Genomic DNA, 57,671 nt, shown 5'->3' on the forward strand with positions numbered 1-57,671 from the left:
GGTACCAGGAATTTCTATATCGGCATAATTAAGAGGTTCCCATCTTCTATACTTAGCTGGACAAAAAAATAATACTTGCAACTCATTGCCTATATCTGTTATATCACCCGTACCAGTGCGTCTGTATGAAGGAATATTCCATTGGTATCGTAAATCGGTAGCCTGATCATATAATCCAGATAAAGTGGGGTAGACACCTGCCTGTGCAAATCCATTAGGGTCACCAAAAGTGTTGGCTGAGCCAAAATTTAGTCCGTTTAATGCACCATATCGGCCATCAACACCTATTAACCCCTGATCTCTCAAATTTTGAAATGAGATTTCGAAAAGAACTTCGCGGGTGTTATAAACACCACCAATAAGGTTTAGAAAGGTATTTCTATAGCCATTGGTGCCATCGCCAAGTGTTAGCAAATGGTATCCATCATTAATTACAACGTCACAATGGCTTACTACATCGGCATAATGGTTTTCTTTAAGTGGATAACCAGACATCTTTAAATAAACTCTCGCAAGTAAACCATGCGCTGCGAGTTTATGTGCTCTTCCCGGAATATATTTGGCATCTGAGGGATGTCTTAAATTTTCTGAAGCAAATGTAAAATCGTCTGTAATTGCTTGATAAACATCGGCTAAATTAGCAGCAGGTTTATTGTTATCACTTTGATCTTTAGACGAATTCAATCTTAAAGGAATGGCATTCCAAAAATTGGTTAGGTTAAAATAACACAAAGCTCTTAAGAATCTAGCTTCGGCTATTAAAGCATTATAATCTTCAATGTTTTGATAACTGGAGGGATTAATACTTTCAACAAATAAATTGGCAAGATTGATGGCCTGATATTGATTGGTCCAAAAATTAAAAGATTCGTTATCAGAGGGTGTATTCCTAAAAAGCGAAACGCCCCAGTCTTCATTGAATCTTCGATTGTAATAATATTCGTCGGTCCCTGCTTCCAAAATCATCAAATCTCTACCATAACCTTCATCACTGGCAATGACGCCATAAATTCCTGCTAGTGCGATTTCGGCTTCTTGAGGTGTTGAATAGAAACTATCTGATTCCCAAACGGACTCAGGAGTTACATCTAAATAATCACTGCATCCTATTAGCAATATAGCTAAAAGAACCATTGTTGTTGTTTTTATTGAAATATGTTTTGTCTTCATTATCTTTAAAAATTAATCAATGTTTATTAAAAAGTTAAATTGAGACCACTGGTAACGGTTACACTCTGAGGGTAGGCAGACCAATCTAAATTAGGTGCCAAAGCCCTAGAGACTCCTCGTGGATCAACTGAAACCTCTGGGTCATATCCTGAATAATTAGTCCAAGTATATATGTTTTGAGCGGAAACAGAAAAACGTGCAGACTTAATAAAGCTTTTAGTTAAGAACTTCTTAGGCAAGTTATATCCTAAGGAAACTGTCTTTAATCTCAAGAAAGAGCCGTCTTCAACATACAAATCACTAACACGTGTTCCTGTAATAGGTCGTCCAAAGTTTCTATTGTATACATAAGCATGAATATCGGTATTGGTGTTACTTGGTGTCCACTGGTTTAATAGAGCCACAAGGCCATTTTGTTTAGAACCAGATGGAGATTCTAATTCTACCCGATTTAAATTAAGTACATCAGCCCCATAAGACCATTGGAAAAACACTTGAAGATCGAAACCATTCCATTCAAAGGTATTAGTTAAACCGCCAGTAAATTTTGGTGCTGTATTTCCTATAACCTGTCTATCTTCTTCAGTAATCGTGCCATCACCATTTAAATCTACGTATTTAACGCTTCCTGGAGCAGGTTGACCACCATTGTCTGGAATGCCGTCCTTAAGTTCATAAACTCCTAAACTATTGTTCCAATTAAAATCATCTAGTTGATATAGCCCATCAAACTTTAATCCGTATATCTGACCCACTGGTTTACCAACTTGTGTTATGTATTGAAATTCATTAAGTCCATTTACTCTTTGGGGATTAACGAAAATGGCATCCTGTCCTTGGTTGAGTTGTAACACCTTGTTTCTATTAAAGGCTATGTTAAAATTGGTATTCCATTTGAAGTTGTTTTTCGATATATTAAAAGACCTTATACTCATTTCAAAGCCGCTATTTTGAACTTCACCTACATTTTGTTGAACTCTTTCAAACCCTGTGCTAGAAGCCATTTCTGCATTCAATAACAAATCATCCGTACGCTTTAGATAATAGTCTATTTCCGTTTGAATCTTATTTTTAAAAAGGCTAAATTCAAATCCCGCATTAAATTGACTGGTTGTTTCCCATCTTAAATCAGGTACACCAAGATTATTTATTATGGCGCCTATGGCGTAATTTTCGCCGTTACCCCAAACATAACCAGAGGTATTGCTTGATGCGAGCGTTGTAAAAGCATCAAAATCACCTATACGGTTATTACCAGTTTTACCCCAACCTCCGCGTAGTTTTAAATTATTAACAAAATCTATTTCTTTGAAGAAAGGCTCATCTGAAACTATCCATCCCAATGAAAACGATGGGAAATATCCCCAACGGTTTTCCTTTCTAAATTTGGATGATCCATCTGCTCGAAAATTAACCGTTAAAAGGTAACGATTTTTCAGTGAGTAATTTACTCTACTGAAGTAAGAAAGCAACGTATTTTTGCTAAGTAACGTTGTAGGTATTTGGGAAACCAGACCAATACCTAAATTATCAATACCAAAAATATCGGTTGGTAATTGACTTGCGAACAGTTCAGATTGTTCTAAATTTCGCGTTTGGGCTTCAATTCCTCCCAATAGATTTAACTTTTGTTTTTTACCAATTTTAGGTGCATAATTTAATACCCCAGAACCTGTTGAAACGGTTACGCGAGTATTTGCTACTCTTCCGCTAATTCCATCATTACCTCTTGACCCCTGATAGGTGTCTTGGCCATAGAATAATGTGTTTTTTCGATTTTCAGACTGAAAACTACCAACTAGGTTAAATGACAACTGTTTATTTATTTTGAACCGACCTGTTAAAATACCCCGGAACAATTCACGCCTATCTATTCTTTCTGTATTATTAAGATTGTCTACCGGGTTGAAAAGAAATCTTCCGCTCTCTTCATCAGGGTCAAAACCGTCCAAGCCATCATTGTTTATTGGTTCTACAGGTCTAAACACTAAGGCATCACGTATAATGTTGCCGCTAAAGCCATTACCATCAACCGTAGATCCTGTTCTGTTAGACAAACTGTAAACCAAATTGGCATCCAGATTCACCCAGTTGTTAACTTTATGTTTAACTCTAAGATTATTTACGGACTTGTTAAAACCTGTATTAATCACAATACCATCCTGATTAAGATGCTGACCACTATAATAAAACTGAGTATCATCACCTCCACCACTTACAGAAAGATTATAATCTTGAAAACTTGACAGCCTTAATATTTCATCCTGCCAACTTGTACCTTCCACGCTTCTATACAACTCTGGATCTTCCCAAGTCCGAAGAAAAAATTGAGTTTCCCTTCCCGGAGTATAGCCATCAGAAATTAAAGCTTGTTGCTTCAAATAAGACACATACTGATAAGGGTTCATTACTTCAAGTCTTCCTGGAGCATATTGCAGACCACTGTTGATACTAAAAGTAATATCTGTTTTTCCATCCGACCGACCATTTTTGGTTGTGATGAGAATAACCCCATTAGCGCCTCTAGACCCATATATAGCTGTTGAAGATGCATCTTTCAAAACATCAAAAGATTCAATATCGTTAGTATTCAAAGATGCAGGATCGAAATCAACCAAAGGAACGCCATCAATAACATATAAAGGGCTATTATCTCCTGTGATAGAATTCCCTCCTCTTATGACTATGTTTGCACTGCTACCAGGTGTTCCATCGGATGAAGTTACTTGCACACCTGCAATTCTACCAGCTAGTGCCTGATCAAAATTTGATGTTGGTGCTTTCACCAATTCGTCTGGTTTGACAGATCCAACCGACCCTGTAAGATCTCGTTTTCTTTGAGTGCCATATCCAACAACCACAACTTCATCTAGGCTTTGTAGATCTTCATCCAAAGAAATTATAAACGTTGTTTGATTATTAACAGGTAACTCCTTCTCAAGATAGCCAATATATCTTATTGTAATTATCGCTTTATTAGAAACCCCTTCCAAGGTAAATTTTCCATCAAAATCTGTAATTGCTCCATTGTTTGTACCTTTAACAATAACAGTAGCGCCAAGTAAAGCCTCACCACTTTTACTGTCAATAACAGTTCCAGAAATAGTGTTTTGGGCCAGTGATTGAAAAAGAAAACAATGGGTCAGAAATATGTATAAAATTATTTTTTTCATGATTATAGTCTATTGTTCGTAAGCAGTTATATTAAAATCGGATATTAAATATCTTCCTGATCTGTCAAATGGAAATGAATAAGAAATACTGCCGCTAAAAGTGGTATACACCCTAAATGCGACTGTAACATTGCCCATTCCAACATAATCTACCATATTAAAGGTACTTCTAATCCATTTGGCATCGGCATTCTTAGCAGGATCTTTAAGCCCTCCCGGATTTGGAAAATTTCTTAAATTTTGATCCCCAGGGTAGGGATAACCCATAAACTCATTACCATCAATAAATGCTCCACCAGATTCAATATTAGACTCTAATTGATCGGTAATCTCTGTCCATGTAGCACTATTAAAGTCTCCTAAGTAATCTGTAGATATGTATGCTTTTAGAAATGAAGGTGATGAACCGTCTGAACTTAAATACTCGACAAATTGATTACTTGAGAAGAATTCTGTCTCTACATCAAATCCATATTGATACGCCGTTAAATCGACTGAATTCATGATAGCCCATGACTCATGTGGTAATTGATTCCCTGCACTTGGCCTAACTATATTAACTTCAAGTCTTTTTTGGTTAACATTTTCAACTGGTCGGTCATCACCAACTAGAGCCCCAGGCGCTGGTGCCAATCGTTGCCAAAATAATCCTGTTGAATTTTCGACATCGTGAATTCTGAAACCATAGGCAGTGTTTTCAAACTCAAAGGTTGGATAAGACAACTGGATTGTTTGTTTCGGTATCGTAACTGGGTTGTTTGATATATATATAGCGACAACATTACTAAACGATACTATTTCTTGCGAAATATTACTAACGATATTAATGGTTGGTGAAACAATTTCTGGTTCGGAACTAGGAGAATATCCACTGTTTAATTTTATGACACCTGTGTTGGCATCAATAGTGAATTTATCAAGATTGTCGGCTAATTCAAATCTAAAGTCGGGATTTGCTCCAAACACAATGGGTTCTGTTGTTTGATTGTTTGTACCACTTGTTAGAAGGTTTTGTCCACCTGGTATATACAACACCCCCGATGCCAACGCAGGGCCCAAATATAGCTCAAAAACGTCTTCAAATGTAGATTCAAACACTTGACCGTCAAAGGTACTGGTCATTTTGATGTCGAAGAAGTAAGAGCCTTCAGGTAATGGATTATTATTATTTATCCTGATTCTTCCAATGTCGTCCGTATTAAGAACAGTATATTGCTTGTTGGGGCTATTATCAACTTGAACGGTTACTATCTCTTCTGTGGCATTCAGAATAGAAAAGTATTGGTCAGCTATACTTTGACTTATTGCAGTTCCATCTTTATCCCGAATTGCAACTATTTCGAAATAAGGAACAGCACCGTAAGAGTTATAAGTTGGAGGTGCTGTAATCACTATCCCAAATTCCCGAGCACTAATTACATTAGCGTATTTTAGTCCAGTAGGTGCTTGTGGAACGTTTAAATTAACATTTTCAACAAAAGAATCCTCCACGCAACCCAAGAATATGATTGCTAGTATAAATGTTAAAAATCGAAGTGGTTTAATCATAATTACATTTTTTTAGTGAATCATTTTTAAAATCAATTAGTCTAGATCATATCCTAAAGGAACCTTAATTGCTTTTTTTAGGATATTCTATTTTTTACAAAAAATCTTTTTTCTAATATTTTTGAGATAAACATGATCTCGGTTAATACAAATAATTAATTATGTAAACCTAACGTGTCTAATGCTTAAAAATGGGGATAAATGATTTTTACTAGGGGGGTGGATTAGTTATATTACTAAACAAAAAGTCTTACTACTTTTTACACAATAAAAAAGCTGTGAAATACCTATTTCAAGCTCTTTTACAGGAGTTTTTAAGAAATTAACAATAAATTTTTAAAGCCATAACTTATAATAATCATGTTAAAATCTTTATTAACAAATTTAATTGTAAAATCATTAAAAAATGATTCATATCGTTCTGTAAATTCAATAGTTCCGATACCAGAAATAAAAAATTAATTTTATCACCTAGTTAATTTTAAAGGTTATATCTAATAAAAGACGACATGTATTTCATTTTTCATTTATAAAGTTTATTCTTTTAATAAATGAAATTAGATTAAAAACTCTTTTAAAAAAATAATTCGTGACAAAATTGCCACGAATTATTCCAATTTACTCAAACAAACTATTCACTAATTTATGAATATTTCTTTTGGTTGCTAAATACCTGATGCTTGTTTCTTAAAACGAACATCACTTTAAAATTCTTAAAGTTGATTATTTAGCCCTAAAAATCATGTGTGCTTTACCATCAATTAAATACTACATGGTTCTTATTGTATTTTAAATCCTTCTGGATTCTGCACCAATTTACTGAGTGAGATTGACTCAAATGGAATTGGAGCAATGTATTGCGCTGGCGTAGGTATTCTTACTAAAGTGACCGGTTCAGATGGATCTCTTTTAGCTGCCATTTCGGCTACACGTTCCGTGCGAACTAAATCAAACCATCTTTTATTCTCAGCAGCTAATTCCCATCCCTTCTCATCAACAATCTCATTTGGAGTAGCAGTAGCAACATCAACCGATCCATTCGGACTCAAATAAGGTAATCCTGCAGCCCTTCTTTTAACTTGGTTCAAAGCTTCAATAGAACTTGCATTCTCACCTACTCTGGCTTGTGCCTCCGCATAAATCAATAAAACCTCGGCGTACCTGTACAAATCAAAAGGTCTAAAATTAACAGGCCTGTTGATAACGGTTAAATCTTCCGAAAATACGTACTTTTTGTACATAGGGTGCTGCCTGTCAGACTGTGGCCAGGGCTTTGTTGGAGGATTTAAAGGCGTAATAACACCACCTGGGGCTCCTCTATTAGGAATATCTAACAGAAATGTAGCATCTTTTCTTGGTCCAGGAGGAAAATCATTAAAAAAGCGCAACTCTGGGAAACAATCTGAAAAACCACGTCCTTGGTGGAACGTAAATGCGGTAGCTTGTGAACTCCAATTACTTTTATCGGCGGGATATCTTACTGAAAAAATGGTTTCTGTGCTCATGGCCCCTTCAAATGTCCATAATTGTTCAATGGGAAGGAGGGTATAGTAATTATAATCTATTACTTGCTTGGCCTTTGTAGCCGCCAAGGCATACTTCGAATTATCCTTCACTGGCCAACCAGCCCAAGTTAAATACAAATCTGCCAGAACGGTTTTTGCAAAACCAGCAGAGGCACGAGCCGTCCCCTCTGAACCTGGAGCAGGTAGTGATAGTTCTGCGATAAGCAAATCACTTTCAATTTGTTGATAGTTTTCCAAAACGGTTGCTCGCTGCTCTTCACCTGTAGGCAAATAACCATCTAAAATCAAGGGTACATTCCCATAAATTTTTACCAGATTAAGGTATGAGTGTGCCCTAAAAACTCGTGCCTCAGCATCTGCCAATTTCACTAAGGCCGCTGGTGCAGTAGACGTTTTAAGTCCCTCTATAAGCGTATTGCAATAATAAATGGTTTTCCAATAGTTATCCCAAGCAACTGGTAGCCAGTTAATATCTGAGTTTTCTCCACTACCATAATTAAAACCATCAAATACCCTAAGTGGAGCCTTATTACCAGCTATCCAAGTAGTGATATCATCTGCCCCATAAGTGGCCGTTCTTAAAAAATGAGGGTCGTTGTTGGTTCTAAGCACTGACCTATAAATAGGTGCTATATTAGCTTGAATATCCGCTTCGCTGGCAATTTGACCAACCTGAAGTAAGCTACTGGTATCTTCTTCTAAGTCCGAACAAGAAATATTGACGAACATCATCAGAGTTAGCAGAAACAATAATTTTTTTATATGATTCATAGTATTCGTTTTTTATAATTAAAATTTAACATTTAAACCGAAGGTAAAAGATCGATTTAGAGGATAGGTATTATAATCGATTCCTACGTCAGCGTCAGAATTGCTCACCGATGCCGTTGCTTCAGGGTCAAACCCTGAGTAATCGGTAAGAATAAATAAATTTTCAACGCTTGCATAAACCCTAATTGCATCTAATCCTATCTTATTTAGAAATTCATTATCTACATTATAGCTCAGGGCTATATTCTTCATTGCAATAAACGAACCATCCTCAATAAATTGTGATGATAAAATTTCTGTTCCATCCCTACCAGATGGTATATTACTTGGGTTAGTTGGAGTCCATCTATTTCTGTAATCTCCATGAACCGCATGAAACTGTTGTGCACCAAGAGCCATTAATCTGCCCCTTTGTAAATTATATATGTCATTCCCTTGAGAGCCCGTCATCAAGAAATTTAAATTCCAATTTTTAAAACTTACATCCCAGTTCCATCCCCATATAAAATCTGGATTTCCATCTCCAACAGTAGTTATATCATCTGTTGAAATGATACCGTCATCATTGATGTCTCTGTATTTCGCATCACCTGGTTCTGCGTTAAAAACAGCGGCCGCAGCCTCCTCTCCTAATTGCCAAACCCCTTCAAAAAGATAACCTCTAAAAGTACTTATAGGTAATCCAACTTCCACCCGGGTTGGGTTCACAGGAAACGTGTTTTCCCTAATTACATCTCCAATAACGATAAACGGAACATCATTATTCAATGACAGTACCTTATTTTTATTACTAGTTACGCTCAATGTTGATTTAATGCTCCAATTTTCATTTTGTAAAATTTTGGTATCCAATGTTACTTCAAATCCCTTATTTTCGACTTCTCCGGCATTCACGAATTTGTTGGTAGGTCCAACAAAAGGAGGTAGTTGGGTATTTAGTAATAAGTCTGAAGTATTCTTTTCATAATAATCAAAAGAAAGGTCTATGGCTGAATTAAATAAACTGATATCAAAACCCGCATTTATTTGTTTGGTTTTTTCCCAAGTTAAATCTGGATTGGCAATAATATTTGAAGGCGCAACCCCCGTAGCATAAATGCCGTCGAATGGGTAATTTACACCTAAACCAAGTACTGCACGGGATCTGGTACCAAAAGAATTAATTCCCTGATTACCAACTTCACCATAGCTTAATCTTAATTTAAGATTATTGATACTTTCTATATTTTTTATAAAATCTTCTTCCGACACTTTCCAAGCTAAAGATGCTGATGGAAAATAACCCCATTTATCTTTCTGAAAAACACTAGAACCATCCGCCCTAAAAGACGCAGTTAGTAAGTATTTATCCATAAATGCATAATTCAAACGACCTAAAAAGGATTCCAATTCCCGGTTACTCTCTCTATTATCAGCAATAATAACGTTAGCCACACTTAAGTCTTTATAGCTTACTAAATCGGTAAAAAAGTCACTAGCATCTATAAAAACACTGTTAGACTTATCGATAACCAACTCATGAACGGCATCAATCTTTAAAGTACTATTTTCCCCAATATTTGGTGTAAACGTTAACCTATTCGTATTGTAGAGATTTGTTCTGTAAACATTATCAACATTTGCCCTTCCAACATTACTTGAAATTAAAGGTGCATAAGTATTGTTGTGAATTTCTGTTTTAATAATACCACCTGAAGTATTAAAAACCAGGTTATCCATTATGTCCCAATTAAAATTACCATTAATACTTATACGATCATTAGTATTCTCTCTGATATTGTTTTCTGCAGCTACCAATGGATTTGTTTGAGAAGTTGCCAAATTATTTAAGGAGTTATAGTTATAATCTCCATTCTCGTCAAAAGCAAAAGTGGTAGGATCAAAAGATAATCCCACACCTAAATCGGCCCTAACACCAGTTCCTACTTCTTGGCCCACATTAAAATTTAGCCCTATTTTTATCTTATCCGATAATTGGGCGTTTAGATTGGATCTTAAGTTTAGCCTTTTAAACCTTTGATTTTCTACAACAGTTCCGCCGGCATCGTAATAATTACCAGAGATATAATAATCGATTTTATCGCTACCCCCACTTGCAGAAACTTGTACGTTATTGAAATAGGCTGTTTGAAATAAGCGCTCCTGCCAATCCTCACCGCCATTAGCCCTTAAATCGGCTATTTCTTGTGCCGTGAAAACCTCAATACCATCAGAAAAATTAACACCCTCAGCAAACTCCGCAGCGTTCATCAAATCCAGTCTTTGAGTCACATTGGAAATCCCAGTAAAAAAATCAACATTAAATTTAGCCTTACCTGAACGACCTGTTTTGGTAGTAATTAAAATTACTCCATTCGCACCTCTTGTCCCATAAATTGCTGTAGATGAAGCATCTTTTAAAACTTCCATCGACTTGATATCATTCACGTTAATTGTAGAAATATCTGCAAATTGCCCATCAATAACATAAAGCGGTTCGTTACTACCTGTGATAGAGTTAGCACCTCTAATTCGTATTTTAAAATTACCACCTGGAGCACCACTGGTTTGGGTTACTTGAACACCCGCAGCCCTACCTTGTAATGCCTGGCTTACATCATTTAAAGGTTGTTTATCAAAATCACTGGAAGAAACGGAGGTTAGAGCACCCGTTAAATCACTTCTTTTTGCTGTACCATATCCAACCACTACTACCTCATCGAGTTTAGCAGCATCTTCTTGTAAAACAGCATTTATCGTTTTTAGGTTTCCAACTGTTTGCTCTTTAGTCATATAACCTAAAAAACTAAAGACCAATACGTCATTTGGAGATGCTTCAATGGAATAATTACCATCAAAATCTGTTGCTGTTCCCTGCGAACTGCCCTTTATAATGACGTTTACACCAGGAATTGGTTGGCTATCTACTGCTGACGTGACTTTTCCACTTACAGTTGATTGGCCAAACAAACCAACAATTCCAAAAAACAAAAAACATGTGGTTGTAATTTGCTTTAGAAAGGAGTTAATTTTTTTCATATCATAATTGTTTAGTTAGTTAGTTTAATTAGTTAGTTTATAAATTTTAAAAATATTTGATTAATTTAAATAATAGGGGGATAAACTGGTCAAACATAGGGGGTGAATTGTTATTTTGTTTCATAAGCGTTAATTATTTTAATCCATTCTTTTTCTAAATTAAAATGCTGATTGTTTTAAACCAATTTAACATTTATTTCTAGTATTAAGCCTAAACTTTATGTACAATTTCTAAAATAAGAAATTCGTTTTTTAAGCCTTTTTGATTAATTAGATTTAATCAATTATACTTTCCAAAAAAATGTTATCGCTCGAAATCAGATTCATTGATCCACCCTGCATTTACAGCTTCTCCTCGCATATATCTTTCATAAAAGTGGGCTCCTTTATTGGGTGGATAATTATCGAATATATATCCCCTACCTAATATCCTGGGATCATTTTGTTTTTTCAATTCCGATTCCAACAAATTCTTTAACTGCAATTTGATTTTTTGATAATCTTTATTTTCAGCCAAATTATTTAAACAATTTTCATCAACACTGACTTGGTATAATTCCTCTTTGGGATGCTTCCCAAAATTTAAATCCCAATAATATTTGTTTTCACCTCTTCGGTTAAGTTCCAATATTTCTGTTTTAGTTGGACTGCCATCAGTGTTTGTATATCCTGTTTCGGGGTTTCCTGCAGGCCATCGATCATTTTCATAATTGATCAAGTATAGATACCCTTCCTTAACAATTCCTCTAATGGGGTAACCCACATCGTTAGGCCTTCCAACATCATGTCGCTCTTGCCCCAGAAGGACATAATCCTGTTCTGGTTTTATAACATCCGATTTATCTGAATTAAAAAATCGTTTTAAACTTTTTCCTTGAATAGGATGCATTCCAAGCTCTTGTGCATTATATCCTGAAACATCCAGAAAGGTGGCTGCAAAGTCTATAAAACTAACATAGTCATCTATTTTTCTTCCTGGATTTTTAATCCCCTTTTTCCACATAACTGCCAGCGGTAAATGATTTGAATGCTCATAGCTCTGACCTTTGACTCTTGGGAAAGGCATACCATTATCAGACGTTACAATTATAATGGTATTTTCCAATTCATCTCGCTCTTCCAAAACGGTGAGCATGGCATCGAGTTGTTTGTCAAAATACTCTAACTCAAAAGCATAATCCAAAACATCATTTTTCACCACCTCAGATTGGGGCCAATAAGGAAAAACCGAATCCAATTGTGATAATTTTTTATTTCCAACACTAACGCCAGTACCGTATTCATACGATCTATGGGGTTCATGTCCTCCATACCAAAAACAAAAAGGTTCGTTAGATTTTTTTTGATCTAAAAAACTTTTAAAATTAGCCACATAATCAACATTTGAAATACCTTTGGTTGGTGCCTCTCTTTTTATTTTATTATAAGCTTTAACAAGAAGCTCTCTTTTGGAACCGTCATCATTTAAAGAAGTTCCAGGAGCCCAACCTTTTCCAGTGTAACCTACATGGTATCCTTTTTCAGAAAGGGCTTCAGGGTAGGTCTTAAATTTATTAGGAAAAAAAGCCAAATGGTTAGCAGCTTCCTCGAGTTGCCAAGTATTTCTGCCTGTTAGAACAATAGATCTAGAAGGGCCACACTTTGCATTAGGGGTATAAGCATTATTGAAAAGCAATCCCTGATTGGCTATTTTATCAAAAGCAGGTGTTTCAATCCAATCCGTTCCATAGATACTCATATGCCGCCAAGTTGCATCATCTGCAATGCAAAATAGAATATTTGGCTTTTTAATGGGTTCCGTATCTTTTGACTGGCAGGCAAATAAAATCCCTCCCACTAATAATACAGATAAGGCGGTAAAATGAAATTTTGTTTTATTCATTTACTAAAATTTATTGAATACCTATGGTTATACTTAGTTATCGAAAACCAAGTTTGTATTGTTATTCTTTAATAGAATTTCACTTTTATCAGACAGGTCTTTTAAATTTCTTATAAATTTATTGCCTCTAACCACAGTATTCACAGAGCACTCAATAGATAAAGCTCTTTTATTGTACAGGAACGTGTTATTGGTGACTGAAATATTTTCTAAACCTTGCCAGTCTGATGTAGCTACTCCATTCCACTTTCCTTTAGTTTCGAGATCTTTTAGTTTTGTTACTCTCATCCGAATTGCAGCGGCGTCGTACTCTTTCAAATACGTATCATCATAACCACAATTATTAAAAATGTTTTGATTAATAATGATATCGTGTGCTACAAAACCTTCACCCCAGTCTACTCCATTATTTATTGTGATACCTGATTGGCTTAAATTTTGAAAAAGATTACGTTCGATAACTCCGTAAGAATTCTGTAATAATATACCATATCTTCGTGCATTTCTGAAGGTATTATTTCTTATTACGAAAGATTCATTAGATTGCGTATCAAGATAACCCAGGTCATTTGTTTTTGAATCACCCACCTCAAGTTTCTGTTCAATTGGTTTATTTAAAGTTATGTGCATTTTTGCATTTCCTAAAAATTTATTTTGGATAACTTCAAATGCTCCAATTAAAACACCTTCTCTAGGGTTAAAAATTCTGATTACGTCTCCTTTTGTCACTGTTTGTTTTACAACTAATTCAGTTGGAGATTTTTGTTCTAAAATAGGTACTTTAATAGCTTTCATATTGATGGCATCATCACTGTAGCCTTCGAAAAGACAATTTTCAATCCATGGTCCAAATTTACTTCCATTAACATGAACACAATCTGCGTTGGCACTGTGAATTCTGCCAGATTTTAATTTTATTTGACCTCCAATGATATTCCATTCTTCCATATTAAAAGAATTGTAACTTCCCGCCGGACTTGAGTAATTGGTATTCTCTAAATAGGTAATATTCTTACTGTTACCAGATTTAAAAACACTTATACCATTCGTTCTTGCTAAGTGTACATACAAGTCGCCTATTTCCATCGATTTAAGGAGGTTGATGGCGTTTAATTTCACTTTAAAATGACCAGGAGACAATTCTTCAAATTCTTTAGTAGCAAAAAGATTTGGAGCTCCATCTTTTAATTTTCCAGGTATTTCAGGATCCATAAGCATGCCCCAAACCCTAGAAGCTTGCTGAAACATTTTTTCATTAAGACTGGGGAAACCTTCATCTATTTTAAGTTCAAAGAATTTATCTTTTAAATCAACAGCCGTAATTTTTCCTTGAGTAAACGGCAAGGGATCATAATCTATAAAAAAGTTTTTTACAATGATATTTTCGCTTTTAAAGACCGAAAAAAAGCCTTTCAATGGGTCATGCACAATTATCTCGGCGCCATTTCCATCAAGAATAATGTTTTTTGCGTCACTTAGATAAATGATATGTGTGTTTTTGGACTTTTCATTGCTAAATAAATCATAACGTCCTTTTTCGAAAGTTAATTTGATACCAGTGGCTCCAGTAAGTGCCATTTTTTTACAAAAATTTAGGGCTTTCACTATGCCAGGGGTATCATTTTTACCATCATTGGGAATGGCTCCAAAATCTTTTAAATTAACATTTATAGATATTGGCATATCTATGAGTGGTAAGTTTCTTTGTGTTCTAAAATGATCTGGCAATGAAAATTGATATTGCGCATTGATATGGCTACTAACAACAAAAAGTAACACAAAACAAAAATGAAAGATTTTCATTATTAATTAGTTTTTATAAATTTAACTGTTTGGTTATTGTTTACTCTAATAAGGTATAAATCAGAAGGCAAACTAGCAACCTCAAGCTCATTCACCGGATTCATATCTTCTTTTGATATTAAAACCTTTCCTAAAAGATTAACCACTTTTATAGATGTAACAGGTTCACTAAAATAAAGAGTGTTAGATACGAACGTAGGATACACAACGACTTCAGTATTTTTTCTATCTAAAACATGCGTTGATAGTGTTACTTGTCTATCAAAAAAAACGCTTTCTACTTCGCTCCCACACAATTGATAATCAAAATATCTAATGTCGCTAACCGTACCATTAAATCTTGGGAACAAATCAACAGTGTTACTAGCCGTGTTAATTAAATTATCATTTCCACTATGGGTTTCTGATGAAGCAACACCATTCTTATACAGCTGAACACTAAAAATACTGTTGTTCTCAGGAACGGTAATGGCTACATGATTCCAATCGCCAATATTTAAAGGCATATCTTCCATTCTTACAATATTTTGGTTATTATCTGTAACCCTTACAACACCATTAGACTGCATTTGGACTGAAAACACTTCTCCTTGAGCAGGCCCACCACTATAAAGTAAAGTTTGAAAGATGGATTGTTCTGGTTTAACCCAAAAACTATAAGTTCTGGCTTGACCCGAAATTGGACCAGAAAAAGGTGAGCTATCGCTTGAGTTTATAAATCGTAATTGGCCATCACCGTCCGTATTTATTCGAAAAGCATACCCCACTTTAGTATCGAAAAATCCTTGAGTAATTTGACCCCCATTATTAATAGTTTCAATACCTACTCCCGTGTTTGTTCCTGAATTTTCAATATTTGTAGCACTTGCTTCTTCATTAAGTAGAAATTGGATATTAGGTTGCGGCAACGTGGCATTAAAATCTACAACATTAATATTACTAGAATTCAAAATGGTTTGCTGTATTGGTGTTTCACTGCCTGTTAATGTAATATCCTCATCTCTGTGGCATATAAAATTATCGGTAAAGCTTACTCCATTAATATTTTTTAGGTAAACGCCTCTTTTATTATATAAAATGGTATTATCAATAATTCTAATATTACTATGTGCTTGCCATGAAGTACTTGTAGTACCACACCATGTTGTACTTAAATTACATGTCGTTCCTAGTTTGGCAAAATCCACTGAAATAGAAGCCGAATTGCTGCTATTAATATAATCTGTATCGTACCCGCAATTTTCAAATCTATTGTTTCTAATTTCGATATTATCTGCTCTAAAGCCTTCACCCCAATCAACTCCATTTTCTATTCTAATTCCAGAACCACTTAAATTTTGAAACAGATTATTCTCTATTATGGCATATTTACTTTGAATTAAAATACCGTATCTTCTGGAGTTCCTAACAATATTATTTCGAAAAATAAAGGATTCGTTCGATTTGGTCTCGATATAAGCTTTATCCGTCAACTGATGGTCTGTAGCATCAACATTCGTTATATTAATTGGAGAAGACAAAGTAATTTTGAATAAATTGCCTCCTAAATTTTGCACATTAGTCACCGTTGCACTACCTAAAAAAACACCATCTCTAGGATTATAAAACTCTAGATTATCGTTTACTTCCGTTAGAAATTGAACGGTAATTTGGGTAGGTGAATGCACTTCTTTAATTTGTCTTTTAGTATATTTTAGGTTCATACAATCATCTGCAAACCCTTCAAAAAGGCTGTTTTCAACCCAAGGACCAATTTTTCCACCACTTACATGTATGGCATCCGCATTGCTGGAATTTAACCTGCCTTCTTTAAGCTTAATACTACAATTTATTATATTCCACTCTTGACTGTTTCTTGCATTAAAACTCCCTGCCGGACTTGCATAACCAGTAACATTTACATAAGAAAGATTTTTACCTCCATCATTTAGTATAATGGTTGAACCATTATACCTAGCAATGTGTACGAAATAATCCCCTACTTCAACTTTGCTTAAATCATTGCTATTTTGATTCCCATACTTGTAGGTTCTGGTGCCAACCAATTCAAAAAATCTGTTATGCGGGATTAAATTCCGTGTACCTTCTTTAATACCTCCTTTAGTATTTTTAATCATACCCCATCTTTGTGGAGCATTTGTAAAATGACTTTCTACAGGCAAAGGAAAATTATCATCAACGACAAATTCAAAAAATCCATTTGCAGCATCTACATTGGTGATTTTTCCCTGAGTAAAAGGAAGCGTTGAATAATCTACAGATAAATCTTTTATGATTGTGTTGGTGCAACGTAGTAGCCTTAGGAAGCCTACTATTGGATTGTGTATTAAAAATTCGGCACCTTGTCCATCCCATAAAACACCTGTTGCATCCGTCATGTTTAAAGAATGACTACCACTTGAAGGCATAAGGTCGTAAATCCCATCGTCAAATAATAATCGAACTGGATTGGCCGTGGTACCGATATTTACGGCAGCATTAATAGCTGCCGTAATACCTGCTATATCATCATTACCATCATTTACAACCGCACCATAATCTGAAACCAAAATAGTTTGGGTAGTATTCAACTCAACTAATGGTGTTGCCCTAGGCGTCCTAAAAAAAGAAGGCGCAGGTTGAAACTGAGAATATACATTAAAACAGAGAACAAATAGGAAAAGAAAAGGGAAATTCTTTTTCATAGCTTAAATCTTTTGTTTACTGTTTAATGAATTTTTCGATTTTCTGGTTATCAAAGACAACAAGATATAAGCCTTGTCTTAAGGAATTTAAGGCCAACTCTGTCTGATTTTTAGAATTATTTTGAAGGATGATCTTTCCAGTAAGATCAAAAACCTTGACGTTTTCTTGAGGTTTATTGAAAATAAGCTTTTCGGTAACTACTGTGGGATAAGAAATTCTTTTTTGAGCCTCTAATTCAAAATCGCTAGCTGATAAAGAACTTTGAAGAACTAAGTACCCATTAGCATCCAAAGCCACGGGGTCACTCCCTCCGTTAACATTAATTTGTGCCAATTGGCCTGATGTCAGTCCAGCATTGTCAGTTCCAAAACGAATAACACCTTCTGTAAAATTGGAAATATTAACTGTTGCTGTACCCCAGGTCTCCGCAGAACTATCAGCAAAACTCAATTCCGTAACACTATTATCAACTTCTATATTCAAGGTTCCGTCAGCTGGAAATGAAATAAATCCCATACTTGCTTGATTTTTGTTGACATCAAAAGTAAGTATATTGGACCCCCCAACAACAAAATTTCCTTGAATAACATTAGCACCATTTACCTGAACAGAGACATTGTTTTGATTGACCTGAAACTTATGTCCACTTGGTAAAAACGTTGTGTTATCAGCTGTATTTACAACAATTGCTCCATTTGCACCAACAAAAACAAAATCTCCATCAAATCCAGAATTATTTGAAGTACTGCCGAAATCACAAGTGGTACTTGCTCCAACACGGAAAGCAGCAGTACCGGCAAGGGAACCATTAAAATTAAAAATGTCTCCTCCTGAACCAATTCTGGTTTCTAGATTGGTCAATAATGTTAAAACCGATCCATTTGCAAATTCAATATTATTTTGATCATTTGTATTACCATTTTCATTTCTCATCAAAACTTGGCCACCTACAGAATTGTTTATAGTAACATTTCCAGCAAATGTTAGAGTGACATCAGAATCTGAAACATTTTTGATAGCAAACGCATTATTAACCCCTGGATTAATAGTTAAAACACCTGTGCCTCCAATAGAAACATTGTTTGTTGTTCCAAAAAAGTTTTGGACACCCGTAATGGTGAAGTCTTGATCTACTAAAGACCCATCAACACTAGTCCCCACACTATTAATAGCCGTGGGAATAGAACCCCCTACCCAATTTGAAGCATTAGACCAAAGAAAGTCCCCGCCATTATTGTTAAAAGTTATTTGTGCAAAAGCAGTAACCGCACAAAATACAGTAAGTAAAAAAGTTAAGTAATTTTTTTTCATCTTATTTAAATTTTAGTTAATAAAAATTTTGAAATTGAAATAAAGTTATTTCGGTTAAATAACACTCTATTATTTCACACTCAAATTTACAGTTCATTTAAAACTTAGCAGTAATGTTTTGTAACAAGATGATAACGCTACGTAACATTTATAAGGTTTTACCGCAATAACATGTTTTCTATCTTATTAAATTTAATAGTTTTGTTTACCATATTTAAGTTGAAAAGCTTGTAATTAAACTAAACTAAAATGAGAAAAAGCATAGTAATTTTCGTTTCTTTAATCTTACTCTCTTGTAATTCTTCAGACAAAAAAGTTGGTAAAGAATCCCCGGCAAATTCGATAAAACCAAACATTGTAGTCATATATCTTGATGATCTTGGCTATGGTGACCTTAGTGCATATGGAGCGACAGAACTTCAAACTCCAAATATTGATAATCTTGCCAATGGTGGAATTAAATTTACAAATGGTTATGCATCTTCAGCTACATGTACGCCAAGTAGATATGCTTTGCTTACTGGAGTATACCCATGGCGCAATAAAAAGGCGAAAATTTTACCAGGAACAGCTCCTTTATTAATAAGTACTGAACAACAAACATTACCTAAATTTTTAAAAAATCATGGCTATAAAACGGGAATTGTAGGTAAATGGCATTTAGGCTTAGGAACGGGAATTGTTAATTGGAATGAGAGGGTTTCTCCAGGACCGAATGAAGTAGGTTTTGAAGAGTCTTATATTCTAGCCGCCACTCAAGATAGAGTGCCCACGGTTTATATAGAAAACGGGTATGTGGTTGGTTTAGATAAAAATGACCCCATACAAGTTAATTATAAAGAAAATTTTGAAGGTGAACCCACAGCTATAACCCATCCGGAAATGCTAACTATGAAATGGCATCATGGTCACAATAACAGTATTGTTAATGGTATACCTAGAATAGGTTATATGAAAGGAGGTGCGTCGGCAAAATGGAGCGATGAAGATATGGCAGATCATTTTTTAGAAAAAGCACAGCACTATGTAAAATCTCATAAAGAAAAAGCATTCTTTTTATATTATGCTATGCAACAACCGCATGTTCCTAGAACACCACATCCTAGATTTTTAGGTAAATCTGGCATGGGACCAAGAGGTGATGTGATTTTGGAAGCAGACTGGTGTATTGGTGAATTTATGAAAACTCTGGAAGAGGAAGGTGTTTTGGAAAATACATTAATTATTTTTTCAAGTGATAATGGTCCTGTTTTAAATGATGGTTATTACGATGATGCTGTTGAAAAATTAGGTAATCACGATCCAAAAGGAGGGCTAAGAGGAGGTAAATATAGCATTTTTGAAGCTGGAACTAGAGTACCTTTTATTACTTATTGGAAGGGGCAAATAAAACCCCAAGTTTCTGATGCCATTGTGTGTCAAATGGACTTGCTAGCTTCATTATCATCATTGATAGGTTCTGAAGACACTACAACTGATAGTAAAAATATCCTCAATACCTTGATTGGAAAATCACAAAAAGGTAGAGACCATTTAATTATTGAAGCTACAGGAAAAACTGCTTTGAGAAGTGGAGATTGGTTATATATTCCTGCATATGACGGAAAAAATTTTAGAGAAGAAGTTGGAATTGAAGTTGGAAACTTTCCTTTTGAACAACTATACAATTTAAAGGAAGATAAAGGACAGACAAATAATTTGGCAAATTCTAATTTAGAAAAGTTAGCTAAAATGAAAGCCCTTTTTTTAGATTTAAGAGGTGAAGATTACAATAATGGAGTAAAGGAAGTAATATTTCAATGAGTTGATTATAATAGGAAAAATGATTTATTCGTATTTGAGCCACTTTAAGTTATTTCATAAAATATGAAGATTAGACTTTCGTAAAAATTACAATTCGTATTCAAAGAAAAACAACTATCTTTTTGAGTGAAAATTTAAAATCAACATTATGATGGGTTTTGCCAAACCAGAAAAACTATTCATATTTCTAAATATTTTACTTATTAGCATCCTAATGTTAGACCCATTATTTGCTCAGGAACTGTATTTTAAAAATTTAACGGTTGAGGATGGTTTATCACAAGATGATGTAAACTCTATTGTGCAGGATAGTTATGGTTTTATTTGGATTGGCACTTACGATGGTCTTAATCGCTTGGATGGAAGAAATTTGGAAACCTTTCGCAGGGAAACGGGCAACCCTGCAAGTCTTCCAGACAATCGTATCAGTGCACTTATCGAAGATCAAAATAAAAGATTGTGGATTGGAACCGAAGCTGGACTTTTATCTTATTATTCCCTTTTAAGAGAACAATTCATTCGGGTGAAATCCCCAGAAAATGTTGGCATCATATTTAATTTTCTTCATACAAAGGATCATACACTTTATGCTTTAACCTCAACAGGAGCACTTAAATTGAATGAAGGTCCTGAGCCTTGGTTTGACTATGTTACCAATTTGAGCAATATACACATTAGAGATGGCATTCAATTACCTACAGGCGACATCTTTTTTGCGGGAAATAGTGGAATTTTTTATATCAATGATGACAATCTGGTAAAACTGCCAAATCCTGAAAAACTCACTTTTACAAGTTTAATATATACAAATAAATCAATCCTTGCGGGAGGAATCTTTGGGCTTTTTACCATAGATACCATTGAGGGAATTAAAAAACTGCAGAATTCCCAAATGCCTGAGGCATCCATAATGTCTATGACTAAAGATCAATCGGGAAATATCTGGATAGGAACACAAAACAATGGACTCCTACAATTGGATAGCTCTTTTAAATATATCAATCAAATTACTAGTTCTAGAACCAACCCCAGGGGTTTACTAAGCAACACGGTGCTGAAATTATATCATGACAGATTTAATAATCTTTGGGTAGGAAACAGACACGGGCTTTGCTATACAAACCTTCACAATCCTGGATTTAATTCCATTGATTTACAAAGTCTCAATCGACCTAATGTTAGGTCCATGCTAGTAAATGGTTCAAATCTTATTCTTGGGATTAATAATGAAGGACTCTTCAACTTCGACCTAAAAAACAATCTTCTTGAGAAAATAAAGGGACTAAATATCGATTACGTTAATCAAATTACAAACATAGATAAAACTATATTCGTATGTTCCAACATAGGTCTTCAGATACTCAAAGAGGATAATACACTAATACAAGTTCTTAATAACCCTAATCATCCAAGGAATATCAAGTGTATTGAGAAGGATAGTTATGGTCGTCTTTTTATAGGTACTCCTGAAGGTCTACTCATAAGGGAAAATAATGTAGTAAAGTGGCTTTGGGAAGATTTTCCTTCACTTCAAGATTTCAGTCAATACCACATATTTAGGATGATGTTTGATACTAATTCTAATCAGTTACTAATTGGCACCATTTCCAAAGGGTTAAAAGTACTAAAAATAGGGGATAATGGGCATCTAACGCGACTTGACAAAGAGGTTCTAATAGGAGTAAAAGGGAAGGCCATAAATAACACCTCTGTGTGGTGTTTCCAACAGGGAAAAGACAATACCACATGGATTGGTTCTGACGTAGGCCTTTTTAAAAGAACAGGGAACTCAGATTTTTTTAAACAAGTTGAGATAGAAGGCATCATCGATAAAAAAATTATGAGTATTGCCGAAGATTTGAATAACAATCTATGGCTTTCCAATACACATGGCCTGATTCACTATAATCCAAATACAAAAAAAGTTAAAACCTTTAAATATGATGATGGCTTGCTATCCAGCAGCATGACTGAGGCCTTTGGATATTATGGAAAGCAACTATTCTTTGGTACAACCAATGGTGTAAATTATGTTAATCCAATTGAAATTTCTCCAAATCCCTACAACCCGCAATTATTATTATCAAACCTCAAGATAAACAATGAAATAGTAAAGCCTGGAATCAAATTATTTGGATCGGTTATTTTAAACAAAAATATCAATTCAACAGAACGGTTATCATTAAACCATTTACAGAATAATCTGTCTTTGGAATTCAGTGGGACGAATTATGTAAATAATTCGAGAAATAATTTCAGATATAGGCTTGAGGACTATGATGATGAATGGGTTTACCCTTCCTCCAATCGCTTTATATCTTATTCAAAACTTGATCCTGGAAATTATACTTTAAAAGTGCAAGTAGAAGATAATGATGGTAATTGGTCAAAAAATAATATAACACTCCCAATATCTATCATTCCTTCTCCCTGGAAAACCAAATTTGCCTATTTAATTTATGCCATCATTATTAGCTTAATTATTTTAGGGTTCATTTATTTCTGGTTCAATAAACAAAGACTTGACCATCAGATTGAACTGGATCAAATAAAGATTAACCAGGATAAAGAGCTTAGAGAAAAACAATTGAGGTTTTTGGTTGATGTAGGTCATGAATTCAAAACACCACTTTCATTAATACTTGCGCCATTTAATGATTTGATGAATCGTACCTTAAGTAAGGAACAAAAAAATATGTGCATGGAAATAGTCTCACGAAATATCCATCGGATGAATTTTTTGGTGAATCAGTTATTAGACTTTGGTAAAATATCCGAAGGAGAAAACCTGGTTCGAGTAACAAAAAAAGACTTACGTCAGGCTATAATTGAATATACCAAAGCATTTCAATGGCAGGTAGAACATGAAGAAATAGATCTAAGGCTAAATCTTGATAAGTGTGAAGGATATTTTGACCGTAATGTATTAGAAAAAGGATTTTATAATATATTGTCCAACGCCTTTAAATATACTCCTTCAGGAGGTGTTATTGACATCTCTCTAAAGGTTGAAAATTTAAAAGATTTTGAGTACGCAATCATAACCGTGAGCGACAGTGGACCAGGCGTTCCTGACCATAAAAAAGAACTTATCTTTGAACGTTTTTATCACGGAAAAGACAGAGCGTCATCAGGGATAGGATTACATCTTGCAAAAAGCCTTATCCAAGCTCATGGTGGAAGTATAAATGTTGAAGATAGTGAGTTGGGAGGCACAAAATTTAAAATTAGGTTACCTATATCAAGTAATTTTTATGATAAAGTGATAGTTAAAAACGTCGAAGAAGTTGTTGATACGGTAAATTATGAAGAGAGTGTGTTTGATGATGAAGCTATTGAAAAAGGCGAAACCATACTCATCGTAGAAGATGATCATGATCTCAGAAATTACCTAAAGATTAGTCTTCAAAATGATTATTCTATTTTAGAAGCAAGTAACGGCGAACAAGGCTTATTCCTGGCTGAGGAAAATCTTCCAGACATGGTCATTAGCGATATTATGATGCCATTAATGGATGGTATTGAAATGTGTCAAAAACTAAAATCAAATAAAGACACATCGCATATACCAGTAATTTTTCTGACCGCAAAAACCGATGTTGAATATCAGAAAAAAGGTCTTGAGGCTGGGGCGTGGGATTTTATAAATAAACCATTTGACTCCGAAGTTTTGCATAGAAAAGTAGATAATATCCTAGAGACCAGAAATAAATTCAAAACCTATTTAATGGAGCAAAATATTAATTTGGACATTAAATCACATTACACATCCTATGACCAAAAACTAATCAAAAACATAAATCAAATCATTGAGAGTAATTTTAATAATCCTAATTTTACAGTAAATGATCTTGCCTCAAAAGTTGGCCTTAGTAGGATGCATTTACACCGTAAACTAAAAACACTGGTTGGTGAAACTGGAAGTAGTATTATTATTAGTGTAAAAATAAAATATGCTGTTGACATGTTTGATAATGGATGTGACCGTGTTCAAGAAGCTATGGACGCAGTAGGAATTTCAAACTACGGTAAATTTAATAACAACTTCAAGAAGATTATGAATATCACCGCTACAGAATATATATCTAATTTAAAAAATAAAAATAATACTATTTAGAAGGTTCTCATCCCCTAATCTTTAATTAAAATCTTTGTTGCGTCTAACGGATAAAGTTAATTTGCTTTGTTCATCGGCTTTGATAGCTTTTTCACAATCACCCACATAACTATTACCCTGAATCAAAGTGTTTTTACAATTAGTCAATTCAACAAGAGGTGAATTGGGATAAAGCTCTGGCATACTGTAGGTTTTAATAATCTTATTATCTTTTATTAATAAGCCATCTACTCTGTCTGCATTCACTATCCTATTATCAAATGTGCGGATGGTATTGTTTAAGAAACTTATATTACGGTCGTAAATGATCGATTTATCAAACGTTTTGCCTAACCGAGGTGTGATATTGAGAACTGAATGCTCTGACCCACTATATGCACAGTATTCGAAGGTATTGTTTTGAATCAAGACATCATTTACTGCGCCCGACTCAAACCAGAAGAAAGTCTCTCCTCTAAAAAAAATTGATGACATCATGGACGAAAAGTAATTATTTTCAATTACCGTTTTCAAAGGTGTTTTAAGCACCACATTTCTAGCCCGATGATTCCTGATGGTGCAACCTCGCATAGTAAATTCAGGATTCCATGTCTTGTTTTCTAAAATATCACCAGACTTTAGCCCTGCTGGGAGTTGAGAATCAAAACTAATATCAATAACCTCATCGTTAATGAATTTTATTTTACTGATAACAGCTATTTCATTTCGCTGTGGAGATGGTTGTCGGATAAACCATACCTCATCACCTGGAGCTGCAAATTCAAATCCACGCTGTTCAAAATGCTTTAACTTCGTTCGTAGAGTATTATTATCTATTACCTCATCCACTTCTACATAGGTCCCATGAACATTAGTTCCATCGTCCAGCATGTTCTCAAACCTACAGTTTTCAATTAGGATAGATCCTTTACAATTACAAAAATGGGTAGCGTCCGCAGTGGTCGATATAACTCGGTTTGAGCCTTCGCGAAGATAAATACCAGAATTTATCAATTTAATATCTTGTGAGCGCTCAAAAAGAAAACCCATACCTAAGGCATGATGAACAACAATTCCATCAAGAATTATGTTTGAAGATGTTTTAAAATCAAATGCAGGAGCATAACGGTCATGCTCTCGATCCCCTTTTGAGCTGAGTAAAGAACCAATTGGAGGATAATGTTTAAGTGGTTCATGAAATCTTAAATTGCCATTCGGTAATTTTTCCACCCAACGCGGTTTGCTGTCTATATCCCAAGCCCCATGAACGGGTCTCTTTTCTGTAGCATCAAATGCCAATGTACTTCCCGGATAGCTATAACTAAAACCGTCAATATTTGGAAATTCTAGTTGACCATGCCTAATCTCCCAAGAAAATCCATCTTTTAAAGGTTTGATATCCCGCCACCCCTCTTCTTGGTTAACTGCAACAACTTCACCAAGAAAAGTAAAGGGAATATCCCAATCAATCAAAAGATTACTTATTTTAACACTTTCACAATTTTCGAAAAGGAAAGGCATTGCTTGACCATGAAAAATAAATTCCGCACCATTTCCGGCTATAGTTACTGATCGATATTTATTGAAGTTAAAAATAATTCGTTTATACCCATTTCCATGATTTGTAATTTCCAGGAATTTTCCAAGCGCATAATCAGGCATGAATCTGTAAATTCCTTTCTCGAATACCAGGTGAATATCCTTTGTATCAGCTTCTTCAAGTATTTTATTTACTATAGGCGTCATATCTCCATCAACTGGTTTTATAACTATTGGATCAGACGTTTGAGCCATACAAAAGGTTGTCACCACCATTATTATAGCCAAAATCATTGTTGTCTTTTTCATCTTAATCTGATTATTTTTTTTAATTAAAACATTATTTAATTGTCAATTTTTTTCTTAATAATTACGGTATTATCTTAATAATTTTATCAAGAAGGTATTTACCCATTAGTAAATTTACGAGTTTAGTACTTCACTTGAATAGGACTTATGTATCCATTCCTGCCGATTTTGTAACATCAACGATTTTTTATCATCCATAAATCTTGCAAACAATAGGCCTTAACTTTTTTTAATGCTTTCTTTATAGACTTGAAAAAAGTTTATCACTCCCAGTTGTCTGTTCTGAACGGAGAAGCGGGAAGTCCTTGAGAGTTAAATAACGTTCCGGTAGGGCAATTTTTAAATCCATAGCGAACGGCTTCTGGTTGCTTAACGAGCTCTGAGAAAACAGTCACAGTATTATCTTCATTTATTTCAGCAATTGCCGGATAAAAAACCCTATCCCTTCCCGCTACTTCAAAACCAGTTAAAGGATGACCAAAATTAGATAAGCCATCGTCAACATAATCGAAATAAAGTACGATTTTACCATTTTCAGTTTTAATCATTTTTTTATACAATGGTCCTGAAAAAATAATATCTTTCATATCATAGGTTTTGGAGAGTGCCCAATATGCGAGGCGTTCTCCTACCTGCCGTTTGTTTGGAGGATGAATAAATTCGCAGTCGCCAATATCCATAGTAACTGCCATTCCAGTGTTTCTGACATTTTGCAAGGTTTTTAACTGTGATTCTCTTACTAATGCTCCGACAGGTATTCTCGATTCTTTTCCAAATGGTGCTATCTGCACAAAGTAAAAAGGTAAATCGCCATGTCCCCATTGGTTTCGCCATTGCCTTATCATAGCGGGAAACAAATCGGCATATTCTTTTGCGTTTTCCCTGTTTCCTTCACCCTGATACCAAATAAACCCTTTGATTGTGAATCCCTTGAGTGGATGTATCATTCCATTGTATACAAAAACTGGTGCTCGTTGGGGTTTTTCTTTTGGAATTTCTTTCTCAATTTCAATATTCTTAAATTTTGTTATCGTTTTCTCATCCATCCATGCTTCAACTTTGGATGCCCCCCATGCTACACTAATCAATCCAATAGGTACATTATTCAATGAATCATGGAGTGTTTTTCCGAAAAAATGAGCCACTGCACTAAAATCTTTTGCTGTTTGTGGTTGTGCAACAGTCCATTTACCAGACACATCATTCAAAGGAACAAGACTTGCCTTTCTATCCACATTAAATAACCTTATCTTATTCTTACTAGCATTTGCGATTACTTCTTCACTTCCATGAACTGGTTGGTTTTTAAATCCTTTTAATGGCATCTCCATATTTGATTGTCCAGAACAAATCCAAACTTCACCAATTAATACATTTTTTAAAACGATTTTTTCACTTCCTTCTATAGTGAGTGTATATGGCCCACCTGCTTCAGGTGTTGCTAATTTTACATGCCATTTACCTTCTCGATCTGTATTGGTTACTACACTTTTGTTCCAACTACCTGAAATAATAACCTTATTATTGGGCGCATCCTTCCCCCAAACTGAAGTCATTGACTTTTGTTGCAATACCATGTTGTCCCCAAAAAAAGATGGAAGTTGTAATTGTGAAAATGATACCGTTGTGCACAGTATAAAAAGGATTGTATAGAATGTTCTTTTGCTTTCAATTGAAATAATTCTTTTCATTTTATAATATTAATATCTGTTTATATGAATGGGTTTATATCAGGTTTTTCCTTAAAGAATAATTCTTGGTGGCAATCAATCTTCACCATCTTTAGCCTCATATTTAGGTAAAGGACTGGGTAAATTTTTGGTTAATTCTCTGTAGAGTTTTGATAGTTCATCTTTCTTCGAACTCAACTCCTTAGATAAATCGACAGACTCGCTTATGTCATTTTGAATATCATAAAGTCCCCCGCCTTCTGGCTCTTTGTTAACTAATTTAATATTCCTACCTGCATAATAAACCCATTTGTAATCTCCCTGTCTAATCGACCAGAAATTCCTTTCGGCTCTTCTGAAAAAAAGGGTTGGATGGGGTTGTCCTTTCTTTTTGCCAGTTAGATAAGGCATCAGATTAATGCCATCTATAACCCTATCACTTGGAATTTTACCACCTGCCAATTCTACGGTTGTGCTGAAAATATCCATAGAGGATACAATCATATCATTGTTAGTACCAGATTTAATCTTACCAGGCCAACTCATTACAAATGGCACACGCACACCACCATCATAAACACTTCCTTTTCCATCTCGCAAAGGAAGATTGACCCCTCCCAAATCTTTGGGTCGAGCAAGTGCTGCACCATTATCACTCAAATAAAAAATTAATGTGTTTTCTCTTAAATCATTCTTCTCAAGTGTTTCTACAATTTTTCCTATACCATCATCTGCAGCTAGCAACATGGAAATATAACAAAGCCTTAAAATTTCTTCATCAAGATCTTCAATCAAAAATTTACCAAAATAATATTGATCACCTTTCCATTTTTTAGTCTCTTTTTTCATTCTTTCATATACTGTCATCCATTCAGGTCGAGCTTCAACAACTCTTTCAACCAATTGACGAGTTGTTAAAAAAGGTGAGTGGGGTGCATTATAAGCGATATAAGCAAAAAAAGGTCTGTCCTTATTTTTTTCAATAAAAGTTATGGCTTCATCAGTATATGCATCTGTTATATACCTCCCATTTTCCCCCGGAGATTTAGTTCCATTAACCCAGCAAGGTGGATCAGGTACCACTTTCATAAAATAATCTTTATTTTTTAATATATCTCCATAATAATAATCAAACCCTCTACTTAAAGGTTTAGTACTAGATTCCCTCCCAATATGCCACTTACCAAAAGCTCCCGAAATATAGCCTTGTGATGATATAGCCCTTGGAATAATGATTTCTGTGGAATCAATGTATCTGTCGTTTTCTTCTACTCCAAATCTACTGGAACTTCTTCCAGTAAGGAGTGAAGCTCGTGATGGACTGCAGGTTGAGATGGCTACATACCCATTTTTAAAAACCATACCAGACCTAGCCAGTTTGTCAAGATTAGGTGTTAAAACTTGTGAAGAAGCAGGTAAGTTTTGAAATCCCACATCTGCATAGCCCTGATCATCTGTGATAATGACTATCACATTGGGTTTTTCTTTCCAAGTTTGGGCCACTAATTTTTTAGATATCCCTGTTTGGAGGCACATCATAACAGTTATTATGTACAAATTGGCAAGGTACTTTTTCATGCAGGTTGATATTTTACATTCAAAAATTATATTTTTAATTAGAATTCGCTAAACGATTCCATATATTTAGTCTTTCAATAGAAACAATGCATCTAAAGCGGGTACGTTAACTGAATTATTGTCGATAATTTTTAGGTTTAACCTATTATTTACTGGAGTATCAAGTCTTTGGTATTTCATCTTCTTAAAAATGACTTGATTTAGATTAAAATTAATCGATTCTAATGAAGGATTCACAATCACCAACCCTTTTTCAAACTCTCTTGAAATAAGGCAGGGTGAATTAAATGCCTGCAAATTTTTGATAGCAAATGCTCCCTGCTCCTCTACCTCGAAAATTATTTGAAGATTGTCTACACCAACATTTCTGAAATAAAACATCAGTGGTGTGTATCCATTTTTTCCCATAAATCCCGCCAAATCATTGTATAAAAGATGACCTCTCATTGGTTCTTCTGGATACTCAGGAAGCCCCTTAAGCTTTACGTTGATCTTTCTTGGTATCTTATTATCATTCTTCAGATCCACAAAACCATCAATATCTTTAACCTCAAAAAAAATAAGTAAATCACCAGACTCCACCTTCAACTCTGGGCCTTGGACGAACATGTTTTCACGCGGGTTCGTTCCAGACCCTTTAATGGTCAACTGCCCATTCTCAAGGTTGTGTGATTGATGGCTTATACCTAACTGTTGGATCCTGTTGGCAGTCATCCTTAATCCTTTGCCCATAAGCAAATCTTCCTGATCACCCAATACATATTGCATAGGCCCAAGAGGTTGTCCCAACCAATTTGGTTGGTTTAGTCTTCCCCCAAACATTTCAGGTATATCCAAGTCTGGAGAGGGAGCATAGGCCACTCCAAGGCAACATGACAAACCTAATCCCATTCTCCTCAATTGGTTGCCGATCATTTCATCCGCTGGATTTCTGAGCTTTGAGGTAATATAGCCAAATTTATATTTGACCGTATTATGCAGATTCCAGTATGTGTGCTGATTGATAGTTCTAGATATTTGCCTGAAACCATCATTCCATCTACAAAGGCCTTCAGTTTCCATACCATTTAAAATACCTACAGCTCTTTGCATATCATCTTTCCATCCATCAGCAGTAATGATAAATTCTGAACCAAAAGTTTCGCGTATTTTTTGTAAAAAGTTAATATCGCCTTCTCTCCAGATATTCTTGCCTTCTACAAATCCATTATCAATTTGCCCATCGTTATTACAATCCCATGTTGTATGCTTTACTTCAAAATAATTGACATCAAATCCAATGCCATCCAAGTTTTCGAGTATACCCGCTTTTCCAAACCAGTCTTTCATTTCACCAACAAATACATCTGCAGCAGACTGACCATTTTGATCTAAAGGACAGGCAGAAGATAAATTATAGTAATACATCAAATTTCCACCCCAAATATCACCCGCTATTGGAGCGACATAAGTATCATACTGACGAAAATCTAGAGGTTTACTTCCGTATTGTCCTCTTTTAATTTCAATTTCATTTGTTTCGTAGTCAATATTTATTATGGTGGCAAATTCAGATTGATTCCAGATGCGATTACCATTTTCATCTATTTTAACTAATAAGATATCATGAGGTTTAAAAGCAACCCCTATATCCTTACCATGCACGGTATAGGCCTTAAGAGAAAAAGGGGAAACATCTTCCAAAATAATTTTACTCTGGTTTTTACTGATGTCATGAACTGGAAAACTACCTTTCTCATACACCCAATGGCCAGGGAAATACAATTTGAAAGTTGCCTCATCATTAACTGATCTGCCTTCACCGTTCAAGTGGACAAGCGACAACTTTTCAGGATTTTTTTTTACAAAGGTATTGGCCCATTGAGCAGCAAGTAAAGGCATGTTTACTTCCTCATTTAGATACTTTTTTGTGACTCCATCATAATGGATATGTCTTTTTTCCCAATTATCATAGGTTGAATTTAAAAGCCATCTATCACTACGAAACGAAAGGATTTTGGGATAACTACCTTCGAAAACTTGTTTTCCAATAAGCGATTCTTTTACGTTGGATTCTTGCCCAGAGGCAGTTTCGAAATACAACAAAGTGGAAACTAAAGTATAGAAAACAATAAAACCTTTCATTTTTAATTTTTAGAATTTTACAGATTAGAACCTCTTATCATTCATAAACCGGAACCGCTCGCTTTTCCCATTTTTTAATCTTTCTTTTTAATTTTTTTTCAATGGAAAGATCTTTACCCGTTAGATTATTCTTTTCAGATACATCTTGAACAACATTGAATAATTCATATTTACCACTTCTATATTTAATAAGCTTCCATTCACCAGAAATTATTGCTGCATACTGATCCTCATAACTTCTATAGAAAAATAAGTTTCTTGGTTTTAGCTTTGTTCCTTTTAATTCGGGGAGCAAACTTACCCCTTGAATCTCTTTGGATTTAAATGCTTTATTGGAGGCTATTTCGGCAAGTGTAGGAAAAACATCTATTGTTTGAATGGGAGTACTGGACACAGAACCCGCTCTTGTTACTCCTGGGTAGTAAACTAAAAATGGGACTCTGGAACCGCCTTCGCCCAGTGTATTTCCGCCAATTTTACCTCCCGACAAGGGTGCATTGCTAAAGAAGCCTCCCTGATCAGAGATAAGCAATACGATGGTATTATCATTTATTCCTTTATCCTTTAATGCCGCTCTTACCCTTCCAACAGATTCATCCATGCTGGTTACCATCGCAGCATAAATCGCTTCCTTTTTATCGTAGCCTTTTTCAAGGTACTTCTCAACCAAATCTTTTCTACCTACATGCGGTGAATGCACATTATAGTACCATAGCGACATCATAAAAGGACCCTCTCTATTGTAATCAGAGATAAAATTAACAGCTTTGTCTGTCAATATATCGGTCAAATATTTCTCGGAATAATCTTCCAATAAATTGTCTTTAAAAAAGTCTGGATAGTAACTTTTTGGATGCCCCCAATTACCTGTCCCAAACATTTCATCAAATCCTTGATGTATTGGGTAATAGGGTTCATGTCCCAAATGCCATTTTCCAATAAACATATTGAAGTACCCCTGCTTTTTCAATACCTCAGCATAGGTCACTTCTTCAAGAGGAAGCCAATTTATAGAAGGCATGTTAGCCGGATCATTTTTCCAGTAACCGTACTTTTCATCATTACTTCCGTCTGGGTTTACCTGTTCAATATGACGTGGCATTTCTAAACGAATGGCTTCTTTACCTGTTAGTAAACTAGCTCTGCTTGGACTACAAGTAGGTGTTGGAATATAAGCCCTGGTAAACTCCATTCCGTCTTTCTTTAGTTGGTTAATGTTAGGTGTAAAAAATTTATCATTTCTGAAACCGATATCTGACCAGCCCCAATCATCTACAAAGAGTAATACAATATTGGGTTTTGACTGTCCCATAAGATTGGGAACAAAAACAATATAAAAAAATACGATAAGGACTACTTTATTATTTTTCATCTCGATTTCTTAAAATTACTAAAAAGCTATGCCAAGTTAAAAAACCTATGCATAGCTTTTATTGCTACTAACTCAATACTACCTTATTATTATGGATTGGGGCTAAGATTGGGGTTCAAATCTATTTGCTGCAATGGTATTGGAAACCAAACCTTCTCTGGTTTCCAGTTTTGTTGCAACAAAGTAACACCTTCATTCCAAGCTCCATTGTTTGGATTTAGAGAATTTATCGTTTCATCAAATATATTGAATCGTGCCAGGTCTATCCTTCGCCAGATCTCAAAACAAAGCTCTCTAGAACGTTCTTCTTGCAATTCTTTAACAAAATCTGAATTAAAATAAGCAGTGTTAAGATCATTAACTTGCGCCGGGGCCATTACGGCTCGTTCACGAAGTTCAGTTAAAATGGCTCTAGCCCCTGGCTCATCTCCGGTAAAGTAAAGTGCCTCAGCACGCAATAGGAGAATATCTCCATACCTTAATAACGGAAACGAAATCCCTGATGCCCATGGTGCATATGATTTCTGCGAAGGATCTTTTACACGATACTTACCTACACTCATAAAACCAGAATTTTTTCCAGGAAGAGGTCTAGGCTGGTAATACCTTACCCCGTCAATTTCCAGTACATCAAGTATATTTGCATTCCCTCCTATATTTCCGGAAACATTATGACTGAAGCGAAAATCATCTACATTATAAAGATCATAGAGTTCTCCTGTCGGGCGAGTCCAACCAGAGCCACCACCTAGTCTAGGTGAATTACCTTGTGGAATAAAGTTATTTACTACGATAGTTATCACATTTTGTGTTGCATCCGATGATCCTTCTGCAGACATCATTACCTCCTCGGCTTGTGCAGCTTTAGTTGATTCCCTGAAAAGACGATCGTAATTAGCTGTCAGGGTATACCCGCTGCTTGATACAATATCTGTAGATATGGTAACTGCTTTTGTATAGCTAGCAGTAGCATCAACCCAAGCAAAGCTATTGGGCGTATAACCAAAATCACTTAGTCCATTGGTTTTCATACTAGCCAGATAGGTATGAACCTTTACCAAAAGTCCAGCTGCAGTCCATTTATTAACACTAGCTGCCAAAGGTCCTCTGTTCCGAAGATTTTGATATGCGAATTCATAATCTGCGATAATCTGATTATAAACCTCTTGTACAGGTTTTCTTTCCATAAGAGGGTTATCATCCGTTCTCGTGTATACTGGTATAGCGCCATGCATCATTGTGAGCATCATATGGTAGAAACCTCTTAAAAGTTTAGCTTCAGCCTCAATTTCTACTTTTCGAGTACCCGAAAAATCTCTATCGGGTATATTTGGTAAGTTTTCAAGAAGGCTGTTGGCTCGGCCAACACCAGCGTAAAGAAAAAACCAAGCATTATTAATCTCAGGATCCTGACTCGTGAAAGCAGCTGTTCCAAAGTTTGCCGCTCTTCTGTTGGCAAAATTTGATGGCACTACGCCTTCACCGGTTCCACCAACCAACATCTCAAAAAGGTCTCTTCTAAATGAGGATGCATTACCTGCTCCTTGAATCGAGCCTGCAGTAAGAGTATTATAAACACCCACCAAGGCTATCTCTGCATCTTGTGCAGATTTATAGAAATTCTCAGGGGCTGTAAAAGAGTATGGCGTTGGCTCTAATGTATCTTCACACGAGGTGTTGACTAGAAACAATCCAAAAATCGTTAGAATTTTAATGTAATTTTTCATAGTGTTTATTATTAAAATGTTGCTTTAAGACTAAAAGTAAAATTTCTGGCTCTGGGATAGGCTATTCGATCAAACCCTGAAAGCAATGGGTTATTGAAATTAACTTCAGGATCCCATCCGGTATATTTGGTCCATGTGGCCAAATTATTTCCAATAAGATTAAACTGTAGGGAATTTATACCCATTTTATCAGTAATATTTTTTGGAAGTTTATAACCTAAAGAAACAGTCTTTAGTCTAAGATAAGACCCATCTTCAACGTAATAGGAAGAAGCAATTTGCTGATCAAGTGCACCGTAAGCAGGATTTTCATTATTGGGATTCTCCGATGTCCAATGATTCTCAAAATAATCCTGAGAAATGTTCATCCATTCGGCAACTCCATTAAGTCTAACTTTGGAGGCATTATAAAGATCATTACCGTAAGACCATTGGAAAAATACTGATAAATCCCAATTTTTGTAGGTGAAGGTATTGTTTATTCCACCGAAATGTTTTGGGTTGCTATCACCAATAACTTGCCTATCATCATCATTAATAAACCCGTCACCATTAGTGTCTTCATATTTCATTCTACCAGGAAGTGCGGTTCCAGAATAAACAGGGAGTTCATCCTTTATTACATAACTTCTATCTACATGTGGAATAGTTGGATCGCTATTATTCTGCCAAGTAAAATCTTCTATTTGATAGATACCATCAAACACATAGCCATACATGGTTCCTATGGGCTGCCCCACGATAACACGTCCTACATTGTCTTGCCAGCCACCTCCTGTTGAGACAGGTATAAATTCCGCTCCACCAAGATCTTTTACTTCATTTTTGTTGAAAGAGATATTAAAATCTGTTCTCCATGTGAAATCGTTTTTATTATAATTAAATGATGAAATTTGTAACTCTACCCCATTATTGTCAATTCTACCTATATTTTGCCATTGAGAGTTAAAACCACTTTGTGACGGAATTGGAGCATTTAACAACAAGTCAGTGGTTATTTTTTTATAAATATCTGCGCTAAAGGTTAAACTACCTCCAAAAAGCCCTAGGTCTATACCCGCATTAAACTGGTTTGTTACCTCCCACTTCAAGTCTGGGTTTGGAAGTGAAGACGGAGCAAGACCAAAAAGAATATTATCATTGCTGGCATAGAAAGTAGGATCCAACTGTGCCAGATAGGTATACGGAGGAATTCGCTCGTTACCAGTAGCACCGTAACTCAATCTTAGTTTTAAATTAGAAACAGATTCAAAATCTTGCATAAAGGCTTCATCAGACACTTTCCAACCTAAAGCCGCAGAGGGAAAATATCCCCATCTATTTCCCTTACCAAATTTGTCGGACCCATCAGCCCTAATACTTGCAGTTAAAAGGTATCTGTCAAAGAGCGTATAATTAACCCTTCCTAGATAAGATAGCCTGTTTGTACTCCATCTTTGTGTAGAATACAAGCTAACAGAGGTACCTACGGTTATATTATTTACACCCGTAGTTTGATTTTCGAAACCTGTAACTTCATTTTCGAAGTCTTCGAAATTATAATGATAGATTTCGAATGCACCCATAGCATCAATTTTGTGATTTGAGCCAAAAGACTTGTTGTAATGTAACTGAGAAGAGTGGTTGTACGAATAGGTATTAACTTCCTTCACTCTTGCTCGACCATTTTGAAGTCTACCCCATGAAGTTTCCGAGCTGTAAAACTCCTTTACTTTTGAATGGCTTATGTTACCTCCAGTGATGGCTGTGTACTTAAAATTTTCAGAAATCTTGTAGTCCAAATTCATGCTGGCTATCAATCTTAGTATACTAGTTGACTTATCAGCTTCTTGAATCAATGTCAATGGACTAATAAATGCATCATCTGTTAAATCGACATCGTCCGTCGTAATATCCCAAGGGTTAGCTATTAAAAGTGCCTGAGTAATACCGGTAAAACTGTTGGGACCACCGCTATTAGCTATACCATTTAGAACAGAATAGGAGCCATTTGAGTTAAAGCCAATAGTTAACCTTTCATTTAAATCACTGTTAATCCTCAATCTTAAATTATATTGGTCATAATCATTATTAACAATAAGTCCTTCTTGGTTAAGGTAACCTAGTCCTGCAGAATAATTCGTTGTTTTAGTGCCTCCTCTAATTGACAATTGATGTTGCTGTGTTATGGCCGTTCTTAAACCCTCTTCTTGCCAATCATACGATCTTAATTCATCAAAATTTCTGGGAGTATCAAATATCCCATCGTTATTTGTATCCTGATTCAAGAATTGATTATTCCCCCTCTCTCGCTGGTATATCAAATAGTCACTTGCTGATAATACTGGCATTTTCTTTATAGCATTAGAAACACCTAAATTATAAGTGTAATCTGCACTCATACGGCCATCTGATCCTGACTTTGTTGTTACAATAATAACACCGTTTGCTCCTCTAGATCCATAAATAGCCGTAGCCGAGGCATCTTTTAATACTTCAATAGACTCGATATCAGCTGGATTAATCCCTGACAAAGGATTGATTCTAGATTGCGACGAACCTGTAGTGGCCACCTCACTGTAATTCACATCAATTTGAACGCCATCTATCACAAAAAGTGGAGATGATGTTCCGTTTATAGAAGTCTGGCCTCTAACAACTAAATTGGTTCCTCCACCTGGTTCACCTGAATCTGACGAAATCTGAACACCAGCCATTCTGCCTTGCATAGCTGAAAACACATCGGTAGTCTGAGATTCCAAAAGAGTTTTTGATTTTACACCAACCAATGAACCGGTTAAGTCACTTCTCTTTTGTGTTCCATAACCAATTATTACAACTTCGTCCAACTTCGCGATATCCACTTGTAAATTGATCTGGAGGTTGGATCCCGCTTTAACTTCTAGGGCTCGATAACCAGTGTAAGAAATCAAAAGCATAACATTTTGGTTTTCAACAGATAGTTGAAAAAAGCCATCCATATCCGTAATAGTTCCATTACTGGTACCTTTAACGAGCACTGTTGCGCCTAGCAGTGGTTCACCTGTTTCGATATCCCTTACCACTCCGCTAACTTCAACCTGCGCCAAAACACTATGTGTTGCCGTCAGGGTAAAAAGTAAAAAAAATAATAATAGTTTAGTTCTCATAATTTCGGTTTAAATTAATTTAGTTGTTTAGTTATTTATGTCATTCTATATCTGTATTTAGCGAAAGATCCACATACGCACCAGTTAATAATTTATAGGTATTGTCCTTGATGGTTACGTTTTTACAATGGTTGATTGTGAGGTTTGGCTCATCTGGAAAGATGGGTTGATACGCATCCGTCTGTATAATTCTATTGGCCTGAAAGATTAATCCATCTACTGATTCAGCCCTTAACACAGGGGAATCGAAAGTATAAAATTCATTGTTTCTAATTATAATATCCTTATGATAACAAACCTCACCTTTATACCCACTTAATTCTTGTTCAGGATCTATCAGCAATATGGCTTGCTTATTTCCTCCATGTAAATTATTTACAAATTGGTTTTTTTCTATAATAAGGCTATCACATGGTCCAGATTCATTCCACAATTTGAGATCTCCCGACATCCGCATAGCGGCCATTTGGGAAGAAATGTAATTATTACGAACTTCAACTTTTCGTGAAGTTGATATAAGAAATCCTCTTGCCCTGTTATTTTTTACTGTATTGTTTTCAATTTTTGCGGAAGCATGCCAGGAAATGTTATCAATACCATCATACTCTTTGGCAATTCCTTTCACAGATTTATTAAAGCTCAGAATAGATACTTTTTCATTAACGCGTTTAACGTCTTCTATAATCAAAATATCGGATTTAGGAAGAATCGTATTCTGATCTACTATTCGAACACTATCTCCTTTTGAAGCAAAGAAATAATCTTTTTGATGGGGATGATATGTTTCATAAGCAATCTGATTATCAGATATGACTTTCTTTACTCTAGCGTATGTTCCATGCACATTGGTAGCATCGTCCAACATATTTTCGAAAGTGCAATTCTTAATTGTTATAAGGCCTTTACAGTTGCAAAAATGCGTTGCATCTGCATTTGTTGTTACCAAACGGTTACTGCCTTTTCTTAATACCACATTGAAACTATCAAGAGTAATATCAATTGACCTTTCTGCTATTAAGCCCATAGCCCCGGCATGATATACATTAATATTCTTAAATAGTAAGTCTTTTGATTTGAATACTCGAAACCCAGGATTTTCCCTGTTGTTAAGATACTCTCCTTTTGAAATAAAAACTGACCCTACAGGAGGCACCAACTTATATTTAGAACTTAGGCGTACTGTACTATCCTTTAATTTTTTTGCCTCAAAGAAAAAACTGTTATCAAATCCACTGTACAAACCATGTTTATAAATTGGAGCTTTTGTTGATCTATCCCAAATAATATTCTGACCAAGTCGTTGATGATACTTCTCCTGTTTTGCATACCTAAAGCCAAAATTTTGTTCATATGGTGAATCTTCTCTTTCTATGGTTAAATAAATACGATTATCATCAACTATATATGGTGTTTCCATACGAAGATCAAAAGTATTCGCATTGGAATCATTTCTAACCACTGTACCTTGAGCAAAAAATGGAACTTCCCAGTCGATACTTAAATCTGAAACCTTAATATTATTACTCTCCTCAATAATGAATGGCAACATTTTTCCATGAAATATAAAGTCAGAACCACCACCATCAATATGAAAATTATCAAAATTGAAAATTGGAAAAGGAGTTCTTTTCAAACCATTATCATTATTTGTTATGGCGGCGTAAAAGTCTGGAGCGTAGGTTGGATAAAAGTGATATGTTCCTTTTGGAAACCTAATACCGCTATAACCTTCTTTTTTACATTTTTCTAAAGCTTGAACAATTATGGGAGTTACATCTTTAGCATCAGTGATTCCAGAATTGCTAAGATCTAAGTACTTCGAGGACGTATTTTGTTTTTCTTTATTTGGTTTTGATATATTTCCCAAAAGAAAAATGCTAGCGATAGCAATAAATAATATGGTTACAAATAATGTCTTCTTCATATTTGAAATTTTACTGTAGAATTGAAGTGAAAGATTCAACCTCTGTAGTAAAGTTAAAATATTGTGAATACCGAATGTAAAACGATTGTAACATGATTCTTCCAATTTGTAACATTTTTTAAAATTCATGTTAAAATGTTACAAGGGTGTTATGAATTGTTACAAAAATTATTAGTTGTGCAGATTTAAATCATTTGAGCTATTTTGGACTAAGGAAGACTTTAAGTGATTACTGTGGAACTTACATGTTACCTATAAAAAATGCCATAAACAGCACTTGAACTAAGTTTTATAATTACTACTAAAATAAAGTAAATGGAATGTTAAACTTTGTTGGTTGTATTGAGTATAAATTGAATAATTGGGTATTAGCTTTTAGCTTCTATATACCTTTTATATTTAATAAGGGCCTCCAAGAAGTAATAATCGGCATAATTCAATGGCACATCAATTTCAGCATTATGTGGTATACTACCAACACTATGCTTTAAAATAAAACCGTTATTATCACCAAATTTCGCGAAATATTGTTCACTAGTCAGAGACTTTAATACTTTCTTAATAAATGAGGTAAAATCCTGCTTTGAATAGTTTTGAAGTTCTATCAAGGCAGAAAGGGATACGGCTGCCGCAGAAACATCTCTATACTCATCAGGCTTATTTGGAGCATCGTAATCCCAATACGGAATACCATCAATTGGGATGTTAGGATTATCAATTATATATCTCGCAATTTTTTCGGCTTGTTTTAAATAACGCACATCTTTTGTGTAGCGATAACAAACGGTATAACCATAAAGTCCCCAGGCTTGACCTCTTGCCCAAGAACTCTCATTGGAATATCCCTGTGCTGTCTCCTTACTTCTAATATTTCCGTTTTCAGGGTCATAATCAACCAAATGAAATGAGCTGTTATCTGTTCTAAAATGATTCTCTAATGTCGTATTGGCATGAGCAGTTGCTACATTTTTATATTTATCGTCACCTGTTATTTTACTTAATTCGAAGAGGAGTTCGAGATTCATCATATTATCAATAATAACAGGATATTTCCATCCCCTCTCAGCTTGCCAACCAGTATCTGTTTCCCAACTCTGGATACATCCAACATTGGGATTAAATCGTGTTATCAAAGAATTCCCGGCGGTAACCAAAACTTTTTTAAAACTTTTATTGCCTGTTAGCCTATAACCATTGCCATAAGAAGAATTAAATATAAATCCTAAATCATGATTGTTGGTATAGAATTTATGAGACTCAAATGTTGACTGAAATTTTTCAGCGGCCTCTTTCCAAAACTCATTATCAGTAAATTCATAAAAATACCAACAAGAACCTGGGAAAAATCCTTCAGTCCAATCAAAATCTTTGTTAGCCCAATGGGTTTCATCGTTTATCGATATTGTTCGTGGTATTTTATTTAACCTTTCGGCATCTTTAAGTAAGATTAAAAATTGCCTTTCGGAAAGTTCCATTTGTTTTTCAACGAATTTAGAATCAACCTTATTATTTAAAGAACAGCTGCCTAAAAGAATAACAGAAAATAGCGTTAAAAATTTTACTTTACACATATAATAATTTACTCTTTATAAGTTTTAGAATAGAATTTTAATATTTCAAATCTATATACGAATTAATCAATATTTAGGGTCTAATAGTTCTATATTAGGGTATAAAGCGTTTATTGTTCGCAGCAATTTTATAAGCGATAATTTATGAAATATAAACATCATAATGGGTTGATTTAACCCAAGCTACTATATACTCATTTTTATTTTTGTGATTGAATAAATTCGCTAGGAGACATTTTATATTGTTGTCTAAAGCAGGTTCGAAAATATTTCAAATCGTTAAACCCTACACTATATATAACTTCTGATATTGTAAATTTGTCTTGTAAAAATAATTGAGCTGCTTTTTTAACACGTATCATTCTCACGAATTCAGTCGGTGACTGACCGGTTAATCCTTTTAACTTCTTGTATAACACCGATCGACTAACACCCATAATCTCACCAAAAAGAAGTGAATCAAATTCTGAATTATCCATATTCTTTTCAACCACATCAATTGCTTTACTTAAAAACTCGTCATCTTTAGAGGTAAAACTAATAGCCTCAGGCACTACTTTATGGTTTCTTATAAAATACTCTTGCTGTTTTTTACGAGATTCCAATAAATTTTTAACCCTCAACTTCAAATGGCTAACAGTAAATGGTTTAGTGATGTATGCGTCTGCTCCTGTCTCAAAACCGCTATCCTTAAAAATTAATGATGTACGCGCGGTTAATAAAATAATCGGGATATGGCTTGTTCTAAAATCTTTTTTCAATTTACCACATAAGGTGATACCATCAATTTCGGGCATCATGATATCACTTATAATTAGATCTGGAGTTTTATGAGTTGCAATTTCAAGTCCCTCACCACCGTCAGAAGCTTCCAATATGTTATAATCCTCATTAAAACATTTTACAATAAATTGCCTAATTTCAAAATTATCCTCAACAACTAATATAGTTACATTTTTTTCAGAATTATTTGAATGGCGTATTGGTTCATCCTTTAACCTTTCATTAGAAATATATGAAGCAATATCATCACCTTTTTTCAAATCTTTAATTATTTCATCTTCAGTTAGATGATCTTTCCCAACAGGGATGGATACAATAAACTCGGCACCTTGGTTTTTCTCCAAATTAATTTTAATGCTACCATGGTGAAGGTCTACCAATTCTTTAACCAAAGCTAGTCCAATTCCACTTCCCTGTATCTCATTATGTTTTATATCAGGCTCTATTTGATAGAATTTGTTAAAAATTAATGATGCTTTTTCTTTAGGTATGCCTATACCTGTATCCTCTACTAAAAATTCAAAATAAACTGGATTTCCGTCTTCATTTTCTATTAAATTGGTTTTAATGGTTATCTTTCCTCCATCTGGGGTGAATTTAAAGGCATTCGAAAGTAAATTGAAAATTATGATTTCCATTTTATCTCGGTCATAAAATAACTCAACGGACTCTCGATCATTCTTAAACCGGTATTCAATATTTCTATGTGTGGCCAGTTCTTGAAAAGACAAGCTACTTTCCTTTAAAAAATGGATTATATTACCCTTTCCCGCATTTAACTTGAGCTTTTCAACCTCGTTTTTCCTAAAATCCAAGAGTCTGTTTACTTGACGTAACAAATTTTTAGAATTTCTATTTAATACCTCAAAGTGATTTAAAAAATCATTTGGGATTCTAGATATATCCTTGGTCATTTCTTCTAAAGAACCCAATATTAGGGTTAAAGGGGTTCTTAGTTCATGCGAAACATTTGTGAAAAATTGCAATTTAAGTTGGCTGATTTCCTGAATCTTTTCCTTTTCAATCTTTTCAGATTTCAAGACTTCCCTTTCATTTCTTCGAAACTTATAAAACTTATATAAAACCCAAATGATGATAGAGGTTAATATCAAGTAAATAAAATACGCGAAATTTGTTTTCCACCATGGAGGTAAAATGGTTATTTTAACGGATGCCTCATTTTCATTCCAAATACCACTATTATTTGCTGCTTTAAGCTTAAATATATATTCACCTGGATTGGCATCTGCAAATGTTAAACTTCGCTCGTTATCCAACTCATGCCATTGATCATCTTTTCCTTCTAATTTATATTTAAAAATATTCTTTTTTGGCTGTATATAATTTAGTGCAGCAAAATCAAGGGTAAAAGGAATATCATTATAATTTACTACTGCATGGAATGTATTGTTTTTAGTGTCTTTTGACATTACTACAGAATGTCCTTTAACCTTAAAATCAGTAATAACTACTGGTGGGATGTAAAGGTTTTTCTTAATGTCTTTCGGATTAAAAATATTGAATCCATTCATTCCACCAAACAGTAATTCACCATTTTGAGCAGCATAGTAAGCATCGTAATTAAACTCATTACTTTGCAATCCATCTGAAACGTCAAAATTCCTGAATGTACGTGTTTCAAGATTAAACTTTGAAAGACCCTTAAACGTACTAAGCCAAAGATTATTTTTCTCATCTGGAAGGATTCCAACAACAGAATTACTTGCTAGTCCATCTTGTGTTGTATATTGCTGGGTCTCGGAAAAATCATTTTTTATAAAGAATATACCTTCACCTTCTGTAGCAACCCAAAAGTTATTTTCTTTATCTTGAAAGATACAAGTTACAAGAGAACTTATTTTATTGTTTAAAATGGCAAAGGATTCACTATTTATAGTTTTTGATTTCAAGTCGACTAAGCCAACTCCATCGGCCGTTCCTACCCAAATGCGTTGTTGATTGTCCTCAATAATTTCATAGATAGTCTGTGAGAAATCATCAGGATTAAAACGAATGAATTTTTTGGTTTTTTGGTCAAATAAATTCAACCCTTTTTTAATTGTTCCAACCCATAGTCTATTTTGACTATCTAGCATGAGACAGGTTACCCAATCAGAACTGATACTACCTTCATCATAAGGATCATTTTTAAAATGCTTGAATTTGTTATTAGATTTTGTATCATAAACATCTAACCCGCTACCATGAGTAGCGATATATAAATTACCTTGTTTATCTAAAACAATATCCTGAATATTATCATTACTTAAACTATAGGGATTATTCGGATTATTTTTAAAAGCAGTAAAGGTTTTAGACTCAGCATCAAAATAATTTAATCCTCCTCGCTCAGTTCCTATCCAAAAATTATGATTTTTATCCTCAGCGAATGAACTAACCACATGATAACTCAAACCAGAGAACATGCCATAATGTTGAAAAGAATCGAAATTTTTATCCAAATAATTCACAGCTCCCTGCCATGTTCCAACCCAGATATTTTCAGAATAATCTTTAAAAATTTTATAAACGGAATTCTGACTTAGGCTATAAGGATTTCTATTATTATGTATATAATTAGAACACGAATTATCCTTTGTGCTAATTTTATAAATCCCACTATAAGTACCTACCCATATAGTATTAGAACTATCAGTCATTATTGTCCTTACCTCATTTACAGGGACTTTATCACCATCATTATTTCTTACTATAAAAGGTTCAACACTTTTTTTTAACTCATTATATCGCCACAAACCTGAAAAAGATCCAACCCATATAGTTCCATTGCCATCTTCTTTTATATCACCTTTTCCAGAGTTTTTAGGATCATCTATCGCTTCTTGGTTAAATGAGTATTGTTTGAATTTATGACTCCCAGCCTCCAAACAAGCAAGCCCTTGAAGAAAAAGCACCCACAAATTTCCTTTGGAATCCATAAAAACCTTATCAATCTTCTTGGAAAATATATCTTTTTGGTCATGAAGATTTAAAGCAATAAACTTATAAGAACCGTTTTCAGGCTCAAAATAAACCAAGCCATTATCTGTCCCTATCCACAAATTATTTTTATTATCCTGGCAAATGGAATTAATGGAGTTTATGCTTTCAAAATAAATATTTTCGAATTTATCATTTTCATTATACAAACTAAGACCTCTTGAGGTTCCTATCCATAATTTGTTTCTGTTATCGACAAAAAGAACATTAATATAATCACTTGAGATGCTTTCTGAATTTGTTCTATCTGAGAAATAATTTTTAAATTCTATTCCATCGAATCTATTAAGACCATATTTGGTGGCTATCCAAATAAACCCTTTATTATCTTGGTTTATATCGGTTATAGAAGTATGTGAAAGTCCATCATTTATCGTGTAATGTCTAAACTTTAAATCATTATAAATTTTATTACTTTCTTGTGCTGATGAAAAAGTAGTTTTTAAAATCAGTATAAGTAAAAAAAAATAAAAATACTTAAAGTTTAATGACATAATGGATAAAAAATTAACAGTGTAAATGTAGATAAAACTAAGTCTAACTGTAAACAATAATTCTTTCTTATTTTAAGAAAGAATTTCAATCTCTAACATTTAAGATTAAGGATTGAAGATTTGTAAAATACTTGATAAACTTTTCAAAGCAAACGTCAAAAAAGCTAAAAATTAATTGAGGGTGAAATGGTTTTATTTTAGGGGTAAGACGCACTCTATGAAATATAATTAGCTAACTTAATTTATAGAAATAAATAATGGAAGAGATACATCATTGAAAAAATAATTCTTAGGATATGGTCTCTTTTATTGAAAATGTAATTACCAAGAAATAATAAAAATCCTGCATAAAAAAGAAATATCCTATTGTAAAAGCAAGCTGTTTTTGCTAAATTCCTTATACTGTAAAATTAGACTTTTAACTTTTTCAATTAAATAATTACGCTTCAATTTTGGATGAATCTAATCCATTTTTAAAAAGTGTAATATTTAAAATTAATAAACTAAAAAAAGGCCAATACATTTTTAATTTATTGCCTGTACTGCCTTTTAAAATCTTTCGGATGTACTATTCAGTATGTATTTACTAAATTAGCTATTAAAACAGACCACTTAAACTTAAATAAAATACTTATAATCAAATAATTATATGGGAAAGATTTATTTTTATATAATAATGGCATTAAGCTTTTCTTGTATTGGAAAAGAATCAGAATTAAAACTAATCGAGGAGGAAAACTTTAAAAGAATAATTGATAATAAACAGGTTAACTTATTTACTTTAAAGAATAAAAACGGGCTAACTGCTCAAATAACCAATTATGGAGGACGTATTGTGAGTTTGTGGGTGCCTGATAAACATGGTGATTTTGATGATATTGTATTAGGTTACGAATCCATTGAACAATATTTACAGCCTAAAGGGCGTTATTTTGGTGCTCTAATAGGGCGTTATGCCAACCGTATTGCCAAAGGCAGATTTACCCTTTATGATAGTATCTACACTTTGACCATAAACAATGGTGATAATCATTTACATGGCGGACAAAAAGGGTTTCATAATGTAGTTTGGAGTGCCAATAAATTATCAGATAAAGAATTAAAATTAGAATATCTTTCTACAGATGGTGAAGAAGGGTACCCAGGTAATTTAAATGTTACTGTTATTTATAAACTAAACGATGACAATGAGCTAGAGATAAACTATACTGCAACTACTGATAGGCCAACCCATATCAATCTTTCACAACACTCATTTTTTAATTTATTTGGAGCTGGAAAAGGCAGTATTAATAGTCATTTATTACAAATTAACGCAGCATATTTTACACCTATCGATGAAGAATTAATCCCAACGGGGCAGATTGAAGAGGTAAAAAGCACGCCGTTTGATTTTACTAACATTAAACCAATGGGAAAAGATATAGATGCAGATAACCAACAATTAAAATTTGGTTCTGGATACGATCATAACTTTGTTTTGGAGGGATCTGGATTAAGAGTGGCTGCGAAAGTTTTTGAACCTAACTCAGGCAGAGTTATGGAAGTCATTACAAATGAACCAGGGCTACAGTTTTATGGAGGAAACTTTTTAGATGAGAGAAATGTGGGAAAAGAAAACTTAACCTATGGATATAGAACCGCATTTTGCTTAGAAACCCAACATTTTCCTAACGGTCCAAATGAAACAAGTTTTCCTTCAACTTTACTAGACCCAGATGATGAATATCATTCTACCTGTATTTACAAATTTTCAATTAAATGATAAAACTATTTTAGGTTACAATAAGTAATTAAAATAATAATGGGATAAATACCATATTTGCCAATATTAATTCTGTATTAATTAAATTTTTATGAAAAAAACTAACTTCTTAATCGGCTTTTTTGTTTTATCAATAGGCTTTTTTTCATGTTCTTTAAAACAGAAAAATTCTAATTTAAATGCTGAAAAATGTGAATGTACTCTTAACTCAACTGCTAATGATTCGGTTTCATTAGAACAACAAGAACTTGACTATTTTTATTCCTTAATGGCATACGCTGTAGTTTATAAAGATTGGCAAAACAACGCTATGGAAAAATCAAGTAGAGGCTATAACATAGGTTCTGTGTTAGTAGATAATGATAAATATGTTGTAAACTGGGCAAGAAATTCAGTTAATAGCACTATGAACGGAACACAACATGGTGAGGTAAGATTGATGCAGTCTTATTTAGACAGTATGCAATCCTTTTCTTTAAAAGGCTTTTCTATATACTCAACATTAGAACCCTGTGCTATGTGTGCTGGCATGATGAAATTGACTGAAGTCTATAGAACTGTTTATGGCCAAACAGATCCAGCTTATGGAAAAGCGTTAGAAAGACTCCAATTAGAATCAGGATCATGTTGTACTAATGGTTATTCCTCTTATCCACGACCTGTAATTTCAGACAAATCACCTGACCCTTTATCATTGGAAATAGATTCAACATATACTCAGTACAAAGGAAAATATATAGTTAATTTTTTAACGACACCAGAAGCTGAAAAATTATTTAAGAAAGCATCAGAAATGTTTCAACAATATAACAAAGCTAAATATGTAGAAAATCAAAAGTATATTGATAGTGCTCATAAATTTTATAATTTTGTTGTAACTCCCATTAAATAGCAAATTAAAACTACCCTGCCCTTAATAAAAGTAATTGCTAGTTTTAACTTGCTTACAAAAATCCTTTCGAATTTTCTATTTGGCCTATATTTGCTAAATTAGGGAACTAAATAAGGTGGAAGGGTAAAGCTGAAATAAGGCATTAAAACTAATAAAATGAAAGTAAACCTTAAAGTAATCCACTGGTTACCTAGGATTATTTGTATGCTTGCTATTTTGTTTATCAGCATATTCGCATTCGATGTATTTAATCCAGAAAAAACAATTTTGCAACAGACTGGTGATTTTCTCATGCATCTCATCCCATCTTTTGTTTTAATCATCTTTCTCATCATTGCATGGAAATGGGAATTTATTGGTGGTATCATATTTACTTTACTAGGGCTTGGATTTAGTCCATTAATTTTCCTTCATAACTATAACATGAACCAATCTATTTGGATGAGCCTCCTGATAGTTCTAATTGTAACTTTACCATTTGTTTTTGCAGGAATTCTTTTTATTTTGAGTCATAGAATGAAGAAAAAGAATTTATCATCTTCAACTAAAAATGAATAAGTGAACATCTAACCAGCTAATAATAATGCGCATTCTATTGCTAACTTTGTGTGTATTAAAAAAGTTAAATACTAGCCAGTGAAACTACCCTTGAAGAGACCGTTGTAAACACTAAAAAAAAACCTCCAACCGTAAAAGGTTGAAATACCGAATTTAAGTGCAATCATAGTTGATTTTATAAATGTGGTTAACTTTTATAATTTTATCAGTTGTTAAAAAGGTCCGTTATTTCTGCTTCAGTCAATCCCCTGTCGTAAACAAATACATCGTCCACCATCCCGTTTAAATCACTATCTACACCTACAATTTGGCTTTGCTGTCCAACTCTAAATTTGACATTATTGGCAATTTGAAAACCACCTATGTTATTTTCCGCAATTAGACTATTGTTAATATATAATTTTTGAACACCGTCATGGTACATAGCAACAATGTGAACCCATTCGTTGATAGGAAAGCTAGTATCCATCTCCATATGGTTATTAGAAATATTCCATCTCAATTTGTTACCATCAGGATTAAGTCCTAAATAATATCCAGTCCCTTGCGCCGTGCCTGTATTTGTGTATTGCCATTTGTTTAAAATTGCTTCCCAATTGGTTTGACCATCATATTTATACACCCATAAAGAAACTGAAACATTTGAACTTGGATTAATTAAACTTGTGTTAGACACTTCTAAATATGCGTTTTCTCCAAATTCCATAGCAGAATCAGCTTGTCCATTTCTGTTTTGACTGGAGTTAACTGAGCCGACTAGTAAACCGTCATTGGAATAGCCACTTGAATCATTCCCATTACCATCTAGATAAAACAAAGCCAATAAGCTTGGGTCCTGACTGTATGAGCATCCATTTGAATTTACACTTTCACCTTCTGGTGTATCAGGACAAGTGTCAGCACTATTGGGAACGCCATCATTATCATCGTCATACTGCCTATTTGAACATCCATCATTGTCAACATTTTCACCCTCAGGAGTATCAGGGCACAGGTCGGCACTGTTAGGGATACCGTCATTATCATCATCACTTTCAAAAACGGCTGTAACGGTAACATTTGAATTAACAGTAATATTAACTGGGTTATTGAAACCGGAGGCAGCTCCCGTCCAGTTTATAAATACGAAATTATCAGATGGAGTGGCAGTAATTATCACCGAACTGCCTTCCTCATAGGTTCCAGAGCTTGGACTAACGGTTCCACCGGATTGAGGGCTGGCTTGAGTTGTCAGGGTATATGTTACAGTTTCTGGTAAAGAATCGGAGTCTGAATCATTGGAACAAGCTATACATAGCATCAAAGCTAAAAGAAGGGATAGTCTTTTCATCACAATATAAATTTGGTTAGGTTTTTAAATTTAGGATTTAACCAAATTTTCTACAATACTCAATTTGAGTATTTTTTAATCATTAGAAAAACCCTTTTAAGATTACAATTTTTAAAATGTCCTTATTTTTTGGGAGGGGATAGTTAAGCAAATTTTATTTCCCAATTTTGAGTAACAAAAAAAGCCAAACACTGTCGTATTTCGCTTGTTGTAGCGGGAAGCATCGAATTATCGAACCAAAATGATTTTATAGGCGATTTTTTAAAGGTTATTGAATTTGATTAAAAACATTTATTAATCGAAGCTTTCAGTTTTGATTAGATTTCCTTCACTATCAAATTCTTTATATTGACCAGATAATGAACCATTCTTATAATTTCTAATATTTCTCAATTGCCCATTTTCATAAAAATTCTTTACCTCATAAGAAGAACGACCTTCTTTAAAATTCCTTATCTCCCTTAGTTGACCGTTTTCATAATAGCCCTTCCATTCTCCATAAGGCTGTCCATCCATGTAATTTTCTATATCACTTATTTGTCCGCTTTCAAAATAACGCTTCCATTCACCATTACGTTCATTATAATCCTCTGTATAATTTTCAATCAATTTTAATTGTCCGTTTTGATAATAACTCTTCCATTCTCCTATTTTTATATCATCATATATAAAATTTCCTGTGGACTCTAATTGTCCATTGTCATAATAACTCTTGAATACTATAGAAGAAAGACCATCCTTATAAATTTTAATATCTCTTATCTGACCGTTTACGTAATAACGCTTCCATTCTCCTATTTTTATATCACTGTATTCTTCTTCACTATATTGTTCTTCGCTTAAATAAATTTCTATTGATTCTAATTGTCCATTTTCATAATTTGTCTTCCATTCTCCAGAACGATTTCCCTTCTTGGTAAAATTTTCAAGCTTACTTAATTGACCATTTTTATAATAACTCTTCCATTCTCCTATTTTTTTATCATCATAAACACCATCTCCATTATAATTTCCTATTGATTCTAATTGTCCATTATCATAATAGCTCTTAAACTCTCCAGAACGTTTACCATATTTATAATTTGAAAGCTCCCACAATTGTCCGTTTTCATAATAACTTTTCCATTCCCCTTTTTGTCTATTTAGATAAAAATAATCGTCTTTGCTATAATCGTCTTTACTAAAATAATTTCCTATTGCCTTTAATTGTCCATTTTCATAATAATGCTTCCATTCCCCTATTTTGGTATCAAATTCATCTCTAGCCACAAGATAATTTCCTATTGATTCTAATTGGCCATTGTTATAATAAGTTTCCCATAGTCCATCTTTAGCTCCATTTATATACTTCTCATTACACTTTAATTGTCCATTTTCATGGTACTCTTGCCAAAGCCCGTCTTTTTTTCCATTAATATAATTGCCCTTGCTTGTAACTTGACCCTCATAACTATATTGCTCATAAAAACCATGCTCAATATCATCCTTAAAATTCACTTTTGTTTCTAACTGTCCATTATTATAATAGTACTCCCAAATGCCTTCTTTTTTATCATCTATATAGTTTCCTTTTATTCTTATATTCCCATTGTATGGGTCAAAATCTTCCGAAAGGCCATTTTTTTTATTGTTCTTCCAATATTCTCTTATTGAAAGTTTGCCATAATAATTGTCGTATTCTTCTGAAACACCATCTTTTTCACCATTTTTGAAAGTTTGTTTGCTGATTAAATCACCTTTCTCATTATTTTGTATCCAAACACCATCTTTTTTTCCATTTTTTATAAAGCCTGATATTTCAAAAGTCATATTCTGATTATATTGTTTTACCTCTCCTGTATATAAATTACCATTAAGGGAGTACTCTTCATTATCATAGCCATCATACGCTACATTTAAATCATCATAGGCAACTGTTATATCCTTCTTATCGACTTTTAGTGGTTCTTTTAAATCATATCCGTTATTAAAAGCACCTCCCTGAAGTGTAAAAACACTCGATTCCCATCCATCCCTGTAATTGGTTTTTACCAAATCTCCATACTCTAAGTACTCCTCACTGTAACCATTTAGCACTCCTTTAGAATAATTTTTTCTTGCTTGTATCTTTCCATCTGTATGATAAAAGGACCATACGCCGTCCTGCAATCCATCCTTAAAATTACCTTTGAATGCAATCATACCATTCGGTCTTATGTTTTGACAACCGCCATTAAAGGGTTTACCGTTATGATTCATTGTTCCAGAAGTTTGGTCATAGTTCAATTCATTTACAGAAACTATTTTTTCTTGTGCATTGCTTTGATAAGTACCTAAAAAAAGGAAAGCAGTTAACAATAACAAGTTTACCTTGTAAAGCGTTATTTGTTTGATAATTAACTTCATAAATTAGTTCTTATTTAGTTTTACAATATAGAGAATAAAATAACTGGAAGAATAAAAAAAAAGCCCCTTGATTTCTCAAGGAGCTTCTGTGTAGCGGGAACTGGACTCGAACCAGTGACCTTCGGGTTATGAGCCCGACGAGCTACCTACTGCTCTATCCCGCGATATAGGACTGCAAATATACAATCCTTTTTAATTTCTACAAGAATAAAATTAGAAAATATTATTGCTCTATACTATCAGCTTGAAAAGCTATCAATTCTGAGTTGGAAAACTGAACAGAAACTTGAATAGGATTGCAACACACTTCGCAATCCTCAATATAAGATTGATTAGAAACCGAATTATCGATTAACATAGATATACTTTCCCAACAATATGGGCAGGTAAAAAAGTGTTCTAACATATGTTAAAAATAAAAAAATAGCCATCAAAAATGATGGCTATTCAAAACAATATTTAAAAATTAATTTTATTCTTTTTCAATATCCATTACCGCGGTAGAATTTTGTAATTCTAACAAACCTAATGTTGGTGGGTTTTTACCTGAAACGCTTATATATTCTTGATTTAAATTATTATCACTAACCATGACTGTATTTAACTTTGTTAAGTTAATAAGATCTATAGGCAAATCACCTGTAAACTGATTAGTGGACAATAATAACTCTTCTAAATCTTTTAATTGGGCAATTTCAATAGGAATTTCTCCATTCATTTTGTTATCCATTAAACTCAACTTTTGAAGTTTTGTTAATGCATAAATCTCAGTTGGGATTTGTCCTGTTAAATAGTTACTTCCTAACAACAGTTCTCTTAGATTGGTAAGTTCCATTAAAGAGGCTGGTATCTTACCAGTAAGTTTGTTGCTGTATAATTTTAAAGATTCTAATTTTTTCAATTCTCCCAATTCTGTTGGAATATTACCTTCAAAACCATTCATAAACAATTCAAGCGATGTTAAATCTTTTAAATTTTTTAGAGACGTTGGAATGGTTCCAGTTAATTTATTAAAACCTAGATTTATCTTCCTTAAGTGAATTAAACTTCCTATTTCTGCAGGCAAATTTCCTTGTAAGTTGTTGAATTGAAGATTTAATTCAACTATTTTTTCGTTTTCAATCTTAACACCGTACCAAGAATCTATTGATGCACTTAAATCCCAAGTAGAATTCCATTCGGTTCCGTTGGTCGAGTGGTATAGAGCAATTAATGCGTCTTTTTCAGTTGAGGAAATATTAGCAAATGAGTAAAATGCTGTTAATATAAAGATTAGTGATAACTTTAAGGTCTTCATGATGTGGTTAAATTTGGGATTAACTAGTACGAAGATATATCACAATCAGACTAATTGCTATTTTATTCGATGAAATGCATTATATTTTAACATTTACAAATCGATGAATGACACTTAGGTATCACTTTGACTATTTTTAAAAACTAACATTCAATAATTCTCCGCTTATTTGAAGTAATTGGATTTCTGCCAATTTTGCTAAATATTTAGCTTGATTTCTATTTAATTCAGCATTTAGGAGATTCAATTGCGCTTGCCTAAATTCTATAGAGTTAACTTGTCCTAATTTGAATTTTTCGGAGGTTCTTTCAAAATTATTTTGTGCTGTTAAAATATTTTCTTCTTGTATATTGTAAATGACTAATTTGTTTTGATAATCATCCCAGGCATTATTGAAATCACGTTCTATATTCATAAGGATTTGCTCCTTCTGAATTTGTTGATTTTCTAAATTAATTTTCGCATTCTTTACCCGATTGAAAGTAGCCCCACCGTCAAATAAATTCCATGAAAAATTCAAACCACCTGATAGCCCAGTATTTGTAGACACCGCCACAAAGGATGCTGCATTATTATTATTTTCATTCCAACCATAAGTACCAGTTAATCCGATAGTAGGCAAAAAACCTGATTTACCAAATTTTAGTGCCAAATTACTTATGTCTATGTTTTTTTCGGTTTGCAATAACAGTGAATTTCTTGTTTTAGCACCTTCATAAAGAGCTTCCTTGTTTAACAAACCAGCAAAACTTATTGCGGTATCTACAGAGAAATTATTTCCTAAAGCATTTCCTAGTACCACATTTAAGTCGCGCTTAAAATTTATCAGTTGTTGTTTAGCGTTAATTAAATTAATACTATCATTGTTAATGTCTACTTCAGCATTTAAAATACCCAGCTTTGTGCTTTGTCCATAATCGAACTGATATTTTGCACGTAAAAGGCGATCTTTAGAAATTGTCAAAGTTTCATTTAAGGCGTCTATATTTTCTGTTAATTGTGCAACATTGTAGTACACAGAGAATAGTTGAGATATGGTGTTTTCTATGGTTTCTCTGGCCTGTAACTCTGTTAATTTGTATTGTTCTTTTAGTTGTTTGTAATTATAACTCCTACCAAGACCATCAAATAAGACGTAATTAACATTTATTGAAGCATTATATCTTGAACTTTCCGCTCCATCAAGTACCCGAACATCACCATTAGAAAGTTCTGCTTCAGTATCATCAATGTTATAAGTAGCACCTGCATTGGCTCTAATTGTGGGAAGATAGCCAGAATTTAAAATACTGGCATTGTTCATAGCTAAATCTAAACTATTATTCGCCAATTTTATTCCATAGTTATTCTCTAATGCTAACTTTACAGCGTCATTTGGGGTTACTATTTGTTCTTGACTGTGGTTCTTATAAGCATGAACAAATAGTAAAATAAAAAAAACAACTTTAATATTCATGTTCTTCATTTTGTTCTTTAATAGCCCTTTCTACTTGCTCTTTCGCTACTCTTTTACCAGAAGCTAACCATGCCATACTAACTTTCGCACTATTCGTTGCCGATAATAAAATTGGCAATACTATTAGCGTCAAAATTGTGGCCATTCCAATGCCATAAGCAATAGAAATAGCCATTGGTTGTAAAAATTGGGCCGCTCTGCTCTTTTCTAAAAGTAGAGGTGCAATACCGGCCACTGTTGTTAGAGACGTTAAAAAAATGGCTCTAAATCTATTTTTTCCTGCTTCAAATAAGGCTTTATCGAAAGACATACCCTCTGTTAAAAATGAATTAAATTTACCTATTAAAACTAAACCATCATTTACCATAATACCAATCAACGCTATGATACCTAACATTGAAGAAATATTTATTGGGAAACCATGCAAGTAATGTCCCCATCCAACGGCTATAAAACTTAAAGGAATCATTAAAATTAAAAGAAATGGCTGACTATAACTTCTAAACGTAAAGGCAATAACTACATAAATTAAAAATATTACAACTGGAAGCGTCGTTGCTGCAGATTTTGAAAGTTTATTAGCCTCTCGGTTTTGACCTTCATAAGAAACCGATATTGAAGGGTATTTCGATAAGATATCGGGCATAATATTATTTCTAATATCTTCAATAATTTCAGTAGGACTTCCTTTGGCATCTGCCAAATCAGCATTAACTTGAATTTCTCTTCTACCATCTAAATGTCTTATACTCTCTTCTCCTCTTTTAATTTGATAGGTTGCTATTTCACCAAATGGAACTCTCTCTCCATTAGGAGTCACAATTCTCATATCATCCAAATCGTTAATCGACTCTCTGTTTGTTCTATCATAACGCACCCACACCCTAATTTCATCTTGTCCTCGCTGGAAACGTTGCGCCTGTAAACCAAAAAAGCCGGATCTTACTTGGGCCATAACATCCCTTAAATTTAAGCCTAATGCATAAGCAGATTCTTTCAACTCAATATTTATCTCTTTAATACCCTCCGGATCTGTATCTGTAATATCGGCCAAAAGGGCATTATTCTCCAAAACCTCTCGTAATTCTGCAGTAGCTTCTTTTAATTCCGCTGTATTAAAGCCTAAAAGAGATACTGAAACTGGAGTTCCACCAAAATTTCGGCCCGAACCAAAAGTAAGAAGTTCTACACCATACACCTCACCTACTTCTTTACGTATAGAATTGGTTATTTCTTGAGCTGAAAAGTCTCTTTCTTCTCCTCTTAACAAGTTTACAGATAAACTGGCCTTATTATTTCCTGGTCCTACATTTTTTACAATATTTTCTACTACGGGTTTGTTATCTGTTTGACGCTCAGTAAAAACCGTGTTTATTCGCCATGCAGCGTCTTCAACCATAGAAATAATTGAATCTGTAATTTTAGGATTGGTACCTTCTGGCATTAATAAATTAATGCTCACGCGATCACTATCTAAATTAGGAAAAAAGGCACTTTTTATAACACCTCCTTGATAAGCACCAATGGTTATTATCATAAGTCCTAAAAAAATTGAAAATGTTATAAAACGTTGCCTTAAAGCAAATTTTAAAATGGGACTATACAATTGATCTCTTAAATATTTCATAAAGCGATCACCATATTCATTGAATTTTCGAAGTTTTAAAAATACTTTTTCAATACCACGTTTCTTTTTTTGTTGTTTGGGCGTTATTTTTTCCAATGCCTTAGAATGCGCTATATGTGCAGGTAATATGACCAAAGCTTCAAAAAGCGAAACGACTAAGGTTAATATGACGATTAATGACACTTCACTAAAAGTATCACCTATACGTCCATCTAAAAACAAGAAAGTAGAAAAAGCAAGCACCGTAGTTAAAATAGCTGATATGATGGGTGGTAAAACTTCTATTGTGCCATCAATAGCGGCCTGAATTCTGGGTTTGCCTTTTTCATAATGTTGATAAATATTCTCAGATATTA

Annotated in this window: 30 protein-coding genes and 1 tRNA gene (2 of these 31 cut by a window edge); 5 read left to right on the forward strand and 26 right to left on the reverse strand. The window is 34.1% G+C overall.

The window, feature by feature from the left end; all coding sequences use genetic code 11:
* The 9 genes from ABD963_RS11065 to ABD963_RS11105 form a co-directional block, all read right to left on the reverse strand.
* A protein-coding gene (locus tag ABD963_RS11065; protein WP_345277029.1) for a RagB/SusD family nutrient uptake outer membrane protein crosses the window boundary here: on the reverse strand, positions 1-1,170 show its 5' portion. The gene continues 513 nt to the left of window position 1, outside the view; only the first 1,170 of its 1,683 coding nucleotides appear in the window; its start codon is at positions 1,168-1,170; its stop codon lies beyond the left edge, outside the window.
* Positions 1,171-1,196: 26 nt separating this feature from the next.
* Positions 1,197-4,343, reverse strand: a complete 3,147-nt coding sequence (locus ABD963_RS11070) for a SusC/RagA family TonB-linked outer membrane protein (RefSeq protein ID WP_345277030.1) — start codon at positions 4,341-4,343, stop codon at positions 1,197-1,199.
* A gap of 9 nt (positions 4,344-4,352) precedes the next feature.
* Positions 4,353-5,891 carry a hypothetical protein gene (locus ABD963_RS11075; protein ID WP_345277031.1) on the reverse strand — a complete coding sequence of 513 codons (1,539 nt, stop codon included), beginning with the start codon at positions 5,889-5,891 and terminating at the stop codon, positions 4,353-4,355.
* A gap of 779 nt (positions 5,892-6,670) precedes the next feature.
* The gene (locus ABD963_RS11080; RefSeq protein ID WP_345277032.1) at positions 6,671-8,188 is read right to left on the reverse strand and encodes a RagB/SusD family nutrient uptake outer membrane protein; all 1,518 of its coding nucleotides are present in this window, start codon (positions 8,186-8,188) and stop codon (positions 6,671-6,673) included.
* 18 nt (positions 8,189-8,206) lie between these two features.
* Positions 8,207-11,206, reverse strand: coding sequence for a SusC/RagA family TonB-linked outer membrane protein (locus ABD963_RS11085; RefSeq protein ID WP_345277033.1), 3,000 nt, complete (start codon positions 11,204-11,206; stop codon positions 8,207-8,209).
* Positions 11,207-11,510: 304 nt separating this feature from the next.
* Positions 11,511-13,088, reverse strand: a complete 1,578-nt coding sequence (locus ABD963_RS11090) for a sulfatase family protein (RefSeq protein WP_345277034.1) — start codon at positions 13,086-13,088, stop codon at positions 11,511-11,513.
* 33 nt (positions 13,089-13,121) lie between these two features.
* Positions 13,122-14,891, reverse strand: a complete 1,770-nt coding sequence (locus ABD963_RS11095; RefSeq protein ID WP_345277035.1) for a right-handed parallel beta-helix repeat-containing protein — start codon at positions 14,889-14,891, stop codon at positions 13,122-13,124.
* A gap of 2 nt (positions 14,892-14,893) precedes the next feature.
* The gene (locus ABD963_RS11100; protein WP_345277036.1) at positions 14,894-17,575 is read right to left on the reverse strand and encodes a LamG-like jellyroll fold domain-containing protein; all 2,682 of its coding nucleotides are present in this window, start codon (positions 17,573-17,575) and stop codon (positions 14,894-14,896) included.
* A 16-nt stretch (positions 17,576-17,591) separates the two neighbouring features.
* Positions 17,592-18,887 (reverse strand): T9SS type A sorting domain-containing protein, encoded by a 1,296-nt coding sequence (locus ABD963_RS11105; RefSeq protein WP_345277037.1) that lies wholly within the window; start codon positions 18,885-18,887, stop codon positions 17,592-17,594.
* A gap of 249 nt (positions 18,888-19,136) precedes the next feature.
* Here ABD963_RS11105 and ABD963_RS11110 point away from each other — a divergent pair, with 249 nt between their 5' ends.
* Both ABD963_RS11110 and ABD963_RS11115 read left to right on the forward strand, forming a co-directional pair.
* Positions 19,137-20,690, forward strand: coding sequence for a sulfatase family protein (locus ABD963_RS11110; RefSeq protein WP_345277038.1), 1,554 nt, complete (start codon positions 19,137-19,139; stop codon positions 20,688-20,690).
* Between the two features lie 148 nt (positions 20,691-20,838).
* Positions 20,839-24,807: a hybrid sensor histidine kinase/response regulator transcription factor gene (locus ABD963_RS11115; RefSeq protein WP_345277039.1), complete on the forward strand. Its 3,969-nt coding sequence runs from the start codon at positions 20,839-20,841 to the stop codon at positions 24,805-24,807.
* A gap of 21 nt (positions 24,808-24,828) precedes the next feature.
* Here the strand turns inward: ABD963_RS11115 and ABD963_RS11120 are convergent, their stop codons facing one another.
* The 10 genes from ABD963_RS11120 to ABD963_RS11165 all read right to left on the reverse strand — a co-directional run bounded on the left by ABD963_RS11120 (position 24,829) and on the right by ABD963_RS11165 (position 46,005).
* On the reverse strand, positions 24,829-26,634 hold the full coding sequence (locus ABD963_RS11120) for an alpha-1,3-galactosidase-related protein (RefSeq protein ID WP_345277040.1): 1,806 nt from the start codon (positions 26,632-26,634) through the stop codon (positions 24,829-24,831).
* Positions 26,635-26,897: 263 nt separating this feature from the next.
* Positions 26,898-28,325, reverse strand: coding sequence for a sialate O-acetylesterase (locus ABD963_RS11125; protein ID WP_345277041.1), 1,428 nt, complete (start codon positions 28,323-28,325; stop codon positions 26,898-26,900).
* Positions 28,326-28,400: 75 nt separating this feature from the next.
* Positions 28,401-29,882, reverse strand: coding sequence for a sulfatase-like hydrolase/transferase (locus ABD963_RS11130; RefSeq protein WP_345277042.1), 1,482 nt, complete (start codon positions 29,880-29,882; stop codon positions 28,401-28,403).
* A gap of 66 nt (positions 29,883-29,948) precedes the next feature.
* Complete coding sequence (locus tag ABD963_RS11135; RefSeq protein WP_345277043.1) at positions 29,949-32,006, reverse strand: hypothetical protein; 2,058 nt, start codon at positions 32,004-32,006, stop codon at positions 29,949-29,951.
* 37 nt (positions 32,007-32,043) lie between these two features.
* The gene (locus ABD963_RS11140) at positions 32,044-33,378 is read right to left on the reverse strand and encodes a sulfatase (protein WP_345277044.1); all 1,335 of its coding nucleotides are present in this window, start codon (positions 33,376-33,378) and stop codon (positions 32,044-32,046) included.
* An 89-nt stretch (positions 33,379-33,467) separates the two neighbouring features.
* Entirely contained in the window at positions 33,468-35,105 is a 1,638-nt protein-coding gene (locus ABD963_RS11145) for a RagB/SusD family nutrient uptake outer membrane protein (RefSeq protein ID WP_345277045.1), read from the reverse strand.
* Between the two features lie 11 nt (positions 35,106-35,116).
* Positions 35,117-38,233, reverse strand: coding sequence for a SusC/RagA family TonB-linked outer membrane protein (locus ABD963_RS11150; protein ID WP_345277046.1), 3,117 nt, complete (start codon positions 38,231-38,233; stop codon positions 35,117-35,119).
* A 40-nt stretch (positions 38,234-38,273) separates the two neighbouring features.
* Positions 38,274-40,157, reverse strand: coding sequence for a right-handed parallel beta-helix repeat-containing protein (locus ABD963_RS11155; RefSeq protein ID WP_345277047.1), 1,884 nt, complete (start codon positions 40,155-40,157; stop codon positions 38,274-38,276).
* A 368-nt stretch (positions 40,158-40,525) separates the two neighbouring features.
* Entirely contained in the window at positions 40,526-41,728 is a 1,203-nt protein-coding gene (locus ABD963_RS11160) for a glycoside hydrolase family 88 protein (protein ID WP_345277048.1), read from the reverse strand.
* Positions 41,729-41,928: 200 nt separating this feature from the next.
* Positions 41,929-46,005, reverse strand: a complete 4,077-nt coding sequence (locus ABD963_RS11165; RefSeq protein ID WP_345277049.1) for a hybrid sensor histidine kinase/response regulator transcription factor — start codon at positions 46,003-46,005, stop codon at positions 41,929-41,931.
* 676 nt (positions 46,006-46,681) lie between these two features.
* Between ABD963_RS11165 and ABD963_RS11170 the strand changes: the two genes are divergently transcribed.
* From ABD963_RS11170 to ABD963_RS11180, 3 genes are all read left to right on the forward strand, one after another.
* Positions 46,682-47,770 (forward strand): aldose epimerase family protein, encoded by a 1,089-nt coding sequence (locus ABD963_RS11170; protein ID WP_345277050.1) that lies wholly within the window; start codon positions 46,682-46,684, stop codon positions 47,768-47,770.
* 268 nt (positions 47,771-48,038) lie between these two features.
* Positions 48,039-48,662, forward strand: coding sequence for a nucleoside deaminase (locus ABD963_RS11175; protein ID WP_345277051.1), 624 nt, complete (start codon positions 48,039-48,041; stop codon positions 48,660-48,662).
* A 156-nt stretch (positions 48,663-48,818) separates the two neighbouring features.
* Positions 48,819-49,220, forward strand: coding sequence for a DUF7670 domain-containing protein (locus ABD963_RS11180; RefSeq protein ID WP_345277052.1), 402 nt, complete (start codon positions 48,819-48,821; stop codon positions 49,218-49,220).
* Between the two features lie 205 nt (positions 49,221-49,425).
* On the opposite strand, the gene ABD963_RS11185 is transcribed toward ABD963_RS11180, so the two are convergent.
* The 7 genes from ABD963_RS11185 to ABD963_RS11215 all read right to left on the reverse strand — a co-directional run.
* Positions 49,426-50,550: a LamG-like jellyroll fold domain-containing protein gene (locus tag ABD963_RS11185; protein WP_345277053.1), complete on the reverse strand. Its 1,125-nt coding sequence runs from the start codon at positions 50,548-50,550 to the stop codon at positions 49,426-49,428.
* 294 nt (positions 50,551-50,844) lie between these two features.
* Positions 50,845-52,935: a toxin-antitoxin system YwqK family antitoxin gene (locus ABD963_RS11190; RefSeq protein WP_345277054.1), complete on the reverse strand. Its 2,091-nt coding sequence runs from the start codon at positions 52,933-52,935 to the stop codon at positions 50,845-50,847.
* Positions 52,936-53,026: 91 nt separating this feature from the next.
* A tRNA-Met gene (locus ABD963_RS11195) sits at positions 53,027-53,099 on the reverse strand.
* Positions 53,100-53,158: 59 nt separating this feature from the next.
* The gene (locus ABD963_RS11200) at positions 53,159-53,341 is read right to left on the reverse strand and encodes a CPXCG motif-containing cysteine-rich protein (protein ID WP_345277055.1); all 183 of its coding nucleotides are present in this window, start codon (positions 53,339-53,341) and stop codon (positions 53,159-53,161) included.
* Positions 53,342-53,407: 66 nt separating this feature from the next.
* Positions 53,408-54,232 carry a leucine-rich repeat domain-containing protein gene (locus ABD963_RS11205; RefSeq protein ID WP_345277056.1) on the reverse strand — a complete coding sequence of 275 codons (825 nt, stop codon included), beginning with the start codon at positions 54,230-54,232 and terminating at the stop codon, positions 53,408-53,410.
* 136 nt (positions 54,233-54,368) lie between these two features.
* Entirely contained in the window at positions 54,369-55,688 is a 1,320-nt protein-coding gene (locus ABD963_RS11210; protein WP_345277057.1) for a TolC family protein, read from the reverse strand.
* Positions 55,678-57,671: the 3' portion of an efflux RND transporter permease subunit gene (locus ABD963_RS11215; protein WP_345277058.1), read on the reverse strand. It continues 1,201 nt past the right edge of the window; the window shows 1,994 of its 3,195 coding nt (coding positions 1,202-3,195); its start codon lies off the right edge, out of view — the gene reads right to left on this strand; its stop codon occupies positions 55,678-55,680. Before ABD963_RS11215 ends, ABD963_RS11210 begins: the two co-directional genes overlap by 11 nt.

Source organism: Litoribaculum gwangyangense (assembly GCF_039543505.1).
GTDB lineage: Bacteria > Bacteroidota > Bacteroidia > Flavobacteriales > Flavobacteriaceae > Litoribaculum > Litoribaculum gwangyangense.

Coding starts and splice junctions, on each gene's coding strand:
- ABD963_RS11070 (WP_345277030.1), bottom strand. CDS start 4,343: ATGAAAAAAATAATTTTATACATATTTCTGACCCATTGTTTTCTTTTT.
- ABD963_RS11075 (WP_345277031.1), bottom strand. CDS start 5,891: ATGATTAAACCACTTCGATTTTTAACATTTATACTAGCAATCATATTC.
- ABD963_RS11080 (WP_345277032.1), bottom strand. CDS start 8,188: ATGAATCATATAAAAAAATTATTGTTTCTGCTAACTCTGATGATGTTC.
- ABD963_RS11085 (WP_345277033.1), bottom strand. CDS start 11,206: ATGAAAAAAATTAACTCCTTTCTAAAGCAAATTACAACCACATGTTTT.
- ABD963_RS11090 (WP_345277034.1), bottom strand. CDS start 13,088: ATGAATAAAACAAAATTTCATTTTACCGCCTTATCTGTATTATTAGTG.
- ABD963_RS11095 (WP_345277035.1), bottom strand. CDS start 14,891: ATGAAAATCTTTCATTTTTGTTTTGTGTTACTTTTTGTTGTTAGTAGC.
- ABD963_RS11100 (WP_345277036.1), bottom strand. CDS start 17,575: ATGAAAAAGAATTTCCCTTTTCTTTTCCTATTTGTTCTCTGTTTTAAT.
- ABD963_RS11105 (WP_345277037.1), bottom strand. CDS start 18,887: ATGAAAAAAAATTACTTAACTTTTTTACTTACTGTATTTTGTGCGGTT.
- ABD963_RS11110 (WP_345277038.1), top strand. CDS start 19,137: ATGAGAAAAAGCATAGTAATTTTCGTTTCTTTAATCTTACTCTCTTGT.
- ABD963_RS11115 (WP_345277039.1), top strand. CDS start 20,839: ATGATGGGTTTTGCCAAACCAGAAAAACTATTCATATTTCTAAATATT.
- ABD963_RS11120 (WP_345277040.1), bottom strand. CDS start 26,634: ATGAAAAAGACAACAATGATTTTGGCTATAATAATGGTGGTGACAACC.
- ABD963_RS11125 (WP_345277041.1), bottom strand. CDS start 28,325: ATGAAAAGAATTATTTCAATTGAAAGCAAAAGAACATTCTATACAATC.
- ABD963_RS11130 (WP_345277042.1), bottom strand. CDS start 29,882: ATGAAAAAGTACCTTGCCAATTTGTACATAATAACTGTTATGATGTGC.
- ABD963_RS11135 (WP_345277043.1), bottom strand. CDS start 32,006: ATGAAAGGTTTTATTGTTTTCTATACTTTAGTTTCCACTTTGTTGTAT.
- ABD963_RS11140 (WP_345277044.1), bottom strand. CDS start 33,378: ATGAAAAATAATAAAGTAGTCCTTATCGTATTTTTTTATATTGTTTTT.
- ABD963_RS11145 (WP_345277045.1), bottom strand. CDS start 35,105: ATGAAAAATTACATTAAAATTCTAACGATTTTTGGATTGTTTCTAGTC.
- ABD963_RS11150 (WP_345277046.1), bottom strand. CDS start 38,233: ATGAGAACTAAACTATTATTATTTTTTTTACTTTTTACCCTGACGGCA.
- ABD963_RS11155 (WP_345277047.1), bottom strand. CDS start 40,157: ATGAAGAAGACATTATTTGTAACCATATTATTTATTGCTATCGCTAGC.
- ABD963_RS11160 (WP_345277048.1), bottom strand. CDS start 41,728: ATGTGTAAAGTAAAATTTTTAACGCTATTTTCTGTTATTCTTTTAGGC.
- ABD963_RS11165 (WP_345277049.1), bottom strand. CDS start 46,005: ATGTCATTAAACTTTAAGTATTTTTATTTTTTTTTACTTATACTGATT.
- ABD963_RS11170 (WP_345277050.1), top strand. CDS start 46,682: ATGGCATTAAGCTTTTCTTGTATTGGAAAAGAATCAGAATTAAAACTA.
- ABD963_RS11175 (WP_345277051.1), top strand. CDS start 48,039: ATGGCATACGCTGTAGTTTATAAAGATTGGCAAAACAACGCTATGGAA.
- ABD963_RS11180 (WP_345277052.1), top strand. CDS start 48,819: ATGAAAGTAAACCTTAAAGTAATCCACTGGTTACCTAGGATTATTTGT.
- ABD963_RS11185 (WP_345277053.1), bottom strand. CDS start 50,550: ATGAAAAGACTATCCCTTCTTTTAGCTTTGATGCTATGTATAGCTTGT.
- ABD963_RS11190 (WP_345277054.1), bottom strand. CDS start 52,935: ATGAAGTTAATTATCAAACAAATAACGCTTTACAAGGTAAACTTGTTA.
- ABD963_RS11200 (WP_345277055.1), bottom strand. CDS start 53,341: ATGTTAGAACACTTTTTTACCTGCCCATATTGTTGGGAAAGTATATCT.
- ABD963_RS11205 (WP_345277056.1), bottom strand. CDS start 54,232: ATGAAGACCTTAAAGTTATCACTAATCTTTATATTAACAGCATTTTAC.
- ABD963_RS11210 (WP_345277057.1), bottom strand. CDS start 55,688: ATGAATATTAAAGTTGTTTTTTTTATTTTACTATTTGTTCATGCTTAT.